Origin of the sequence: Enterobacter sp. E12 (assembly GCF_014596715.2) — a bacterium.
GTDB lineage: Bacteria > Pseudomonadota > Gammaproteobacteria > Enterobacterales > Enterobacteriaceae > Enterobacter > Enterobacter bugandensis.
The window spans coordinates 2,185,613-2,240,716 of sequence record NZ_CP115601.1; the positions used below are offsets into that span (position 1 = coordinate 2,185,613).

The window sequence follows — 55,104 nt, forward strand, 5'->3', positions numbered from 1 at the left end:
ACCGATCCCGCCCGGCCTCTTTCGCCCGGTACAGCGCCGCATCGGCGCGGGCAATAATCTCGGTACCCGCAAGCCCCTCGACCATGCCCGCAATCCCCATACTCACGGTGACACGATCGCTGACGGATGACGCGCTGTGCGGTATCGACTCCGCGCGCAGGCCGTCCTGAATGCGTACCGCAACTTTTTCCGCGATATTTTCCGGGCAGTTAAACAGGATCACCACAAACTCCTCGCCGCCGTAGCGTGACACCACATCGTCGGGCGTTCGCACTGACTGCTTCAATACCCGCGCCACGCGCGTCAGACAGTCGTCACCCGCCTGGTGACCGTAGGTGTCGTTGTAGCGTTTGAAATAGTCAATATCCAGCATAATCAGCGAGAACGGTTTCTTCTGCTCAACCGCGTTCTCCAGCACCACCTCCATCTTCCGGCGGTTGGCGGTTGTGGTTAACGGATCCTGATGCGCCAGCGCATCCAGTCGTGAGATCAGCAGCTGGTTTTGCTGGTTACGTCGCCAGGCCTCGTCAAACCAGCTTAAGAGGATGAAGCGCCCGCAGATCAGGATCAGCGAAAAGACGCTCCAGATGATAACGAAGTGAAGATTAAGGCCATCATTCAGTACCCAGCTTGCAATCGGCAGGGTTATCCAGAGCGGGAGCACGAAGGCGAGCAACCCCACAGGGTAAAAGTAGAGGGCCGTTAACCCAGCGAGTAATAAAATAACGCACAGCGGCCAGACGTGGGGCAGCAGTAAATCGGTGATGAACCAGAAGCATGATATCGACCAGATAGCGCTACAGATACACAGCACTACGCTGATACCGGCGATGCGCCGCCAGCCCATAAGGATCAGTGCAGACGAGAGGATAATAATGCCGAGCATCGAAGCGTCGACCATTTTCATCATATGCGGCAAGTGGGGATAAAGGGGATCGCTGGCGTTAAGCAGAACATGGCGCAGCAGAATCATCACGGCGAAGCTGATGTTGACGAAAGCCAGCCAGGGCAGGTTCATCGCCAGCCCGTGCATAACCATGGCGTGGCGCGTCGGCCAGGTTGCTCGCTCAAGTGTCGGTTTTTTTCTTTTTTCCATAAAGCCCTTTCCCGTCCGGGGGAAAAATCATGCTGGTGATATATCAGTAACTATAAGCAAGCCAGGACGATCCTCAAACGCCAGGGCAAAAAAAACCGGGCAATTGCCCGGCGGATGGTTATTTTTCGTCTTTTTTCTTCCCGAGCGTTGGCGTCTCGTCGAAGAAGTTCCACGGTTTAAGCAGGGTATGCACCCATTCCGTCGGCATAATCGGCCACTCCTCAGCGCGCGCCACGTGGGTGGTACCGGTGGTCATCCAGACCACGTCATCCTGATCGTTGAGCGACTCGTTATCCTTGCTGTACTGGCCCAGACCCGTATCGTGGATGGAGCGGTTAGGGAATTTCCCTTCCGGATACAGCTCGTCCGGGTGGTAACGCGTCACCCACAGCTGTTTATCCATAAAGCTCAGACGATGGTAGATCCACTCGTCCGGGGCAAATTTCGCGCCTGTCGCCACCGGATGGGTACCGCCCGCGTAAGGGATAATCTGGTACGAGACCGGGTTGCCCATGCGGTTCTCCTTGCTGGTGTTGCTCAGCAGTCGGATGGTGCCTGGGTCAAACTTCTGCGCCGCCTGCTGTTCGGTATCAATATCGTACTGATTGACCTGCATGGTGCTGGTGCGCGGGCCGCCGGCGGTATTCGGCTTCACCTCCGGATCCATCGCCACCAGCTTGTTGTTGATGCCGTCCACGTCCATATCAAGACGGAAGTTATAGATGTGCTGGTGCGTGGTGCCCACGATATTATGATCGATCAGCGTGCCGTACTTTGTGTCGTCTTTGGCGGTGGCGTCATGCATGGTTTTCGCCTGCACGCCTTTCACCGCCTCGATACCCGTTGCACCGGCGTCAATGCCGATGGTGCCGTTTTCGTGGAACACCCAGTCGAAGATGTAATCGTAGTTGCCCACGGTACTCACCCAGCGCACCACCAGCTCGCGGCGTTCGGCGCTGACGTTCGGCTTGCCCATCTCCTGATGTTTATATTCTGGCCCCGCGTAGCGTTCGAAAATGGCGATCGCGCGTGGGATCTCCATCGGCGTGCCGGTGTAGTCCGGGATGGTTTCGTTGAGCATCACGGCGTTGGACGGCACGTCTTTACCGCGCACCAGCGGCGAGGTCAGGGTGCCCATGCCGTAGTCGCCGGAGTCGAGATAGGCCTTGAAGTACCAGCCCACGTCCGGATCGCCGTACGGGACAATCATGCCGCCGAGCGATCCCTGATACATCACCTGACGCTTTTTCCCGTTGTCGTTGTAAGTGACGGTCGAAATCATCGGGCCGACGCGGGAATCCAGGCTCAGGTGGAAATCCCAGTTCTGCCAGTGCACCATGTCGCCGGTAATGGTGTAGTTTTTGCCTTCCGGCTCAATGATGTCGAGCGGCTTTTTCGGCGTCTCGACACGGTCGCGGCCGTCATAGGGGCGCGGAGTCATCGGAACCGGCACAACGGCACCTTCTTCAATCTTCTGAATTTTTTTCTGCTCAAGATCGACCACGGCCACGAGGTTCTCGATCGGGTGGGCCCAGTAGTTGCCGTCGCCGACGTCCAGATAGCTCACCACCTTAAGCAGGCGATCTTCCTGCTTCAGGCCGTCTTTACCGTCGAAGTAGCCGACGGTAAGCGGCGTGGTGATCACTTTTTTCGGGTCGGTGATGCCGTGTTTTTTAAGCACCTCGGCAAACTCCGAGCTCTCGTTAATGATCTGCTGAACCGCGGTGAAATCATCCAGCAGCACCATGCCGTGCGCGTCCTTCACCGGCTCCCAGCGCAGGATTTTTTTATCCTTCAGGTCCACTACGCTTTCGATAACGTGCTTGCCGTCGAGCATGACGATCTTTGCCTGGCGAGGGGCGTCCACTGCCGTACCGTTGAGCACAAAGTCCCACACTTTGGCTTTCTCTGGTTCCGCAAGGGCGATCTGGGTAAAGCGGGTATTGGGTTTAAAATCCGCAGAGGCTTTCACAACCCCGACAGCCTGCTTAATTTCGTCCGCCGTCAGCGCGTTTAGCGGGTGAGGGCGTTTTTCAACCTGGAAGGTCTGGTCAAGACCAGACTGGAAAACATCGTTGATGAAGGTCTCTGAGATAAAGGCTTTTTTGTCCTTCATCACTACCGGCACTTCAAGCTTGAGGGGGTGACCGTTGACGATGGCCGTCTTTGCGCCCGGTTTGACCTTCACGAAGGCGCCGTCTTTCGCAATGGTGAACATCTGTGCGTAATCATCCCACTGAACGTCCGCGCCAAAATCCTGCAGTGTTTTGTCCATCGGGACCATATGCGCCTCGCTGCCGTGGGCGAAAGCAGGGGATTGCCAGGCGCAACAGAGCGCAACGGCCATGGCCAGTGCCGTTCTACGGGCAGAAAAAGAAGAATTGCTTCCCATCGTAGACCTCATCTTGTTGTGTTTTTAGGGTTTATTGTGTTGTGACAGCCTTATCCTGACAGGCGCCTGAGAAAAGCGTTTGCCTGCATCTGCCAGGTTATTTGTTGGTCTTGCCAGGTTAAAAAAGGCGCTGAGATAAATCACAGGTCGTGCAGAGCAATCTCCTCTCCCCGTTGGGGAGAGGGTCAGGATGAGGGAGAACGTTAGCTGAAATCACCCCGCTGGCGCGCCACCAGCGTCAGAATGGAGTAGAGCGCCACGGCCTGCTGGTGCTGGTTGAAAATCTCTACCGCCCATTCCACCACGCCGGTCGGTTTTTCCTCGGCGGTACGCTGTTTCTTCAGCGTTTTGCGCTTGCAGGTCAGACGCACCTGGATCGTGTCGCCCGGCTTGACCGGCTCGATAAAGCGCAGGTTTTCCATGCCGTAGTTGGCAATCACCGGCCCGACGCCTGCATCAACGAACAGTCCCGCCGCGGCGGAAATCAGGAAGTAGCCGTGCACCACGCGCTCGCCAAAGATCGACTCTGCCGCGCCGATCTTGTCCATATGGGCGTAGAAGTGGTCGCCGCTCAGGCAGGCAAAATTGACGATGTCCGCCTCCGTCAGCGTGCGGCGAGGCGTCAGCAGGCTGTCGCCCGGCTGCAGTTCCTCAAAGTATTTACGGAACGGATGGACGCGATCTTCCTGCACCGCTGCGCCACGCACCCACTGTTTGCCGATGGCGGCCAGCATCGTCGGGCTACCCTGAATCGCGGTGCGCTGCAGGTAGTGCTTCACCGCGCGCAGGCCGCCCAGCTCTTCGCCGCCGCCCGCGCGGCCAGGGCCGCCGTGCATTAGCTGAGGAAGCGGGGAGCCGTGGCCGGTAGACTCTTTTGATGATTCTTCGTTAAGGATCTGAATTCGCCCGTGGGCGCGTGCCGCGCCGGCAATAAACTGGCGGGCAATGTTCAGGTCTGCGGTGACAAGCGTCCCCGCCAGGCTGCCGCCGCCCGCGCGGGCAAGCTGCATGGCGTGCTCTGCACTGCGATACGGCATCAGCGTGGCGACCGGGCCGAAGGCTTCGGTATCGTGCACCGCCGGGGTTTCATCCGGCTGCGGGCAGAACAGCAGGGTCGGCGGGAAGAACGCCCCCGCGGCCTGCAAATCCGCTTTGCCGCCCAGACGGATCTGGCAGCCTGCGGCGACCAGCCGATCCACTTTCTCCTGCACGTCTGCGCGCTGTTCAGCGTTGACCAGCGCCCCCATCTTCACCCCTTCCTGCGCCGGGTCGCCCATCACCACCTTTTCCAGACGGGCAATCAGCGCCTGGCTGACGGCATCAACCTGGCTTTGCGGGACGATAATCCGGCGAATGGCGGTACATTTCTGCCCGGCCTTGGCGGTCATCTCGCGGACCACCTCCCGAATGAACAGGGCAAACTCCGGCTGCTCCGGCGTGACGTCTTCACCCAACACGCAGCAGTTCAGGGAGTCGGCTTCCATGGTGAACGGAATCGAATTCGCCACAATATTCGGGTGCACGCGCAGGCTCTGTCCGGTGCTGGCGGAGCCGGTAAAGGTCACCACGTCCTGGCTGTCGAGTTGGTCGAGCAGATCGCCCGCGCCGCCGCAAATCAGGCTGATGGCGCCGTCCGGCACCAGTCCGCTGTCCACGATGGATTTGACCATCGCCTGCGTCACCTGCGCGGTAGCGGTGGCGGGCTTGATGATGGCGGGCATCCCGGCAAGCCAGGTCGGCGCGAGTTTTTCCAGCATTCCCCAGCAGGGGAAGTTGAAGGCGTTGATGTGTACCGCCACGCCGGATTTCGAGGTCAGAACGTGGCGCGCCGCAAAGCCGCCTTCTTTCGACAGCGGGATTAGCTCATCTTCCGGCCACAGCGTGTCGTCCGGCAGCTCGCGGCTGCCCAGGCTGGCGTATGTGAAGAGGGTGCCGATGCCGCCTTCAATATCGACCCAGCTGTCCGCCTTCGTCGCGCCCGTCTGGGCGGACAGGGCATAAAACGCCTCTTTTTCGCCGAGCAGGTGTTTCGCCACCGCTTTCAGCATGGCGGCACGTTCAATAAAGGTCATGGCGCGCAATGCCTCGCCCCCATGCTCAATGGCATAGCGACGGGCGGCCGCCATGTCCAGCCCTTCGCTGGTCACTTCCCAGAGTGCTTCGCCGCTGATGGCGTGATGAATCGCGCGTTCGCGGCCCCGGCCAGACTGCCAGGTACCGGACAAGAAGCTGGCTAACTGCTGCATCGCTTATCTCCAAATGTTTCGTGATTTCACCATTAATAGTTTGATCGTGAATCATAAAAATCAAGCTGTGTTTTTAATGAATTGTTAACGTTGTGATCTGACTTGCCGAATCGCGTCGCGTAAAGGCGCTTTGTAAAAGGCCTGGAGTGAAAGCCTTGCGAGCAACATCACAAAACCGGGAAACAATTCTTGGGGTTGTATTTAACCTTTGTGTAACTTTTAAAAAGCAAAGTGATTCAACATTTCGCTTTGATTTGCAAACTAACGAATCATAAAGGTGATGACGTGACGCAAGAACAACGGTTTGAGCAGCGCATAGCGCAGGAGACGGCGATTGAGCCTCAGGACTGGATGCCGGAAGCCTACCGTAAAACGCTGATCCGCCAGATTGGTCAGCACGCGCACTCCGAAATTGTCGGCATGCTCCCGGAAGGGAACTGGATAGCCCGCGCGCCGACGCTGCGCCGAAAAGCGATCCTGCTGGCGAAGGTGCAGGACGAAGCCGGACACGGGCTTTACCTCTACAGCGCGGCGGAAACGCTGGGCTGCGCGCGGGAAGACATCTACCAGAAGATGCTCGACGGCAAGATGAAATACTCCTCCATCTTCAACTATCCGACCCTGAGCTGGGCCGATATCGGCGTGATCGGCTGGCTGGTGGACGGCGCGGCCATCGTCAACCAGGTGGCGCTGTGCCGTACCTCCTACGGCCCGTATGCCCGGGCGATGGTGAAAATCTGTAAAGAAGAGAGCTTCCACCAGCGTCAGGGCTTTGAAGCCTGCATGGCGCTGGCGCAGGGCAGTGAGGATCAGCGTCAGATGCTGCAGGACGCCATCAACCGCTTCTGGTGGCCGGCGCTGATGATGTTCGGGCCGAACGACGACAACTCGCCGAACAGCGCCCGCAGCCTGGCCTGGAAAATCAAACGCTTTGGCAACGACGAGCTGCGCCAGCGCTTTGTCGACAACACGGTGCCGCAGGTGGAGATGCTCGGCATGACGGTGCCGGATCCGGACCTGCGTTTCGATGAAGAGAGCGGTCACTACCGCTTCGGCGAGATCGACTGGCAGGAGTTTGACGAGGTCATTAACGGGCGCGGCATCTGTAACCACGAACGTCTGGCCGCGAAACGCAAAGCCTGGGACGACGGGGCGTGGGTGCGGGAAGCCGCGCTGGCGCACGCCGAAAAACAACGTACCCGTCAGGCCGCATAAGAGGAAATAACCATGAGCAATGTCTACTGGCCGCTGTACGAAGTGTTTGTACGCAGCAAACAAGGGTTATCCCACCGTCATGTGGGCAGCCTGCATGCCGCCGACGATCGCATGGCGCTGGAAAATGCCCGTGATGCCTACACCCGCCGCAGCGAAGGCTGTTCTATCTGGGTAGTGAAGGCGAGTGAAATTGTGGCCTCCCAGCCGGAAGAGAGCGGCGAGTTCTTCGACCCGGCGGAAAGCAAGGTTTACCGCCATCCTACGTTCTACACCATCCCCGACGGCATCGAGCATATGTGAGGCAAAGAATGAACTCAGTGACTGCCTATGCCCTGCGTCTGGGCGATAACGGACTGGTACTTTCCCAGCGTCTCGGCGCCTGGTGCGGCCACGCGCCTGAACTGGAAATTGACCTCGCGCTCGCCAATATCGGCCTCGACCTGCTGGGGCAGGCGCGCAATTTCCTGACCTATGCCGCGCAATCAGAAGGCCAGGGCGATGAAGACACGCTGGCGTTTGGCCGCGACGAGCGCCAGTTCCGCAACGTCCTGCTGGTGGAGCAGCCGAACGGCAGCTTCGCCGACACGATTGCCCGCCAGTACCTGATGGATGCCTGGAACGTGGCGCTGTACGAACGTCTGACTCAGAGCCGCGACGGCCAGCTTGCCGCCATCGCCGCCAAAGCGATTAAAGAGGCGCGCTACCACCTGCGCTTCAGCCGCGGCTGGCTGGTGCGGCTGGGCGACGGGACCGAAACCTCCGCGCAAAAAATGCAGCAGGCCATCGACAGCCTGTGGCGGTTTACAGCGGAGCTGTTTGACGCCGATGAGGTCGAGCTTGAGCTGATTGACGCCGGCGTGGCGGTGGATCCGCGAACCCTGCGCCAGCCGTGGGAAAGCGAAGTGTTTGCTGGTCTGAAAGAAGCCTGTCTGCAGGTTCCCGCAGAGGTGGCGTACCGCACCGGGGGCAAGAAGGGGCTTCATACCGAACATCTGGGTCCGATGCTGGCGGAAATGCAGTATCTCCAGCGCGCGTATCCCGGTCAGCAGTGGTAAAGGAGAACGCTATGCAACGCCTCGTCGACATCGCGCCTGCGCAAATTCCGCAGATCTGGGCGCTGTTAAGCCAGATCCCCGATCCGGAAGTGCCGGTGTTAACCATCACCGATTTAGGCATGGTGCGCAGCGTGAAGGCGCAGGGGGAAGGCTGGGTGATTGGCTTCACGCCAACCTACTCGGGCTGCCCGGCAACGGAACACCTGCTGGGGGCAATCCGAGAGGCGATGACCGCGCACGGCTTCACTCCCGTGCACATCGTGCTCCAGCTTGAACCCGCCTGGACTACCGACTGGCTGACCGCCGACGCGCGCGAGCGCCTGCGGGCGTACGGCATCAGCCCACCCGTGGGGCATAGTTGCCATGCGCACGCCCCGGCAGAGGTGAGCTGCCCGCGCTGCGCCAGCACCGACACCTCCCTTATCAGTGAATTCGGTTCGACGGCCTGCAAAGCGCTCTACCGCTGCAATACCTGCCGCGAGCCCTTCGACTATTTCAAATGTATTTGAGGCTGCCATGACAACGTTTCATTCATTAACAGTGGCAAAAGTGGAACCCGAAACCCGCGACGCGGTAACCATCACCTTCGCGGTGCCGCAGGCGTTGCAGGAGGCCTACCGCTTCCGCCCCGGCCAGCACCTGACCCTGAAAACGACGCTGGGCGAAGACGAACTGCGCCGCTGCTACTCCATCTGCCGCAGCACCGCGCCGGGTGAGATCAGCGTGGCGGTCAAAGCCATCGACGGTGGGCGCTTCTCCCGCTATGCCCGGGATGAGATCAAAGCGGGCATGGCGCTGGAGGTGATGGTTCCTCAAGGGCAGTTTGGCTACCAGCCGCAGCCTGAACGTGAAGGCCACTACCTGGCAATTGCCGCAGGCTCCGGGATCACCCCGATGCTGGCGATTATCTCCGCCACGCTTTCGACCGAATCCAACAGCCATTTCACTCTGATCTACGGCAACCGCAGCAGCCAGAGCATGATGTTCCGCCAGGCGCTGGCGGACCTGAAGGACAAATACCCGCAGCGGCTGCAGCTGGTCTCCATCTTCAGCCAGGAGCGGCTGGACAGCGACCTGCTCTATGGCCGCATCGACGGGGAAAAGCTGCAGGCGCTGGCGAAAACCCTGATCAACTTCTGCCAGTACGACGAGGCATTTATCTGCGGCCCGTCGGCGATGATGGACGACGCCGAAGCGACGCTGAAAGCGCTGGGGATGCCGGAAAAATCCATTCACCTTGAGCGCTTCAACACCTCCGGAATCACCGTTAAGCGCGCGGTGCACGTGCAGGCGGAAGGTCAAAAAGTGACCGTGCGCCAGGACGGGCGCGACCGTGAAATCACCCTGACGGCGGACGACGAAAGCATTCTTGATGCTGCCCTGCGTCAGGGAGCGGATCTGCCGTATGCCTGCAAGGGGGGCGTGTGCGCCACCTGCAAATGCAAAGTGCTGCGCGGCAAGGTGGACATGGCAACCAACTACAGCCTGGAGCCGGACGAGCTGGCCGCCGGGTACGTACTGAGCTGTCAGTCGCTGCCGTTAACCGCCGACGTGATTGTCGACTTTGACGCGAAGGGGATGGCATGAGCGAACTGATTGTTACCCGTCATGGCCGCGTGCTGCAGCTGACGCTGAACCGTCCGGCGGCGCGCAACGCCCTTAACAATGCGCTGCTGGCGCAGCTTGCGGAACAGCTTGAGGCTGCCGCCGTGGATGCCGACATCGCCGTCTGCGTGATTTACGGCAGCGAGCGCTGCTTTGCCGCCGGGGCCGATCTCAACGAAATGGCGGAGAAAGACCTGCCCGCCACCCTGAACGATATCCGCCCGCAGCTGTGGGCGCGCATTAACGCGTTTAACAAACCGCTGATTGCCGCCGTGAACGGCTTCGCGCTGGGCGCAGGCTGCGAGCTGGCGCTGCTGTGCGACGTGATCATTGCTGGCGATAACGCCCGTTTCGGCCTGCCGGAAATCACGCTGGGCATCATGCCCGGCGCGGGCGGCACCCAGCGTCTTATCCGCAGCGTCGGTAAATCCCTGGCCAGCAAAATGGTGCTGACCGGCGAGAGTATTACCGCAGAGCAGGCGCTGAGCGCCGGGCTGGTGAGCGATCTCTTCCCGGCGTCTCTGACACTAGAGTACGCCCTGAAGCAGGCGGCGTTGATGGCGCGCCACTCTCCGCTGGCGCTGCAGGCGGCGAAGCAGGCGCTGCGGCAGTCGCAGGAGGTGCCGTTGCAGGCCGGGCTCGCGCAGGAGCGCCAGCTGTTTACGCTGCTTTCCGCCACCGAAGACCGCCGGGAAGGTATCGACGCCTTCTTACAAAAACGCACCCCCGACTTTAAAGGACGCTAATTGTGGAATTTATTCTCAGTCACGTAGAACAGGGCGTAATGACCATTACGCTGAACCGTCCGGAGCGTCTGAACAGCTTTAACGACGTGATGCACCAGCAGCTTGCCGAGTGCCTGAAGCAGGCCGAGCGCGATGACGCCATCCGCTGCCTGCTGATCACCGGGGCAGGACGCGGGTTCTGCGCCGGTCAGGATCTGAACGACCGTAACGTCGACCCCAACGGCCCGGCGCCGGATCTGGGGATGTCCGTGGAAACCTTCTACAACCCGCTGGTGCGCCGCCTGGCAAAGCTGCCGAAGCCGGTCATCTGCGCGGTTAACGGGGTGGCGGCTGGCGCGGGAGCTACGCTGGCGCTCGGCTGTGACATGGTGATTGCCGCCCGGTCGGCCAACTTCGTGATGGCCTTCAGCAAGCTCGGCCTGGTGCCGGACTGCGGCGGCACGTGGCTGCTGCCGCGCGTGGCCGGACGCGCCCGCGCCATGGGGCTGGCGCTGCTCGGGGACAAACTCAGCGCCGAGCAGGCGCAGGCGTGGGGGATGATCTGGCAGGTGGTGGACGACGACCAGCTCTCCGCCACGGCGCAGCAAATGGCGCTGCACTTTGCCTCGCAGCCGACCTTCGGCCTGGGCCTGATCAAGCAGGCGATCAATGCTGCGGAAACCAACACCCTCGACGCGCAGCTTGACCTGGAGCGCGACTATCAGCGTCTGGCCGGTCGCAGCGACGACTACCGCGAGGGCGTCAGCGCTTTCCTCGCGAAGCGCGCGCCTAACTTTACGGGGAAATAAGATGCTCAACATACGGACTGTCGCCGTGATTGGCAGCGGCACGATGGGCGCGGGGATTGCAGAAGTGGCGGCCAGCCACGGGCATCAGGTGCTGCTCTACGATATTTCCAGCGATGCGATATCCCGCGCTATCGAGGGGATCCGCCAGCGTCTGGCCTCCCGGGTGACGCGCGGAAAACTCTCCGCCGATGCCGGGAGCCAGATCCTCGCCCGGCTGCTTCCCGTCACGGATATCGACGCGCTCTCCGCGGCCGAACTGGTGATTGAAGCGGCCTCGGAACGGCTGGAGGTTAAAAAGGCGCTGTTTTCGCAGCTGGCGGAAATCTGCCCGCCGCAGACGGTGCTGACCAGCAATACCTCTTCGATCTCCGTCACGGCGATTGCTGCGGACATCCACCATCCTGAGCGCGTCGCCGGGATGCATTTCTTCAACCCGGCGCCGGTCATGAAGCTGGTGGAGGTGGTCAGCGGGCTGGCGACCTCCCCGGAAGTGGCCGACGCGCTGTGCGAGCTGGCGCTGAACTGGGGCAAGCAGCCCGTGCGCTGCCAGTCGACGCCGGGGTTCATCGTCAACCGCGTCGCGCGTCCGTTCTATTCCGAGGCCTGGCGCGCGCTGGAAGAGCAGGTGGCTGCGCCGGAGGTGATTGACGCCGCCCTGCGCGAAGGCGGCGGCTTCCCGATGGGTCCGCTGGAGCTGACCGACATGATTGGTCAGGACGTGAACTTCGCGGTGACCTGCTCGGTATTTAACGCCTTCTGGCAGGAGCGTCGTTTTCTGCCCTCGCTGGTGCAGCAGGAGCTGGTGCTGGCAGGCAGGCTGGGCAAAAAAAGCGGGAAGGGCGTTTATGACTGGCAGGGCGACAGGCCCGGGGTGCGCTGGGCTGATACAGTAAACGACAGCTACAGCCCGATGCGCGTGGAAAGAAGACGTGACAGTGTCACAGAAATTGATGATATGTACCTGATCGAAACGCAGGGCGAAACCGCGCAGGCCCTGGCGCTGCGGCTTAACGGCCCGGTGGTGGTGGTGGACCGCATCGAGCGCGACGTCGCGGTCATCGCCGCAGCCGCCAGCAACCCGCATACGGCGACGCAAAAGGCCATCCGCTACCTGCAGCAGCAGGGGCTTCGGGTGGTGCAGATTGCCGATTATCCCGGCCTGCTGGTCTGGCGCACGGTGGCGATGATTGCCAACGAAGCGCTGGATGCTTTGCAAAAAGGGGTCGCCAGCGAGAAGGACATCGATACCGCCATGCGCCTGGGCGTCAACTACCCGAGCGGGCCGATCGCCTGGGGCGAGCGTCTGGGCTGGCAGCGCCTGCTGACGCTGCTGGAGAACCTGCAGCGTCATTATGGCGAAGAACGCTATCGCCCCTGTTCCCTGCTGCGCCAGCGCGCGCTTCTGGAGAGTAGCTATGAGTCATAACGCCTGGCACAACGCCCGCGCCATGTACGAACGGGACGCCTGCGCGCAGGCGATGGGGATGGACATTGTCGATATGGACGACGGCTACGCGGTGGTGTCCATGACCATCACCCCGCAGATGCTCAACGGCCACCAAACCTGCCACGGCGGACAGCTGTTTTCGCTGGCAGACACCGCCTTTGCCTACGCCTGCAACAGTCAGGGGCTGGCGGCGGTGGCCTCCGGCTGTTCGATTGATTTTCTGCGTCCGGGCTTTGCCGGGGACACGCTCACCGCCACCGCGCGGGTGAAGCATCAGGGCAGGCTGACCGGCGTGTACGACATTGAAATTCAGAACCAGCAACAGAAAACTGTCGCCCTTTTTCGCGGAAAATCTCACCGCATCGGCGGCAATGTGACAGGAGAGGCCTGATGCGTGACGCATTTATTTGTGATGGCGTTCGAACCCCGGTTGGGCGCTACGGCGGGGCGCTTTCCGCCGTTCGGACTGACGATCTCGGCGCCGTGCCGCTCCGCGCGCTGCTGGCCCGCTATCCGCAGCTTGATCTGGAGCGGATTGACGACGTGATCTTCGGCTGCGCGAACCAGGCGGGTGAAGATAACCGCAACGTGGCGCGTATGTCGTCGCTGCTGGCCGGGCTGCCGCAGACGGTGTCCGGAACCACCATTAACCGCCTGTGCGGGTCGGGGCTGGACGCGATTGGTATTGCCGCACGCGCCATTAAGGCGGGCGACGGCGACCTGCTGATTGCGGGCGGCGTGGAGTCCATGTCCCGCGCGCCGTTTGTGATGGGCAAAGCCACCGCCGCGTTCCAGCGACAGGCGGAGATCTTTGATACCACCATCGGCTGGCGATTTGTGAATCCGCTCATGCATCAGCAATTCGGAACTGACAGCATGCCGGAAACGGCAGAGAATGTAGCTGAATTGTTAAATGTCAGCCGTGCCGATCAGGACGCGTTCGCGCTGCGCAGCCAGCAGCGTACCGCGCAGGCGCAGCAGAACGGCATTCTGGCGCAGGAGATTGTGTCGGTGCGGGTGCCGGGGAAAAAAGGGGCGGTCAACGAGTTCAGCGAGGATGAACATCCCCGCGCGGACACCACGCTTGAGCAGCTTGCCGGGCTAAAAACGCCGTTCCGCAGGAACGGGGTGGTTACGGCGGGGAATGCCTCCGGCGTCAACGACGGCGCTGCGGCGCTGATCGTCGCCAGCGAGAAGATGGCGCTGGCGCAGGGGCTGGTCCCGCGCACGCGGATCGTAGCGATGGCGACGGCAGGCGTGGAGCCCCGTCTGATGGGACTCGGCCCGGTACCGGCCACGCGCAAGGTGCTGGAGCGCGCCGGACTCAGCATTAACGAGATGGACGTGATCGAGCTCAACGAAGCTTTCGCCGCGCAGGCGCTGGGCGTGCTGCGTCAGCTGGGATTGCCGGATGATGCCGCGCACGTCAACCCGAACGGTGGCGCGATAGCGATTGGTCACCCGCTGGGGATGAGCGGCGCCAGGCTGGCGCTGGCCGCGAGTAACGAACTGCACCGACGCGGCGGGCGCTACGCGCTGTGTACGATGTGCATCGGTGTGGGTCAGGGCATTGCCATGATCCTTGAGCGTGTTTGAGCATAAAAACAATGTGAGTACCCTGCGATGACAAATACAACAAAGCTTGATCCGATTGAAACGGCCTCCCTTGACGAACTGCAGGCGCTGCAGACCGCGCGTCTGAAATGGACGCTGCACCACGCCTATAACAACGTGCCGATGTACAAACGCAAGTTTGACGCCGCGGGCGTTCACCCTGACGATTTCAACGAGCTGGCGGATATCCGTAAGTTCCCGTGCACCACCAAGCAGGACCTGCGGGATAACTACCCGTTTGATACCTTTGCCGTGCCGATGGAGCAGGTGGTGCGCATTCACGCGTCATCCGGCACCACCGGCAAACCGACCGTTGTCGGCTACACGCAGGGTGACATCGACAACTGGGCCAACCTGGTGGCCCGCTCCCTGCGCGCGGCGGGCGGCAGCGCGAAGGACAAAATTCACGTGGCCTATGGCTATGGCCTGTTTACCGGCGGGCTGGGCGCGCACTACGGTGCCGAGCGTTTGGGGGCGACGGTGATCCCGATGTCTGGCGGCCAGACAGAGAAACAGGCGCAGCTGATCCGTGATTTCCAGCCGGACATGATCATGGTGACGCCGTCCTACTGCCTCAACCTGATCGAGGAGCTGGAGCGCCAGATGGGCGGCGACGCCAGCACCTGCTCACTGCGCGTTGGCGTTTTCGGCGCGGAGCCGTGGACGCAGGCCATGCGTCGCGAAATCGAAAAACGCTTAGGCATTACGGCGCTGGATATTTATGGCCTCTCCGAAGTGATGGGGCCGGGCGTGGCGATGGAGTGTATCGAAACCGCCGACGGCCCAACCATCTGGGAAGATCATTTCTACCCGGAGATCGTCAACCCGAACGACGGCACGCCGCTGGATGACGGCCAGCAGGGCGAACTGCTGTTCACCACGCTGACCAAAGAGGCGCTGCCGGTGATCCGCTACCGCACCCGCGATCTGACGCGTCTGCTGCCGGCAACCGCTCGCAGCATGCGGCGCATGGACCGGATCGGCGGCCGCAGCGACGATATGCTGATCATCCGCGGCGTCAACGTTTTCCCGTCGCAGCTGGAAGAGGAGATCGTGAAGTTCGAACACCTTTCTCCGCACTATCAGCTGGAGGTGAATCGTCGTGGGCATCTTGATTCACTTTCCGTGAAGGTGGAGCTGAAAGAGAGCAGCTTAACGCTGACGCACGAGCAGCGTTGCCAGGTATGCCACCAGCTGCGCCACCGCATAAAGTCGATGGTCGGGATTTCCACCGACGTGATGATTGTGAACTGCGGCAGCATCCCGCGCTCGGAGGGGAAAGCCTGCCGGGTGTTTGATCTGCGTAAAGTTGCGGCCAACGGCTAAGTTTCCCCTCACTCCGGCCCTCTCCCTGTGGGAGAGGGTTAGGGTGAGGGGCTATCTCAGAATCCTATGCTATGATTCATCCAGGACAAAAATAACAACAGAATGAATCACATGAATAAACTCGACGCCTTTATCCAGCACGCGGTCAGCTCGGTTCCCGTCAGCGGAACGTCGCTTATCTCCTCGTTATACGGTGACGCGCTTTCCCACCGCGGCGGCGAGATTTGGCTCGGCAGCCTGGCTGCCTTACTGGAAGGCATGGGATTTGGCGAGCGCTTCGTGCGCACCGCGCTGTTTCGCCTCAACAAAGAGGGCTGGCTGGACGTCTCCCGCATCGGGCGGCGCAGCTTTTACCGCCTGAGCGATAAGGGGCTGCGGCTGACGCGTCGCGCGGAAAATAAGATCTATCGCGCAGAGCTGCCCGCCTGGGACGGCAAATGGCTGCTGCTGCTCTCCGAAGGGCTGGATAAAACTACGCTCGCGGATGTGAAAAAACAGCTCATCTGGCAAGGATTTGGCACGCTGGCACCGAGCCTGATGGCCTCGCCGTCCCAGCATCTGGCGGACGTGCAGTCCCTGCTTCACGATGCCGGCGTGGCGGAAAACGTGATCTTCTTTGAAGCCCACTCGCCGCTGGCGCTCTCCCGCGCCGCGCTGCGTTCGCGGGTGGAAGAGTGCTGGCAGTTAACCGAGCAAAACGCGATGTACGAGTCGTTTATCAACTCGTTCCGCCCGCTGCTGCCGCTGCTGAAGGAGGCCGCGCCGGAGGAGCTGACGCCGGAGCGCTGCTTCCAGATCCAGCTGCTGCTGATTCACTTTTATCGCCGCGTGGTGCTGAAAGACCCACTGTTGCCGGAGGAGTTACTGCCCGCGCACTGGGCGGGGCAAAGCGCCCGACAGCTCTGCATTAATATCTATCAGCGTGTCGCGCCGGGGGCGCTGGCGTTTGTCAGCGAGAAGGGCGAAACCTCCGTGGGCGAACTGCCCGTGCCCGGCACGCTCTACTATCAACGCTTTGGTGGTCTTACAAGCGCATAAGGAGTGAAGATGCCAGTTTATCAAATTGACGGTCTGACGCCGGTGGTACCTGACGAGAGCTATGTTCACCCAACGGCGGTGCTGATTGGCGACGTAATTCTGGGTAAAGGCGTTTATGTTGGTCCGAATGCCAGCCTGCGCGGTGATTTTGGCCGTATCGTGGTGAAAGATGGCGCGAACATTCAGGATAACTGCGTGATGCACGGTTTCCCGGAGCAGGACACGGTGGTGGAGGAGGACGGACATATCGGCCACAGCGCCATCCTGCACGGCTGCATCATCCGCCGCAACGCGCTGGTGGGTATGAACGCGGTGGTGATGGACGGGGCAGTGATTGGTGAAAACAGCATCGTCGGCGCGGCGGCGTTCGTGAAGGCGAAAGCGGAGATGCCTGCCAACCACTTGATTATCGGCAGCCCGGCCAAAGCGATTCGCGAGCTGAGCGAGCAGGAGATGGCGTGGAAGCGGCAGGGCACGCGGGAGTATCAGGTGCTGGTGGAGCGCTGCAAGCTAACTATGCACCAGGTTGAGCCGCTGCGCGAGGCTGAGCCTGACCGGAAACGGCTGGCGTTTGACGAGAATTTAAGGCCGAAGTCGGCGATGTAGCGGTAAGGCCGTCTTTTTTCGCCATATCCATCAGTAGCGCGATGCCAATATAGTTGCTCCAGTTAAAGATATTTTGCAGCACCACCACCGCATTGCCTTTCTCTTTGTCATAGCCGATGAAGCTGGAGTAGCCGCCGATATAGCCGACCTGATAGGTGATTTTTTCCAGACCGATAAAGTCGGTGGTCCAGGCAATGCCCTGCACCCCGTCGGGGCGTTGAATATTGGTATTTCTGACTTCGTCAAAGACGCTGTCCAGCAAGGGATTGTGGGTCGTAGAGACGTGATAGCGGGCATAGGCCGCCAGATCTTCGGCGTTACTGTACAGGCTTGCTGCCGCCACCATGTTGTTGGAAAAATGCCAGTCTGGCGTAAGCTGCCCGCGCGGGATGAATTTTGGCTGATCGCCCGCGTGGCCGAGCGCCCGCTGGGGGTATCCTTTGAGCTTCTGGGGCGTAAAGCTGCTGTTAGCCATATGCAGCGGACGGAAAATATAGCGCGAGGCTAAACTTTGTATATCTTCGCCGGTTTTGTGCTTCAGGATATAGCCAATCAGGGCGTAGCCGGTATTGGAGTATTGCGGCGTTTTATCTCTCGGCGCGCGCCAGTTCGCCAGATAACGCAGCACGTTATCGCTGTCCAATTCACCGTAGAAATTATCACCCGTGCCTAAGTAGCGGATGAATTTTCCGAGCATCGGAACGTCCATATTCTGGCGCGGAAGGCCGGAGGTGTGGGTTACCAGCTCCAGCAGGGTGATTTTTTGTGCATCCTTACTTAGCGGCGTTCCCGGCGGTAGCAATGTCGCCAGGCTGTCGTTCCAGTTCAGTTGCCCCTCACTCACCAGACAGGCCACCACTTCCGCCGTGATCCCTTTGCTGAGCGAGCCGAGCGCAAACAGGGTATCGGGCCTGACCGGGTAGCGGTTGACCGCATCGGTAACGCCCCAGGTGTAAAACTGAGGCGAGCCGTGATTATGGATCACCGCGACCGTCATTCCTGGAACGGACTTTTGCGCCATGTAGTGACGCACCACGCTGTCAACGTCGCCATCCAGCGATTCATGGGTGAGGAGTTCCTGGGTACCTTCCGGGGAGGACATTTGCGAGAGCGTGCCACAACCGCTGAGGAATGGGATAGCAAGCAGAAGCCAGCGGATTTTTTTTGTGATGTTCTGCATACCTGATAGCGAGTGTGGTGGTCATTGGCGCGGCGGGAATGTATCACACTTAGCCTGTTTGAATGTAAACTTTCTGTACGGAGGCCGCCGCGTGGGTGGTCATAGCAGCTTTTCGGCCTGCTTTGAGGATTTCAGCATGACACGCTTTCATCAGCTTACCGCCACCCGCCTGGATGGCAGTCTTATCTCAATGGCCGACTATGCGGGAAAGGTGGTTTTGGTCGTCAATACCGCCAGCCAGTGCGGCTTTACGCCCCAGTATGCGGGTCTCGAAGCGCTATACAAGAAATACGCCGAACAAGGGTTAGTGGTGCTGGGCTTCCCCTGCAACCAGTTCGGTAAACAGGAACCCGGCGACGCCGATGAAATCTCAAAGACCTGTTACATTAACTACGGCGTCAGTTTTCCCATGTTCGGGAAAGTTGAGGTCAATGGCGCTGAAGCACATCCGATGTTTCGTTATCTGAAAAGCGAATTGCCTGGCGTGCTGGGTGGGCGGATCAAGTGGAACTTTACTAAGTTTCTGATCGGACGCGACGGTAAGCCGCTCAAGCGTTTTGCACCGATGACGACGCCTGAGAAAATGGAGGGGGCAATTGTTGCGGCACTGGGAAGGTGAGTGTTTTTGTCGCCAGAGCCATCCATTTGCCGGGAATCACGTTGACCTGAAAGCTATTTCCGGAGAAATTAATCCCCGGGCCTTCAGAGGCAACGAGCGTCTTCAGAACAACGAGCAACACCACCAATAAGATGGATAGCTTCATTTCTTCGCTCCTTTGTGGGAGCTATGTGGCGCTGCTTAATTTGAGTTTTCCGCTTTGCCAACGACAAGTACTGTCAACTTACGAGTCGTCATAGCAGAGTTTACGGGATCGCCTGCAAGCTCAACCAGGGGGTCCTAATCCCTGACCATTTCGTTAACCAGAACGGCGCATCTTGCGTACTGATGTCGCTGGTGGATTACAAATCGCTGGAGGAAACCGCATATCTGATGCGCTCCCCGGCGAACGCCAAACGCCTTATGAGCTCTATAGAGAGCCTGAAAGCTGGTGGCTGAACTCGCCTCCGGCCCAGTTGAGTGCTCACATCGGGCTTTTTTCTGAATTTTTCGAAAGTGGTACATCCCCATTATCCTTAAAAATATTAAGGGCTTAACCTTGCGCTTATTTGACCAAGAGATTATGCAATGGGCGCATTAGGTGAACAGGGCGGGACATACAATTATCACGGTAACGAGAACTTAACCCAGCATGAGCTCTTCATGCTAATCTTCGCTGAATGTCTGGCAGACCATACGGGAATATCCGTGGAGACAGCTGCTACGATCCTCGCAGGACAGCCTATTATTCCCAAGCGTAAGGTGCTGGGGGCTACAGGCTCGCGTACAAGCATAGCCTCCAAAGTAGCTCGTCGTATTTTGAAGGGCGTGCGTTTCTCTTCAGGGGTGAGGGTCGAGACCATTATCGGTATGGGTAAAGTACGATACACAAACAGCGTAGGGGCGGTAGTAGGAAGAGCCGTTCCGTATATTGGTTATGCTCAGGCAGTGATTGTCTTTGCCATTGTTGCCAGAGAAACCCGGAACAAGTACAACCCCATAGCACGACCGGAACATCGGATCGCCTGGACATATTTCTAATGTTGTTGCCTGATGAGCAAGAGTTTTTAGACTACATCACTGAGAACTACAGTGAGCGTAAGCAACCCGCCAGGAAGGATTGGACCTTTCAGGAGCATTTCAACCTCGTCCCTGAAGATCTGGAGGACATGCTACTCGACCTTTTCACCCGGTATGGAATAGAGCACAGCAACTTTGTCATGGATAACTACTTTGAGCCTGAGCTCTTTTGGTTTCAGTTCAGGCTTAGAAAGAAATTTCGTGATCGGCAGTACAAGCCGCTAACGCTTGAAATGATTATTGAGTCGGCCAAAGCGGGGCGCTGGCTGTATGATTAAGGGGCTTAGCGCCCCTTACGTTCTCTACGCAGACTGGCGTTCGTTCCAGGCATCGCTGAAGATGATGTTCCCGTCGTTATGCTTCCAGGTGATCTTCTCGTAACGCAGCTCCACCGTCTCCATGTGGTTTTCGTTCGGGTTATCGCCTGGTGCCATTGCAGGGGAGATAGAAACAATCCGTACCCCCTCAAGTAGCATGTTGAAGTACTCTTCCTCCTGCCCGTGGTAGTTGATCCGGTACCACTTTATTTCAGCTGATACCAGACTTTGACCGGTTGCCACAGCCTTATAGAGGTATGGGCTTGAGCAGTCGAATTCTTTGATGATCAGCATAGGTGAGTGCATGCGGGTACCGGTTATTTTGCCGGTGGCGTTATCTGTTGGGATCATGAGGTTGTGGTGGAACCCTTTCACCTCGATACTGCCTTCTCTGTCCTGGACATCAACTCAGCCTTTGATTAATGCGCCGCCGTCGTCCTTAAGCCATAAGTAAGCTGGTATAGCCATTTCCCTATTTCCTTATCTCGTTGAGTAACGTCACTGTCAGGAGATATATAACCGTCGTAATGAGAAGAATGGTCATCATTCCGATGTAGGTATAGATCTCGTATAAACTGTCCTGGCCTATCTCGTCGGGCCCATACAACATCTCGCCAATACGTTTAGCCCAGACTTAGCTAAACCACCCGTCAGCGGGCCCCAGCGCGTGCCCTACAGGGAGGAATAACGCCATAAAGTAGACCGTCTTCACGGCTCTGCGGACAAGCACCGGCATTACCACAGTCAACCACCTCCATCCATACTCGGACCATGTTTACCGACCATTCATCTCACCATTGGACTGGATGTTCGGCATGGTCTGTATCTTCTCGACTGGATTCGAACATTCGTAAGAGCGTATTGGTCTCATCGGTTGGTCATCGGCATTGAGCCACTCTGAGGTAAGAACGGCGGGCTGGCCGTCATCGTACGTATAAAGGTTGTATACGCCATATGTCCCGCCCATTTCCGGAAAGGCGACGAATCGGGTCTGAAGAACAGGGAAGCCACCCATTTCGATTTGCTCGACCTTAACGTGATCCATCTTTGACGGACCGTCTTTAGTCGGGATGCTATCGATGAAGATGGCGCTTTTTTGTCGTACAGCGTCACCTTTATCTTCTCGCACTTCAGCTCAATCGAGTGATCTTTCGCTGCATTCCCTGCTACCGGCACCAGCAGCGCCAGTGCCATTACCAAGCTTGAAAACTTCATTCATATTGCTTGCATTCAATGAGGTTATTGAAGGCAAGCCTATGCCTGTAACAGGCATCAAAGCACTAACCAGAGCATGTTTATGACCAGAATTGTCATTTTCAGATAATAACCTGATATTTTTTAATCAAAATTAAGGAGGCTGATGGTAACAATGGCCTTTCGTCATTCCGCGCGGGAACGGCTCAAAGCAAAACCTCACTGTTAGCGCCAGTGAAGGGGAAGGCTGGGAGCACGTTTCGGTGCCGGGGAATGCTCAGGACGCTTTCTCATGCACTGTCATGATGAATACCAATGGGTCCTTCTCCCGGTTTTCATAGAAATGAGGAACGTCCGTTCTGGCGGTTGCCGAACAGCCAGTTTTTATCTGATACACGTGATCCTGTACGCCGAGTGTGAGCGTGCCCGACTGAACATAAAACAGTTCAAGCGTTCCTTCCGCGTGGCCGGGTGACGCAAACTTTTCCCCGGGCTGCATTTCCCACATCCAGAGCTCGGTCATATCAGGGCCACCCGACCCTGCGAGCAATCTTGCTCTCCCGCCTGTTTCACCTTTCCACAATTCTGGGATCTCATCTTCAGCAATGAGATGCACGGTCGGTTTGGCACTGACATCCACAAAATCAGCCACCGAAACCCCCATCGCGGCAGCCAGGCGACATAACAGGGCAATGCTGGGATTCGCCCGGCATCCCTCTATCTCAACCAACGCTCCCTTACTTACACCCGCCTGACGCGAGAGTTCATCAAGGGAGATTTTCTTTTGCTTACGATACAGTTTAATTCGCTGCGATACGGCTTCATTCACGGAGCTGGCGATCGAATTTGCATCGGTCATTAAATTGACTTTTTTGGTCATTGGTCATTATCATGGAATAAATTGGTCATTACAGGATTATCACGTGTTAACAGTATCTCCGTCAATTTCTCCTGAAATTTATCGTATTGCTCCCGGTTTTCGGGCGCTCAGTATCTGCGTAAAAGCTGCGCCAGTGCTTAATCCCGGCACTGGAGAAACGGCGCTGCGAGAAGCCTGTGAGGCGGTTCTGGCCGGTGAGCCTGCCTGGGCGGAATCTCATCTGGCGGCATGGGCCGACGTTTTTCAAAAATTTGGGGCTAAACCTAAACGCACCCCTTGCTCAGCGGATGCGTTACGCAAGCGCGTCTTACGTGACGGAACGATGCCAGCGCTCGATCCTGTCGTTGATCTTTATAATGCCGTCAGTCTCCGCTATGCCGTTCCGGTTGGTGGAGAGGATCTCTCTGCCTATCAGGGGGCGCCGCGTCTGACTGTGGCAAAAGGAACAGAACCTTTTGATACGGTCAAAGAGGGAGAGACCACCGTTGAGTATCCTTCACAAGGTGAGGTTATCTGGTGTGATGATATCGGCGTGACCTGCCGTCGCTGGAACTGGCGACAGGGGATCAGAACCCGCTTAGGCGTTGAAGCGCAGCAAATGTGGTTCATTCTGGAGAGTCTCCCGCAGATGCCGCTGGAGACGCTTCACGAAGCCGGAAAAATGCTGACCGACGGCCTGGAAAAAATGATGCCCGGTCTGTGGTTTGACGTTGCTCTCATCGAAGAACAACAGCAGTAATATCCTTCAGGAGAAACATGTATGTTTACCGGCTTGTCGGCATTTCCATTAACCCCAGTCACCGCCAGCGGCGTGGATGAAAAGGGTTTCAGCCATATCCTTTCCCGTCTTACAGACGCTCGGGTTGATTCTATGGGCATCCTGGGGTCAACCGGAAGCTACGCCTATCTGACCCGGGAGCAGCGCAAGCGCGTAGCAACGCTGGCCAAACAGCATGCAGGGAACATCCCCGTGATGGTGTGTGTGGGAGCGGTCAGTACCGATGCCATTCTGCATCTGGCAGAGGATGCACAGGCCGCTGGTGCAAATGCGCTGTTACTCCCGGCGGTCAGCTACCAGCCACTCCGTGACGAAGAAGTCTTCTCACTCTTTGAGACCGTTACCCGGCACGTGTCTGTACCGGTGTGTATCTATGATAATCCGGGCACGACGCATTTTACCTTTACGGATGAACTCCACGGTCGTCTCTCATCACTCGAGGGGGTTCGCTCGGTCAAGATCCCTGGCGTCCCGAATAGCCCCGCTGCAGCAACTGAGCGGGTGAAGGCGTTACGTCAACATCTGCGCCCTGGCGTAACAATCGGTATCAGTGGCGACGCTTATGCGGGACTGGGACTTAACGCCGGTTGTGAAGTGTGGTATTCCGTGTGTGGCGGTCTGTTCCCTGAGATGGCGAAACAAATCACTGAAGCCGCGGCGGCAAACGATCGTCAACGCGTTACAGCCCTGACAACCCGCCTAGAGCCATTGTGGTCGCTGTTCCGTAAACATGGCGGAAGTATTCGCGTTATTGCCGCTGCGGCTGGCGTGCTTGGTCTTACCGACATGGATTGCCTGCCTCGCCCTCTGCAACCGTTGTCAGCTGGCGACATCGCGGATATTGCCCATGTGATAAGCACGCTGGAGCTGAAGTGATCTCCGCAGGACTGGGTGTCTACCGGTCCTTACAGCAAAATTTTATTATTGAAGTGACTCTTCTTCGCCTGATAGCTTATCTGCATCAGGAGAATAACGCTGGCAAACGCACGCCAGTTTATGCCCGTCAGGATCGCGCAGATAGGCAACATAAAAGTCGGGGCCGTAGGCGGTTCGTGTACCGGGCACGCCTTCATTTTTCCCACCCGCACGGAGGCCCGCTGCATGGAAGCGTCTGACAATGTCCGCGTTATCTGCTCTGAAAGCGAACATTGTCCCGTTTCCCGACCTCGCGGGTTGCTGGTCAAAAGGAGGACAAATGCAGAAGCTAAATTCGTCATCCGGATGATTTTCGTTTCCCCACATTGCCCAACTATCAGTCCAGGCGGGCAGACGTGTATAGCCCAGCACGTTAAAAATAGCGTCATAAAAGTTCACGGCGCGCTGAAAGTCATTTGTCCCAATCGTGATATAAGCCAGCACTTTAAACATCCTCTTTTCCGTCAGTCTGAACAGAGATTATCGCAAAGTAGCTATCTTCATCACCACCCAGGCCAGGATCATCGGCATACCTCAGCTGGACGCCTCGGCGATAAAAAATGTTGGCTGACGTCATCGTGTGCCGATAATACAAAAACTGTATGATTACACCTTCCAAAAAGGGAATGTATGTCTTTACCGCCACTGTATGCGCTGCGCGCGTTCGAAGTTGCCGCACGGCTGAACTCGTTCAGCAAAGCAGCTGAAGTCCTGAATATTACGCCGGGGGCGGTCAGCAGGCATGTCCGCACGCTTGAGATGTGGTTCGACTGCGAGCTGTTTAAACGGCAGGGACCGAGAGTGGAAGTCAGCGACGCCGGGCGTATTCTGGCCGGGCAGCTTAGCGAAAGTTTCTCGAATATTGAGTGGGCCTGTCGCGCATTCAAAAGTGAAAACCACCTTCTGCGCCTCAAAGCCCCCAGCACACTGACGATGCGATGGCTTCTCAATGTGCTTAAATCCTTTCGGGAGAATCATGCGAAGCCGAAAATCGAAATCGCCAGCGTCTGGATGGACTTCGACACGGTTGACTTCAGCCGCGAGCCCTACGATTGTGCGATCCTCCTCGGTAACGGCTATTTCGGCGAATCAACGGAGAGCAGGCTGCTGTTCAGCGAGTGGCTTATTCCGGTTTGTACGCCGTCTTTGCTGGAGCCTGCCCGGCATCAGCTTCCTGAGTGCGATCTTATTCATCCGTCACCGGACCGACGGGACTGGAAGCGCTGGCTGAAAAGGACGGGCTTATTTCCCGGCCTCGACATGAGCGGTGGGATCGTGTTCGACACCCTGGAGCAGGGAAGCCTTGCGGCCATGCACGGACACGGCGTGGCGATGGCCGATCTCCGGCTCACGCTCGACGCGCTGAAAAGCGGCCTGCTCGCGCTGCCCTTCCGGGAGGCGATAGCAACAGGGGACGGTTACTATCTTGTCTGGCCGAAAAATTCGCTCAGAGGACAGAGTATTGAACGGTTGCTGGCCTGGCTTAACCTTAATGCGCCAGTGGTGCCTTCTTTGGATATTGTCTGTCTTGATTTCAATGAAAAGCGGATTTAATAAATAGCGGAATATTAACAGGGAGATATTCCGCATAGTGTACGTATTTATGCGTAGGGAATATTTGCCATCTTTTTATATCTTTCCGGCAGGGCGCTGTTCAGGTTGAGTAATTTATCCAGTATATAAAGCGTGGGCGTTCCCTTTGCGCGTTCAGCTTCGATTAGCGCAGAACGTAACAGATTGGTAGCCGATGTCATTTCACGGAAGTACTTCTCAGATTCAGGCGTCTGAACTTCGCCTGAAGCGGCGTAGCGCACCCTTGGCCAGTCCGCGAAGTCAAGAAGCGGAAGGAGCCCATCTTCTTTGGGCAAATGCGCAGAGAGCAACTCTTCGGCGTTACCCGGATTGCTTTGGGCGAAAGACAGAAGATGCAGTCGATGAATAAAGGGCGAAAGAACCTCAGCGCTATCGTTTTCTGATGAAAGAAAAGTTATTAGCGCATGAATATTTTCACCCGCGATGTTTTTTTCAGGTGAGATCATTTTCATTAGATGAAATAAAACATCGAGTGTCATACGTACTCCATATGCATGCAGGTGTATTTATTATTTGAGTTTTGCTCTCTGTTCCAGGTCAGGAATAGACCGGGAATGAAGGGATGGTATTTCAATGTGATTACGTTTGAAAAACGAGAAATAGTGGGAATCAATGTGAGTTTTACTCAACATAGGTTTTATTATTCAATGAGATTCTCCAGCTGTGATGATTATCTTACAATGAACAGCAGAATATCTATCCGACAAGCGTCTACAGAGGCGAGCAAACATGAGATTAGAGAGTGCGTCAGTTTTAGAAGAACTCCGGACCAGGCTAAGACCCGCATCGGTCGCGCAGGTCGGTGGGTTCCGGCCGCCTGAAGATCCCATTACGTCATGGTTTCTGAAGGGCGTTTCTCGTGCAGATGAAGGATTTCCCACCTGGAAGGGCAAACCAATGTTTCCACTTCTTCAGATCAGGGTCGACGAGCTTCCTGTTATTCCTGACCAGTTGAAGGGCATAGCCCTTCTGGTGTTATTTCACAATTTGGAACAACATCCCTTTGACGAACCGCACGGTGAAGGATGGTTAATTCGCGAGTATGCCAGCCTTGAAGGGCTTCAGCTATTGCCTGAACTGGACACGCCGTATCGGCCGTTTCCAGTTCAATGGCTGAGTGTCATTGACGATGCACCAGGATGGGAAGATGCCTGGGATATTATTGATCTCTCTTGCGTAAATGATGATGAGCAGGCCAGTGATAGTTTTTTTGAAGATTTCAACCGTTACAGGGGAACCAAGGTAGGGGGATTTCCGACTGAGATACAACACGGTGTGGGAATCGAAGAGTTTGTTTTTCAGGTTGGGTCAGAAGAAAAAGTAAGCTGGATGTGGGCGGATAACGGTATCGGTTACTTTCACCGGTCATCAGAAGGGGAATGGCGGTTTACATGTCAGTTCTACTGATGAGCTCCCTGCCGGGGGATTGACCACTCACCCGGTAGCGATTTGTTTCACAAATCCCATCGTTCCTCGACCGTTCAGGATGGTATAACGTCCTGCGGCAACCGGGTTGCCGCAGACAGCCCACATACCTGAAGGTGTATATGAAACAGATTACTTTCAGTGACCTGCAGCAGCAAAGCGAGCAGGCCGCACATTCTCCTCGCTTACGCGCGCACCGTAATTTACACCCTGACCTGAGCGACCCGGTGCAGCGCTTAGCCATTGCAATGGAACCCGGTACCTATGTCCGCCCCCATCGCCATCCGCACACCTTTGAACTGCTGACGGCGCTGAGTGGTCGCTTTCTGGTGCTGAATTTTGACGACAGCGGAAACGTGACCCGGCGCGTGGTGTTAGGCGAAGAGTGTAAAGTCCTGGAGATGGATGCCGGAACCTGGCATGCCGTGCTGTCGCTGGATAGAGGCGGCGTCATTTTTGAGGTTAAACACGGGGCGTATCAGCCCGTGCCCGAGCATGATACCGCCCCATGGTCACCGGCAGAAAACGAGCCCGGCACCGAGAAGCTGATGCAATGGTACGCTCAGGCACAGGTGGGTGACGGTGGTTTTACCCTGTAATTATTCTCTTATGTGCCCGGCGCGCGGAAAGGCGAGCCGGGTAAAAAGATAAGCGCTCACCTGAGGCAACTCACCGTACTAAAAAGCCAGTCACGAGCAGTCGACAGCGTCACAAACGGACCGGCCAGCGTGTTGTTGTGATGGGCAATAATGTCGCTGTCGGATAAATAGTCATTATCCATTGTGGTATGCGCATCTGAAATTAATACCGTCCTGAAACCCAGCTCCGGCGCGGCGCGGCCCGGCAGGTCGCATCGATGCAAAACATATTAATACCTTCGCTGATATGTCGAGTATCGAGGGTGGAAATTACCTTCTCTGAATTGCCACCGAGAGTTCTTTTCAATACCATCAATATGCATGTAAATATGACTAAAATCATACCAACATATTTGTTAGATGCGGGTTTGTCGGTTCGACCTTTAGCACAATCCAACTGTGCGAGAGACTGGATAAAAACCGTTGTGTTTCAATAAAAAAATCACAAAAAGGACGTGCGTATGTTGAAAAGCTTAGTCGCGGGGCAGTTGAGCTTACCGATGACTTTCTGGGGATGGGGAATTTGCGGTAATTTTTTACTGGGTCTCATTGGGCTTGTTGGAGTGCAGACCGGTCACCCGGCCATGGTGCCGCTTTCCTATATACTTAAAGCCATTCTGTTCAGTGCTGTACTTTCCGGCATAACTTTCATTCTGCGTCGAAAAATCATCGTATTGGGTGGGATCGCTTTTTTTATTATTTTGATTCAGGTGATTATGAGTGTAGTGATGACGATAGGCCTTTTCTCGTTATTTTTTGAATAATCACAAGAAAGAGAGTTCCGGTTTGCCAGCAGGATCCCTGACGGTTAGTAACATCGAGAACTCGTGCCTCCTTTTGGCGAAGGAGGCACGCCGTTGCTGGCTGGATAGCCGATATTATTTTAGGTCGCGGATCTCGTTCAGGAATTCCTCAACCTGCTCAGGCGTAGCCGTGTCTGCCTGGTAAAGGATTTCGAGCTTAACGTTCTTCAACCCGCAGAAGCCAAATACCCCTTCGATTATCTGCGTCTGGATCGCCGTCGAATAGCCGTGCTTGTCGAACCCGGTAAGATCGCTACCGCCGGTGGCAATCAGGCGGACGGGAACATCACGTAAGTTGCCCACAATCCGGCCGTCGTCGGCCACCTTATACGCCCAGTTCAGGGTTAACACGCGATCGAACCAGCCTTTCAACAGCGCGGGAACCGACCACCAGTACACCGGGAAGACGAATACCAGCATATCCGCGCGCTCGACGCGCTTTTGCTCGCGCAGAATATCGTCGGGGAGGGCGCTCGGATCGCCGTGATACAAATCGAGATCGGCGCGGGTCATCGCCGGATTAAACCCTTCAGCATGCAGATCGGCGATCTCAACCTGCGTACCTTCCTCGCGTAATTTCCCGGCAATACGGGCTGCCAGCGTATGGGATAACGAATTGTCGATCGGGTGTGCCGTCACGATCAGCGCGTTTTTAATAGCATGGGTTGCAGACATAGCGACCTCCAGATGGGGGAGAAGTGATGCCTATATTACTATTGGTAACTTAGGTGTCAATCCGCCCCCGGCGATCATTTTGTGCTATTCGCGTAGGTCTCCAGCACCCCAGTCATGACGCCGCAGAGCATATCTTCTGCCACATTCCGGGCGAGCACGCCGTTGCCCGCCGAGGTGCTGAGCGCCTCCGCCGCGCCAATGATGGCCGTCAGTACCGCTTCTCCCTGAACGCCTTTTAAGACGATAAAAGGAGAAAGTGCGGTGCGCAGGCAGTCGGCGCAATCGGCCACGCATGCTTCCCGAAACGTCTGCAGCGCGCGAGAACCGGACAGCGCCGCGGCGATTGGCCCGGTTTCAGGCCCGGCGGCAATGGCACAGTCGATATAGGCCGCGCTGAAAAAGCGGATCGTCTTCTCCAGCGTTTTGCTGTCTACCGCCAGCGTCTCCCTGAATTTCGCCAGCTGCCGATCGCTATAGTCCTGGTACAGTGCCATCAGCAGCCCCTCACGATCGCCAAAGTGGTCGTAGGGGATAGGCTTGGTCACGTTGGCCCGTTCTGCCAGATAGCCAAGGGTCAACGCCTCCGTGCCTTGCTGACGCACGATCCCTCGCGCAACCTCCAGCAGCTGCACGCGGCGGTCCTCTTTTCTTAAGCGCTTAACAACCATGCTTGCCTCAGGTCAGTTATCTACTGATGGTAGTTTACACGTTTTCCGTGGCATGCTGCACACGTTGTTCAGCCGGGCGGATCCGGAACCAGATCGCATACATCGCGGGCAGGAAGACGAGCGTAATGATCGTCCCGCCCAGCGTGCCGCCGATCAGCGTCCAGGCCAGCGTGCCCCAGAATACCGAATGCGTCAGGGGAATGAACGCCAGCACGGCCGCCATGGCGGTGAGTAAGACCGGCCGCGCTCGCTGGACCGTCGCCTCGACCACCGCCTGGAACGGATCGAGGCCGTCCTTCTGGTTATGATCGATTTGACCGATCAGGATCAGCGTATTGCGCATCAGAATGCCAGAAAGGGCGATCAGGCCGACCAGCGCGTTGATGCCAAACGGCTGATTAAATATCAGCAGGGTCGGCACAACGCCAATCAGCCCCAGCGGCGCGGTTAAGAACACCATGACCATCGCGGAGAGTGAGCGCACCTGCAAAATGATAATCAGCAGCGTCAGGGCAATCATGATCGGGAACAGCGGTAACATGGCCTGCGTGGCTTTACCCGACTCCTCAATCGACCCCGCCATGTCAATGCGGTAGCCGGCCGGCAGCGTATCAACGATCGGCTGGAGCTGCTTCATGATGGCGACCGACACGTCCGGCGGCTGAAGATTGTCGGCGATATCGCCCCGTACGGTAATCGTGGGGGTGCGATCGCGACGGCGAAGGACCGGGTCTTCCATGCCGACCTCTATCCTGCCAATTTGGGACAGCGGCACGCGCTGTCCCGCATTGCCGACTAGGGTAAAGCCTTCGATTTTTGCCGGGTCAAGGCGGATATCACCCGCCGCGCGGGCAACGACCTCTACCGATCGAATATCTTCCCGCACGGAGGTGACAGGCACGCCTGAGAGCAGGAACTGAAGCTGCCCGGCAACGGCGCTGGAAGTTAAGCCGGTCGCCTGCAGGCGGTTCTGATCGAGAGTGAAATGGAGCACGGGAACGCGCGAGCCCCAGTCGGTATTGACGGTTCTCATCATCGGGCTTGCCAGGAGCACGGCTTTCACCTTATCAGCGATGTCATGCACCTGTTCGACATCCGGCCCCGACACGCGCCAGGCAACCGGGAAAGGCGAGTAGGGGCCAAACACCAGTTGCGTCACCCGCACGCGGGCTTCGGGCGCAAGGCCGCTGGCGACGGCCTCCCTGAGCCTGAACTTGAGCGCCTCGCGTGACGTCTCGCTGTCCGTCAGGATCACGATTTTCGCAAAAGAGGGATCGGGCAGCTCGGGGGCCATTGCCAGATAGAAACGGGGCGAGCCCTGACCAATATAGGCCGTGACGATTTTGGCTTCTGGCTGCTTGCTCAGCCACGCTTCTATTTTTGCAGTAGCAGCGCTGGTTTGCGCAATCGAGGTACCATAAGGCATCTGTACTTCAACCAGCACTTCCGGGCGATCGGAGGTCGGGAAGAACTGTTTTTTTACCAGCCCCATGCCAAGCACGGCCAGAATGAAAATGGCGACTACGGACCCGGCCACGCGCCATTTTCTGGCGATAACGCGGCCAAGCAGCTGGCGAAAACGGTTATAGCGAGGCGTGTTATAGATGGCTGCATGGCCGCCTTCCACTTTGGGGATCGCCGGCAGGATCTTCACCCCCAGATACGGCGTGAACACCACCGCAACAAACCATGAGGCAATCAGAGCGAGGCCGACGATCCAGAACATATTGCTGGTGTATTCCCCGGCGGTCGACTGGGCAAACCCATTTGGCATAAAGCCAATCGCCGTCACCAGGGTACCGGCCAGCATCGGCGCGGCGGTGTGGCTCCAGGCGTAGGCTGAGGCTTTGATTCTGTCGTAACCTTCCTCCATCTTCACCACCATCATTTCGATGGCGATAATGGCATCGTCAACCAGCAGACCGAGGGCGAGGATCAGGGAGCCCAACGTGACACGGTCAAAGTTAATTCCCGCGGCCTCCATCACCACGAAGACGACCGCCAGCGTCAGCGGGACCGCCGCCGCGACCACCACCCCCACGCGCCAGCCCATGCTGATAAAACAGACCACCATAACCACGAGCAGGGCGACGAAGAATTTGATCATAAACTCATCGACCGACGAGCGGATATTCACGGACTGGTCGGTGACCTTGGTCAGGGTCATGCCAAGCGGCAGGCTATCATTGATTTTCGCCGTCTCCGCATCCAGCGCTTTACCCAGCGCCAGGCCGTTCCAGCCCTCACGCATGACAACACCCAGCAGCAGGGCGGGTTCATGCTGATTGCGTATCAGCATCGTCGGGGGATCTTCATAGCCTCGTTCAACCGTTGCCACATCCGACAGCGTGAGCGTTTTGCCCTGAGCGACTAAAGGCGTATCGCGGATTTTCTGCAGTTCATCGAACGCGCCGTCCAGGCGGATAAAAATCTGCGCGCCCCGGGTCTCAATGGCGCCCGCCGCGGCCAGGGCATTCTGGTCGTTGAGGGCATTGAAAATATCCTGCGGTGAGAGGCCCATCGTCGCCAGACGGTCATGGGAGAAGGCGATATAAATCCGCTCGGCCTGTTCACCGATGATATTCACTTTTTTGACCCCTGGAACGTGCAGAAGCTGCTGGCGCAGGCCTTCGGCATCGCGTACCAGTTGCCGCTGCGGTTCGCCTTTTGCTTTCAGAGCAAAGAGGGCAAAGGTGACATCCGAGAATTCGTCATTGATCATCGGGCCGATGACGCCCGCCGGGAGACGCTGGGATTCATCCCCAAGCTTTTTACGCGCCTGATAGAACTCCTCCTGCACCTCAGAAGGCGGGGTTTTGTCCTGCAGTGACAGGGTGATATACGCCATGCCGGGGCGGGTATAGGTTTCCGTACGGTCATACCATTTGAGTTCCTGCAGGCGCTTTTCCAGCGGTTCGGCCACCTGATCCTGGATCTCCTGCGCGGTTGCGCCCGGCCAGACGGCAATCGCCGTCATCTGCTTCACGGTGAAGGGCGGATCTTCCGCGCGTCCCAGTCCAAAAAAAGCGTAAATACCGGCAATGGTCACCAGAACGATCAGAAACAGCGTGACGGAACGCTCGCGGACGGCCAGCGCGGACAGGTTGAAGCGACTTTGGCTCATGGCGCGTTCTCCGCCGGAGCGGCATGGCGTTGTTCTGCCAGCCTGACAACTTCACCTTCGTGCAGAAGATGGGCGCCTAACGCAACAATCTTCTCCCCGGGCTTCACGCCGCCCGTGACCTGGACCGCATCTTCGCCCACGCTCAGCACCTTAACCGGCGTCCATGTGACCTTTGCCGGCTGGGCGGAAATGCGCCAGACGCCGGGCCCTTTACCCGCATCGTAGAGTGAGGCCAGCGGGACCTGCATGGCCTGACCTTCCGCTTTCGGGTCTTCAAGGCTGAGCGTGACGGTCGCCCCCAGCGGCGCGTTCGCCAGCTGGCCAGCCAGCACGTAGCGTGCTTCATACGTCCGGGTTGTGGCATCCGCGGAGTAAGACAGCAGGCGCAACGTGGCGGTGACCGGGTGTTGTTCACGGCCATAAAGCGTGGCTCGTGCTTCGCTGCCGACGGCAGGGCGCAGCGTCTCCGGAAGCTGCACGAGCGCTTCGCGCTGTCCCGCTCTGGCAAGGCGGATCGCCACCTGCCCGGCGCTGACCACCTGACCGGGTTCGGCAAGCGTCTCCATCACCACGCCGTCTGAATCCGCCAGCAGGACGGCATAGCCCGTGGCGTTTTGCGCCACGTTGGCCTGCGCCCGGGCGGCGCTGAGATCCGCCCTGGCCGTATCGGCCGCCGCTTTAATCTGATCGTACTCCGCGGCGGACACCGCGCCGGATGCCACCAGACCGCGATAACGCGCCTCATCGCTGGTGGCTTTTCTCGCCCGCGCCTGGGCAGCATCCACCGCGCGCTGCTGCGCCTGAGCCTGTAATTTCAGATCAACCGGATCCAGACGCAGTAAGGGCTGGCCCTGTTTGACAGTCTGACCGGTATCCACCAGACGTTCGAGGATTTTACCCTGAACCCTGAAGCCCAGGTCGCTTTGCGTTCTTGCCACCACCACGCCCGTAAAGGTGCGAGCGGCTGGATTCGCCATCTCGACGGAGGCGGATCTGACAAGCGGTGGCCTGGTGCGTGGATCGTCACTCGCGGAAATATCGCCGCATGCCGCGAGGGCAAACGGCAGAAGACATATGGCAAGGCGGGCTGAAGTGAGCCTGAGCATGGGAAACCCTTTTGAAGTAACAGGACAGTTTCCGCATTCTGTGATTAGTGACCAATAAAGTCAATGGTCACTAATCAGGGGGCCAGGCTTCTTAAAATCAGTGAGGAGAGGAGTACCGCTGCCGTTGGGGCAGTTTCAAGGTTGTACTGCAGCTGAACGGGGTTAATGTAAGGGCACATCACCATGTAAACGGCGCAGGTGACCTCATCCAGTGGCGTCTTCCTTTCGAACTCTCCAGCCTGTCTGCCTTCGATAATGATGCTCTCAATCAGCTTCAGGAGGCTTTCGGTATACCTTTCCGTCGAAGGCCACTTCTCCCGTGACGCGACGGCGGCGATGTCGTAGAGCTTGCGATCGTGGAAAAACAGCTCGCTTCCGGCCTCGGTAAGTGCTTTAAAGAGACGGCGGAGTTTTTCGCTGGCTGACGGCGCATCCGCAATGGCGGAAAGCACGGCCGTCATGATCAGCTCCAGGCGGTTAGCGCAGATCACCTCGCCGATAGCCTGCTTGGAATCGAAGAACTTATAAATATAGGATTTTGAAAAACCGATAGATTTCGCCAGCTCGGCGACGGTGGTTTTTTCATAGCCGTAGTGACCGAAGTGCTCAAAGGCCGCTTCGACGATTTGCTCTCTGACAGAATGGTCAAGTGGACCACGTATTGATGGGGCGTTCATAGTTTTAGTCATTATGTAAGCTTAGCGTGACGAGCTACGATTGACAACGAGTGACCATTTCGTATTTTGGTTACATCCGTTTTCGTCGTGAGCCGTTCAGACGGGACGATCAACCAGGTGGGGTAAGTGTATCACTGTTTTTCGCGCGCTATGGCATCTATCTGTCTGAGGGGGCGAGGAGGCCGCAATAGCGATGCGGCCTTGTCTGTCAGGCAGCCAGTTCAGGCATTTGCTCCTTTACGAAATTCAACACCTTTTTCGCGTCCAGAGACGCGCAGGGAAGACTCTCAATGATGGCGATTGAACGTGTATTGCCCACCGTTGCGTGTATCTCGTCGAGTTTGTACTGAATGTGCGGCGCGATAAGAAAACCGTCGAAAGCGGGTGCGACGCTGGCGAAGTTATCCAGCCCAACGGCGCTAATCATCAGTGGATAGCCTTCTTGTTCTGCCAGGGACTGCATTTTTTTGGCAAGAGCGTTTGCGGTATTACCGAACAAACAACATATCAGAAGCTTTTTTATATTTTGTTCCTCCTGAAAACCGCTCATAGGGTAGCCCTGAGGTGGTCACCGAAATGCGCGCTATCTCTGATTTTGGTGACAAAACTATAACCCCAGATCGCTCAATGAGGGATGATCGTCCGGGCGTCTACCCAACGGCCAGTGGAACAGTCGCTCGGATTCTTTTATCGGCATATCGTTAACGCAGGCAAAACGGCGCTTCAGCAGTCCGTCCGGTTCAAACTCCCAGTTTTCATTGCCGTACGAGCGGAACCAGTTGCCGGAATCATCATGCCATTCATAGGCATAGCGAACGGCGATGCGGTTATCCGTAAACGCCCAAAGCTCTTTAATCAAACGATAATCGAGCTCTTTTTTCCATTTCCGCTCCAGAAACGCCTGCGCCTCTTCACGGTTGGTGGCGAACTCCGCGCGGTTGCGCCATTGAGTATCCAGCGTATAGGCCAGCGCGACCTTCGCCGGGTCGCGGCTATTCCAGCCGTCTTCTGCCAGTCTGACTTTTTCGATGGCGCTTTCACGCGTGAAGGGCGGTAAAGGAGGACGTGCGTTCATTGCGATTACCTCTGTCTGTTATTATGTAGACAGATCTGTCTACTTGCGCTAATCTATGCTTGAAAAATAACGCTGTCAACACTCCTTTTAGAGGCTGCCGAAAAGTGAATACACCCGTCATGAGCAACGATAAAAAAATCAGCGTCAGGGATAAAATATTACATACGGCGCACCATCTGTTTTATTCCACGGGTTTCAAAGCCACGGGAGTAGATACGCTGATTAAAGAGGCGAAAGTGACGAAGGTGACGTTTTATCGCCATTTTCCGGGTAAAAGCTTACTTATTCTTGCCTACTTACAGTACCGGCATGAAATATGGATTAACTGGTTTGAAACCACGCTGCGTCGACATCTCGACGCAGGCCTGACAGCGTCTGATGCATTATCCGCAACGCTTCACGAATGGTTTGTTTCGCCCGAGTTCCACGGCTGCGCGTTTATTAATGCCAGCGCCGAAGCCAAATCCGAAGATATTGAAAGCGAAATAAAAGCGATATGCCGCGATCATAAAATCGAAACTAAGAATATTATTGCGTCGCTGACGAAGATCGCGGATGAGCACGTCGTCAATGAAATCATGTTGCTCATTGACGGTGCCATTATTCATGCGCAGATGGGCATGGAGACGGATAAGGTCATTGCTCCGTTGAAGAGGGCATTAGCCGGGTGTACTTAACGTCGTTCACCGCAATACTATATGCTGCAAGAATTTAACTTTTTTTGTCTTTCTCGTTTCGCACGACATCACACGTAAAGCGGCTAGTAAGGATACCTTCCATGACTCATCGAATTCGACAGGCCACCGGGGCCGATTCTGCGCTCTTAAGCGAACTTGGATACCGCATTTACCCCGCCCATTTTCAGCATCTGTGGGTATCAGACGCCGAGATGAAGGCCTTTCTGGACGGCGAGTACGCCGTTTCTGTACTTGAACAGAGCCTGAAAGAGCAGAATGTGACCTGGTATATTGCACAGACCGATCGGCCTGTGGGATTTATGAAAGTGACCTGGGACGCCATGCTTCCAGAAACGGACAAGAGGGGCGTTCTCCTCAATAAGCTCTACCTCGATCCTGCCGAGACCGGCAAGCACTATGGTCAGGACATGTTCAATAAAATTATCGACATGGCCCGGAGCAGGGGAAAGGACTATCTTTGGCTGGAAGTGCTTGAGCAGAACGCAGGAGCGTACCGGTTCTACCAGAAGCAGGGCATGCTCTGCATTAAGAACGTCCTTTTTGAAACAGCCTCACAGCAGAGCATACTCAGAATTATGGGGATGTCTCTTTAGGGCCAGGGCTATCGTCCCGCTGCGCCAGAGACAGCGCGCTGGCGCTGGCGGGGTCGAACAGCGAGATGCTCTCAATCTGATTAAGCAAAATCACCTTGCGGAATGACATGGCGCTGCGGGGTTCAGAGTCGAGCGTAATGTCATGCTCCGCATACCACCTGCTGTAATTATTCTCGATACGCAGATCCATCGTCTTCGCATCCCGGTACCCGCTCAACATTGGGATCAGCACAATATTGGCCGTTTTTTCATATTCCAGCGTCGCGGTGTGGATCATACCGACGTAAATCCGCCGCGACCGGAGTGTGACCTGCGCCAGCTCGCCTTGCTCCATACACTGATAGAGCAGTTGTTCAATCCCGCTCGCCTGTGCAAGCCGTTTGTAGAGCTTTTTCCGGCTCTCGCCGTCCAGCCTGGCGCTGCCTGCCCAGTTAGAGCGGTAGAGGCAAAACAGAATGGCAAACGCCAGCATTACGACCACCGGCGCCTGAATGCCTAAAAAACTCCAGTTCATAAAGTCGATTTGCCAGTCGGTGTATTTCGGTGAGGCAAAGTGAAAAGCGTTGTTGGCGGCGGAAAGGGCGAACAGCAGCAGCCAGAGCAATCCCGTGGCGATTACGCCCTGCAGAACGAAAATACAGCCGTAAAGCGCGACGAGAAAATAGACGTCCCAGCCAAAGGAACGCTTGATTTTAAAGCGGGTCGACAGGTCGCGGCTGGTGTACCAGTACCCGCAGACCATCAGCACCATAAATATCGCCGTTCCCATATCAGGCCCTCTTCAGCGTGTTGACGTGACGCAGAAAGTCCTGCCGCACCTCGTTGCTCTTGTAGTTCACCGAGGCGTTCCCGTCCTGGTCGATAATGATGCGATCGCCATCTTCCACGGCTTCAATAATTTCCTGCTGACTCATCACCTGCAGTAAGGATTCCGGGCTTGAGAAGAGGGAGAGAAAGAAACGTTTCATGTCAGGCATCCTTATGAATAAAAAGGATAAGCCTGGAAGATGATGGCTGAATTTGCCTTAAGGATAACCTGAAAGTGAAAGCCGGGTGGCGGCTACACCTTACCCGGCCTACAAAACCGTCAAATGATTGAGCTTTCAACTTATTGATATTTATGGGTAATAAAAAATAAATTTGCACAAACTTGGACAAATAACGTTAATTGTGTAAGTTTTAATTATGCGATTACGCCACGTTGTTTACAGCCAGGATGTGACCCATGAGCACTTTGCCCTCTGTCGTGAGTCGGTTTATTGAGTACTACGCCGCACTGGATAGCCAGCCGCCGACCGCGCTGGTCGGGCTTTACCATTCGAATGCCACCCTTATCGATCCGTTCGGCGAGCACAACGGTATTTTCGCGCTTCAGCGCTATTTCACCCATCTGCTGGCAAACGTCGAGAAGTGCCGTTTTGTCATCGATCCGCCGCTCTGCAGCGGGAACCGGTTTGTTGTCACCTGGGTAATGCACTGGTCGCATCCGCGCATTGCCGGAGGCGAGCCGCTTGAACTGCCCGGATGTTCGGTGGTGGACACCGAAAACAATCTCATCACGCGTCAGCGAGACTTCTACGATGCGGGAGAGATGATCTACGAACACCTCCCTCTGCTGGGCTGGGCGGTACGCGGCGTGAAGCGGAGGGTCAAATCATGAAGACGGTGCTGATTACCGGCGCAAGCTCGGGCATCGGCGCGGGGCTGGCGAAGTCCTTTGCCGCTGACGGCTACCACGTGATTGCCTGCGGGCGCGATCCGGCGCGGCTTGAAGCGCTACATCAGACCTGCCCCAATCTCACCGTTCGCCCGTTCGATATGACAGACAGGGACGCCTGTCGCCAGGCGCTCAGCAGCGTTTACGCCGATCTGGTTATTCTCTGCGCCGGTACCTGCGAATACCTCGACGGCGGCGTGGTGGATGCGGCGCTGGTGGAGCGGGTCATGAGCACCAATTTTCTCGGGCCGGTGAACTGCCTGGCCGCGCTGCAGCCGCAGCTGGTTGCCGGTAACCGCGTGGTGCTGGTGAGCTCGATGGCCCACTGGCTTCCCTTCCCGCGGGCAGAGGCCTACGGCGCGTCCAAAGCGGCGCTGAGCTGGTTTGCCGACAGCCTGCGTCTGGACTGGGAGCCAAAGGGGATTGCCGTGACGGTCGTCTCTCCGGGATTTGTCGATACCCCGCTGACGCGCAAAAACGATTTTGCCATGCCGGGCAGGGTGAGCGTTGACGAAGCGGTCAAGGCGATCCGTACCGGGCTGGCAAAGGGCAAAATGCATATCGCGTTTCCGGCCGGGTTTGGCCTTATTTTGCGGCTGCTCTCCGGGCTGCCCGCGTTTTTGCAGCGCGCGCTGCTGCGCAGGATGGTGCGCTCATGAACATTGCAATTATCGGCAGCGGCATCGCCGGGCTGACCTGCGCCTGGCGGCTGGCAGGGCATCATCAGGTAACCCTGTTTGAAGCGGGCACCACGCCCGGCGGCCATACCGCGACGGTTGACGTCTCAACGCCCCAGGGCACATACGCGATCGATACCGGGTTTATTGTCTACAACGACCGCACCTACCCGCGCTTTATGGGCCTGCTTAGCGAGCTCGGCATCAGCGGGCAAAAAACACAGATGAGCTTTTCAGTACACAACCCCGAGACGGGGCTTGAGTACAACGGACACACGCTGACGTCGCTGTTTGCCCAGCGCCGAAACCTGGTAAACCCGACATTCTGGCGGCTGCTCGGTGACATCGTCCGCTTTAACCGCCTGGCGAAACAGGCCCTTGAAGGGGAGGTCGATCCGAACGCAACGCTGCAGACGTTTCTGGACCAGCACGGCTTCACGCCGTTTTTTGCGCGCCACTACATTCTGCCGATGGGGGCCGCGATCTGGTCGTCGTCGCTGCAGGAGATGAAGCGTTTCCCGCTGCCGCTCTTCCTGCGCTTCTTTCATCACCACGGCCTGCTGGATATCACCCAGCGTCCGCAGTGGTACGTGGTGCCGGGCGGCTCGCGGGAGTATATCCGCGCCATGCTGGAAAAACTGGGCGACCGCCTGACGCTGCACCTGAACACGCCTGTTCTGCGGGTGAGCCGCCACGCGCACGGGGTCACGCTCCAGCTTGAAAACGGCAGCCACACCTTCGACCAGGTGATATTTGCCTGCCACTCCGCCCAGGCGCTGGCCATGCTTGACGACCCGACCGCCTCAGAGCGCGAAGTGCTGGGCGATATCGGCTGGCAGCGCAACGAGGTTGTTTTGCACAGCGATCCGCGCTGGCTGCCGGTGCGACAGCGCGCCTGGGCCAGCTGGAACTACCGCCTGAGCGCGCAGGAGCAGGCCAGCGCCTGCGTCACCTACAACATGAACATTCTGCAAGGTCTGCCTGCGGGCAGCCCACTGTTCTGCGTCACCCTGAACCCGGACGAGCCGGTGGATGAACGCTTCGTCCTGCAACGCTTTGTCTATGAGCATCCGCTGTTTAACCCGCAAAGCTGGCGTGCGCAGGCGCGCCGTGGGGAGATCAACGGTCATCACCGGAGCTGGTTCTGCGGCGCTTACTGGTACAACGGTTTTCATGAAGACGGCGTGCGCAGCGCGCTGGACGTGGTCAATGAAATAGCCGCCGGGGAGGGGAACTGACATGAACAGCTGCCTCTATCACGGCGTATTGCGCCACCGCCGCCTTCAGCCGAAAACGCATGAATTCAGCTACGGCGTTTTTATGGCCTGGCTGGATCTTGATGAACTGCCTCTGCTGGCGTCCGTCGGCGTGCGGCGCAACCGCTTTGCCGCCGCCGCGTTCCATGACTCGGACTATCCGCTCGGCACGCCGCTTAAAGAGAACGTGCTGAACAGGCTGGAGAGCCTGACCGGGGAACGTCCCGCAGGGCGGATCATGCTTCTGACGCAGCTGCGCTACTTCGGGTTTCATTTCAATCCGGTCAATTTTTACTACTGCTATGACCAGGAAAACACGCTTCGCTGGGTGCTGGCGGAGGTGCGCAATACGCCGTGGAACGAGCGCCATTATTACGCGGTCGACGGGCAAAATGCCCGGCCCACGGAAAAAGCGTTTCACGTTTCCCCCTTCAACCCAATGGACATGGTCTACCACTGGCGCTTCAACAACCCGGACAACACGTTGCATATGCACATTGAAAATCATCAGGAGGCGAAGGTCTTTGACGCCACGCTGGCCCTGCGCCGGGAGCCTCTGACCCGCCCGGCGCTGCGCGCGCTGCTGCTGCGCATCCCGTTGATGACTCTGAAAACCGTTTTCGCCATTTACTGGCAGGCGCTGAGGCTGTGGCTCAAGCGCGTGCCGCTTTATAATCATCCCGTCAGCAGGAGTGAACGCTCATGACCGATCCCGTCTTTGCGCTAGAACCCGATATCCCGCGCAACGTCCGCATCGCGCGATGGCTGCTGTTTCGTCTGTTAAGCGGCATTCGCGGCGGCTCACTCACCCTGCGTGAAGGGGCGCAGACCTTCCATTTTGGCGAGACATCCTCCGCGCTGCACGCCGACGTGCAGATCCTCACGCCCGGCGTCTACTGGCGCGTCTTAACGGGCGGGAGCCTTGCCGCCGCAGAAGCCTGGATGGACGGCGAATGGGAGACCGCGCAGCTTACGCCGCTTCTGCAAATTCTGGCCCTCAACGGCGAGGTGCTTGGTCGTCTGGAGAACGGGTTTCGGCTGCTTGGCCGACCGCTGGAGCGGCTGCGCCACTGGACGCGGCGCAACTCTCGCGCCCAGGCCCGCGAAAATATTGCCGCCCATTACGATCTGGGCAACGCTTTCTATGCCCATTTTCTGGATAAGGAACTGCTTTACTCCAGCGCACTGTTTACCGCGGACGAGCAGGATCTGACGGCGGCTCAGCAAGCCAAAATGGCGCGCCTGTGCGAGCAGCTGGCGCTAAACCCGGGTGATCACCTGCTGGAAATTGGCACCGGCTGGGGGGCGATGGCGGAATACGCCGCCCGTCACTACGGCTGTCGGGTGACCACTACCACGCTGTCGCAGGAGCAATATATCTGGGCGACCGAGCGCATTGCCCGCGCCGGGCTGCAGGACCGGGTTGAGGTACTGCTCTGCGACTATCGCGACCTCACCGGGCAGTACGACAAGCTGGTCTCGATAGAGATGATTGAAGCCGTCGGGCAACGCTATCTGCCCACGTTCTTCCGTACCTGTCAGGCGCGGCTGCGCCCCGGTGGACGGATGGCGATTCAGGCCATCACCATTCAGGACCAGCGCTACCGCGACTACAGCAAAAGCGTCGATTTTATCCAGCGCTACATTTTCCCCGGCGGCTTCCTGCCGAGCATTACGGCGATGAACGAGCTGATGACGCGCCACACCGATTTCGTGGTGCGCAATCTCTTCGACATGGGACCGGACTACGCCCGCACGCTGGCCCACTGGCGGCAGCGCTTTGTCCACGCCTGGCAGGAGATTGAAAAGCTTGGCTTTGATGAACGGTTCCGCCGCATGTGGCTGTACTACTTCGGCTACTGCGAAGCCGGGTTTAACGCCCGCACCATCAGCGTGGTGCAGCTGACCGCCGAGCGCGTATGAGACGCTACCTTCAGGTCTTTCTGCTGGCCGTCGCGTTCGATCTCTACTGGGCGCTGGTAGTGCTGTTTCGCGAACAGGGCCTGATTATCTGGCTCGGGCTGGCGATCCTGGCGTGCCTGCTCTTGCCGACAGCATACCGTCTTTACGCCATTGGGCTGGCCGCGGCGGGCAGCCTGCTGGATGCGCTCTGGGCGCTGACGGGGCTGATTGCCTTCACGGGCGACTCCCTGATGCCGCTATGGATGGTGGCATTGTGGCTGATGTTCGCCGTGGTCTGGACGCAGCTTGCGCGTACCACCACGTTACCCGGCTGGCTGCTGACCCTGCTGGCGGCCGTGGGAGGCCCGGTGGCCTACCTGATTGGCGAGCGGTTGGGCGCCATCACGTTTCTGGAGCCGACCTTTATCGTCGTCAGCTGGATGGCGCCGGGCTGGCTGGTGCTGATGCTGTTTTTCCACCTGCTGATGGGGAGACAAAAATGAGGGCTGCGGTTCTGCTGTTTTGCCTCATGCTGGTTGTTCCTGGTGCTCAGGCCGCCGACTGGCTGGCCTGGCGCAAGGTGGGCGACGCCACGCTGACCTGGGGGCCGTTCACGGTCTATACCTCTCAGCTCCGCACGCCGGATGGCCGTTACAGCCGGGACGATCAGGATCAGGCGCTGATTATTACCTACGCGCGCGACATCGATCGCGATGAACTGGTTAAGGCGACCCGTGACCAGTGGCAGGCGCAGGGGATCCTGACGCAGGAACCGCAAAGTGAAGCCTGGCTAAGGATGCTCCAGTCCCTGTGGCCGGATGTCCGACCGGGTTCACAGCTGGCGTTTGTTCTCAACGATAAGCAGGGGCAGTTCTGGTACCGCGCGTCGGCGGCGCAAAAATCCTTTATTCCGCTCGGGCCGCGACAGTCAGAAGCGTTCAGCACCCGTTTTCTGGCCATCTGGCTCGATCCCCGCACGCAATATCCTGAGCTGCGTCAGCAGTTAATCGGAGGCCAAAAATGAAACGAATCCTGACGCTGGCGCTGGCATTCACGATGCTGCTGGCCGGCTGTAGCACCGACGTGTCCGAGTATCGCCAGCAGCAGCCGCGGCTTGATATTTTTAACTACTTTCAGGGCAAAACCGAAGCGTGGGGCATGGTGCAGGATCGCAGCGGCAAGCAGATACGTCGCTTTCACGTTGAGATTGCCGGGGACGTGATTGGCGATACGCTGACGCTGAACGAGCACTTCGTTTACGACGATGGCGAGAAGCAGCAGCGGGTCTGGCATATTCGCCGCGTGGGGAACGACCGCTACGAGGGAACGGCAGGGGATATTGAAGGGGTTGCGACGGGGCAGGCCGCAGGCAACGCCTTTAACTGGCATTACAGCATGAACGTGAAGGCCAACGGCAAAACCTGGCTGCTGAACTTTGACGACTGGATGTACCTGCAGGATGAAACGCATCTGTTTAATAAAACCGAGATGAAGAAATTTGGCGTCACCGTCGCCACGGTGACGCTGTTCTTCACCCGGAAGGCGTAAGCTTAGTCGCGAACATTGCCGGCTTTGCTGCTGGAGTAAATGAAGTACAGGGCAATCCCCAGGCACACCACCGCACCCAGACGGCTCGGTGAAAACGGAATAGCGGGATTGTTCAACCAGCCAAAGTTATCTATCAGCATGCTCATGGCGAGCTGGCCGAATATCACCGCCACCGTGGCGACGGCGGTGCCGATGCGCTGCACGGCGAGCACCATGATCACAATGTAGGGCACGCCGAACATCGCCCCGAGAAGCTGCCATTTCGGCACGTCCAGCAGCGTGACCGTCTGCTTAGGCTCAAAGAAGAAAATGAGCAGGGCGGTCACCAGCGCGCCGACGGAAAACGTCAGAAACGCGCTCTTGAAAACGCCCACGCTGCTGCCGAGCTGTCCGTTAATTGCGGCCTGTATGCTCAGCGTCGCGCCGCCGCAGATGGCGAGAATTATCATCATCAGTGTCATGTGTTTACCCCTTTGCGACCAGTACCAGTGCGGCAATAATAAAAACCAGCGCCACGATGCGTCTTGCGTTTATCTTCCTGTGCGGCGTACCCAGCAGGCCAAAGTGGTCAATGATCAGGCTTTTAAAAACCTGACCTGCCAGAATGCCGATCATCGTCAGAGCGATGCCGATAGCGGGGGTGGCGATAGTCAGAATGACAACGTAAACAGGACCCAGCACGCCGCCGAGCAGCTGCCAGCCGGGCTGTGCGAAAAACGACGGACCGTTGCGCGGGCTAAAAAACAGCATCAGCAGAAAGGTCAGCGCGGCGCCGACCCCGAAAATGCTGAACGTGGCCCATAAATCGCCTACTTCTCCCCCTAACGGCCCCAGCAAACCCGCCTCGACGGAGAGGCCCATCCCGCCGGCAATCACCAGTAAAATCAATACAAACTGCATTATGCTTCCTCCATTATCAGGAGAAGAAGATTACGTCGGTAGACATGTGAGAAAAATGCCATAATGCAGGAAACACCTTTGCAGGAAATGCATTAATGTCAGATGCCGGAAGCATGAACCTTCGCTCACTGCTGCTGTTTATTGCCGTCTATGAAACGCAGAACTTTTCCGTCGTTGCGCGACGAGAGGGCATTTCTGCCTCGCAGGTGTCGCGGATTATTCATCAGCTTGAGGACGCGCTCGGCCAGCAGCTGTTCTATCGCAATACCCGGGCGGTGATCCCCACGGAAAACGGGCATCTTTTTATCCGCTATGCCCGGGCGATGGTCGATAACTTCGAAGAGGCGCGTCGGGAGCTGGATGAACGTTCGACCGAACCCTCCGGCACGGTACGCATTAACGGGCCGGTATTTTTTGGACAGAGGCACGTTGCACCCGGCCTGGCAGGACTGGCCGAGCGTTATCCACGGTTAACCATAGAGCTGACGCTGACCGATGACTTTATCGACCCGCACCGGGATGCCGCCGACCTCATTTTTCGCATCGGCACGCTGACGGACTCGACGTTCCACGCCCGCATCTTCGGGCAGCAGCGCTACCATCTTGCCGCGTCGCCCGCGTATCTGCGTCAACACGGCGTACCGGCCGACCCGGCCGAGCTGAGCCAGCATAAATGCCTGGTGTATCGCGGTTCGTCTGGCCCTAATCGCTGGCTTGTGCGACGCAAGGGGGAGAATTGGGTGCACTATCCCGTGGCGCCGCTGATGACGTCCAATAATGCGGAGTCGCTGCTCATTGCCGCGCTGGGTGGAATGGGGATCGTCCTGTTTCCGGACTGGCTGATTGGCGACAGGCTGCAGCGGGGGGAGCTGGTCGCTCTTATGCCGAAAATGGCGTGCGCTATCAATACGGAGCCGCTGAATATTGCGGCGATCTATCCTCACGCACGTCATCCGCCCCTGAACGTCAGGGCGGTGATTGATTATTACGTGGCGTTTTTCGGCTCGCCGCCGTACTGGCAAACGTAAGGCAATTACGCGCCGAGTTCCTTGCGGATAATTTCTGCGCCGGCGCTGAGCGCTTTCAGCTTACCGTTAGCCACCTGACGGGAGAGGGGAGCCATGCCGCAGTTGGTTGAGGGGTAAAGCTTGTCGGCGTCGACGAACTGCAGCGCTTTACGCAGGGTGTCGGCGACCTCTTCTGGCGTTTCGACGGTGTTGGTTGCCACGTCAATCGCCCCAACCATCACCTTTTTACCGCGAATCAGCTCCAGCAGATCCATCGGTACGCGGGAGTTGTGGCACTCCAGGGAGATGATGTCGATGTTAGAGGTTTGCAGCTTAGGGAAGGCCTCTTCATACTGGCGCCATTCTGAGCCGAGCGTCTTTTTCCAGTCGGTATTTGCCTTGATGCCGTAGCCGTAGCAGATGTGTACCGCGGTTTCGCATTTCAGACCCTCAATGGCGCGCTCGAGCGCGGCGATACCCCAGTCGTTGACCTCATCAAAAAAGACGTTAAACGCCGGCTCGTCGAACTGGATAATATCCACGCCCGCGGCTTCTAATTCACGCGCTTCCTGGTTGAGGATTTTGGCGAATTCCCAGGCCAGCTTTTCGCGGCTTTTATAATGCGCGTCGTAAAGGGTGTCGATCATGGTCATTGGCCCTGGCAGGGCCCATTTGATCGGCTTGTCCGTGAGCTGGCGCAGGTACTTTGCATCGTCCACGAATACCGGCTTCTGACGTGCAACGGCAGAAACCACGGTCGGCACGCTGGCGTCGTAGCGGTTACGAATGCGCACCGTCTGGCGATTTTCAAAATCGACGCCGCTCAGGTGTTCAATAAAGGTGGTGACGAAGTGCTGACGGGTCTGTTCCCCGTCGCTGACGATATCGATTCCCGCACGGATCTGCTCGTCAAGGGACAGGCGCAGTGCATCCTGTTTACCCGCCAGTAATTCCTGATCCTGCAATTTCCACGGAGACCAGAGCGTTTCAGGTTGCGCAAGCCAGGTCGGCTTAGGCAGGCTGCCAGCCGTAGACGTCGGGAGCAATGTTTTCATAATAAAAGACCTTTTTTGATGAATTAAAGCGTGTAGTTATCAGACCACTGCTCGAGAATATGTTTATAAGGCTTAATGAAATATTCTTCGGTAAATCGACCCTGTTCAATCGCCAGCCGGCTTCGCTCTTCGCGGTCATAAACAATTTTGGTTAATGAATGATCCTGCTGGTTCAGGTCCGGGCGATAAAACAGTCCCGCCGCCGAGTTCGCGTTATAAATTTCCGGGCGATAGATTTTCTGGAACGTCTCCATCGTGCTGATGGTGCCGATCAGTTCCAGATCGGTGTAATCGCTCAGCAAGTCTCCGGTAAAGAAGAACGCGAAAGGCGCCACGCTGTTCTCAGGCATGAAGTAGCGGACCTTCAGGCCCATTTTGGCGAAGTACAGTTCCGTTAACGATTCGCCATCCGGCGCGTACTCAATGCCCAGAACAGGGTGCTGGTTACCGGTGCGGCGATAGGTGTCTTTGCTCGAGACGCTCAGGCAGATCACCGGGCCCTTTCTGAAGTTCTCTTTGTATTCCGGCGAGTTCACAAAATGGCGGAAAATATTGCCGTGCAGTTCGCCAAACCTTTCCGGAATACTGAAGTGCTGCTGGTTCTTGTTGTGCTCCAGCAGCAGGACGCTGAAATCATAATCCCGCACGTAAGAGGAGAAGTTATTCCCGACAATGCCTGCGATACGCTGGTTATTTTTCTTGTCGACAATATACGTCTGCAAAATCTCGATGGCCGGGAACGGCTTTTCCGCGCCAATGTTCAAATCGATAGAGATGATTTCAAGCTCAACCGCGTAGCGATCGGCGGTCGGGTTATCCCAGCGCGCCAGGGCATTGAAGCGGTTGTTGATCATCACCAGCGTATTGCGCAGGTTTTCCTGACGTTTTTCCCCACGCGCCAGGTTGGCAAAGTTGGTGGTTGTACGCGTATTTTCTGACGGGTTGTAATTCTCATCGAAGCAACTGCGCTTAAGGGTATATGTGAAAGCTTTGCTCATTGTGGTTATGCATCCTAAGTTCATGTTGCTAAGAAGTTACTAATGCATAATTTATGCCTGAGCCTGTGGCGCAGGGGAAGTGACTTAATTTCAATGCAACATGAGGGAAGTTCATGAACAGGGAAACGCTGAGTGGAAACTTCAGATTGCTTCAGGCAGGGAAGTGAAAGAGTAAGGGGCATCGGGCCCCTTTGGGCTATGCTGTAGGACGTTCGTCCCAGGCGTCGCTGTGCATGATGTTCCCATCGACGATGCGCCAGCTAATTTTTTCATACTGCAGGCTTACGCTTTCAATCACACCTTATTCAGGGCGAACCAACCGTGTTTTGAGGGTGCCAGGAATGAAATAACTCTTTAGCTGAGCGGGTAGCAAAGCAGGCATTGCTATTGTTCTTCCTTCCTCGTCGCAAAATTCGACAAGATAGCCCAGTGTCGGAGTATCGAAAACCATAACAATCGTACCAACAGCCCCTTTTACCAGTCCTTCATCCGGTATATCCTCGTCTAAAACCACAACGTCTAATTCGGCTCTTTTCATTTTTGTTTTCTCATTTAACGAATAGGGTTGTCAGGCGAGGAACTAGCGCGTCAGTTTCATACATCCAGCCTGTACGCACGCTCGCTGTTTCACCGTTGACGCCTAAAATGGGCATATCGACAGCCATTGTTTGACCGTAATTGTTGGCCTGCAACACTTTTGCTGGGACCGATAATACGCCTTCCTGAATTTTTGCTGCTAAAACATCTGCATTAGTTGGGTTATATCCCAGCGCTGACTCAAACACCCTGGCTTTGTGCCCACCTGTAGGATGTGTTGAATCTAAAGCATAGGTTGCGAGCTTTTTCGGATCGATAATGGCGTGTTCAGCGTTCACTAACGTACCGCTTTCAGATGTGAAACCTTTTACATAAGGGCTTTCAAACGTTGGTATTTTACTGAGACCCGATATTTCATCTATCTCGCTTAGAGGATTCAACCTGCCCATTGTTAATCCTGCTGCAACAGAGGCTCCCGTAATAATTAACCCTTTGTTATTCATCACTTGATCGTAACCCGCTGGAGCATCCCCGCCAAGCTGCTGCGCGGTTTCATGAAACCCTTCAATGTTGCCGTTATATACACCGCCAGCGGCCAGCAGGTGGCCAACGGTTTTACTGTTCAGCGTTTTCCCCGATCGTGCTGTTGTTGGTCCGTAATAATCATAATGTATCCGTTGAGTGGGGGCAGGCTTCCTGCCTTGCCGATCGGCAATAACGTGCCGGTAGGCACTCATGATTGAGTCCTTATACCATGCATGCCAGGATGAGGCTGTAGGAGTAAACATCAGATCGCCGTTGTCGTCGATGTAAAATGGATTCCGGTCGCTGCTCCAGCGCCTGGAGGTATCTACACCAACAAGCCAGCCAATTTGCAGCTCGTGCTCAACCTCATCATAAATCGGATCTGCGTAGCCGCGACCTTTTCGCTCATACGGCCTTTTATATGGGAACACGCTGTATATTTTTTTGGGGAGACCAAAAGAGAGGCTTTGACCGTTAGCTTCATAAGACAGATCATAATGTATACATGCCTCTTTCAGCGAACCTGCCGGCGTGAGAATGTATTGAAAATCTCCAGGGCTTAATTGCCGTGTTAAATCATGTGACCGGTAGAGTCGGAACATGCCGAATCCTTATCGTTAAGCAACATTGTTTCTTTCAAGGGCATATTTTTTCATTCTTTAATAAGAAAAAGCAGCCTACGCCTGAAGCGAACACAGATATTCAACCCACATCATATTTATGAACTGCTCATTTTTTTTAAGAAAATAACCAGGCAATTTTTAACCATTTTTTTAGGCGTTAGCGTGAGTCTATGTTGAATCAATAATGAACCAGATTCAGGCAGCTAAACGGCATATCTGCTTCTCTGGTACACCATCCTCAATTCCCGCTATAATCCCCAAAATTTCCAACCGGTTTAGAAACGATCATGACAAAACTCACCTTACAAGAGCAGATGCTGAAAGCGGGCCTGGTCAGCAGCAAGAAAGCGGCGAAAGTGCAGCGCACGGCAAAGAAATCACGCGTTCAGGCACGTGAGGCTCGGGAAGCGGTAGAAGAGAACAAGAAGGCGCAGATCGAGCGTGACAAGCTGCTGAGCGAGCAGCAGAAGCAGGCCGTACTCGCGAAAGAGTTTAAAGCGCAGGTGAAGCAGCTGATCGAGATGAACCGCATTACCGTGGCGAAGGGCAATATCACCTTTAACTTCACCGACGGTAATCTGATCAAAAAAATTGAGGTCGACAAGCAGACGCAAACCCAGCTGATCAACGGCCGTCTGGCCATTGCGCGCCTGGTGCTCAATGCTAACGGTGACTGCGACTACGCGATCATTCCGGCAGTAGTGGCCGATAAAATTGCCCAGCGCGATGCCGACAGCATCGTCTTAAACAGCGCGCTCAGCCAGGAAGAGCAGGACGAAGACGATCCGTACGCGGACTTCAAAATCCCTGATGATTTGATGTGGTAAACCGCATTCAGAACGGGGCGGCGTGACGGGCGTTAACCGGCTCTCCGCTCACGGGATGAATAAAACTCAACTCGCTGGCATGCAGCATCAGCCGGGGCGCGTCTTCTACCCCCGGCGCGTCAAGACCGCCATACAGATCGCAGCCCAGAATCGGGTGTCCCAGCTGCTGGCAGTGAATACGCAGCTGATGGGTTCGCCCGGTCTCCGGGATCAGTTTCACGCGTGTTAGCGGCAGTCCCGCCCCCTGATAAAACCGTTCCACGACCTGATAACGAGAGCGGGCGGGTTTACCGGTGATGGCGCAGATCGACATCAGTGGAAACAGCGCCGGGTCTTTGGCAATCGGCGCATCAATAACCCCTTCATCATTTTCCACGTGGCCGCAAAGCAGGGCGCTGTAGCCTTTCTCCACGCTGCGCTGGCTGAACTGCTGGCACAGCGCCGCGTTGATGGCCTTATTGCGCGCAACCACCATCAGCCCGGACGTGCCAAAATCCAGACGGTGCACCAGCGTGCAGCCCGGGAACGTCTGAACCAGTCGATAGTGGACGGAATCAAGGTTTTGCGGATTTTTGCCCGAGAGGCTGAGCAGGCCGGAAGGCTTGTCGATCAGCAGCAGATGTTCATCCTGCCAGAGGATCTGAATGTCATCGTGACACGGTGGGGCAATAAAAGAATCAATGATCGCAGACATCAGGCCGCCCGGCTGGAGAGTGGGAGCGGATGATAACGAAATGCGGGGGAAAAGAAAAACCCTCCCACCGGGCGGTGAGAGGGAGAAGTCTTACGCTGCAACCAGGCTGTCGATGGCGGCTTTCGCGTCGGTCTGTGCTTTGGTCGCCACTTCCGGACCGTAAGCGATGCCTTCCGCGAACACGAAGTTCACGTCAGTGATGCCGATGAAGCCCAGGAACAGGCTCAGGTACGGCGCAACCAGGTCAGTTGGGGTATCCTTATGAATACCGCCACGGCTGGTCAGGACGATCGCACGCTTGCCTTTTACCAGACCTTCCGGGCCGTTCTCGGTGTAGCGGAAGGTTACGCCAGCGCGCGCCACCAGGTCGAAGTAGTTCTTCAGCTGGGTAGGAATGTTGAAGTTGTACATTGGGGCGTTGATGACGATAACGTCATGCGCCTGCAGCTCAGCAATCAGCTCGTCGGACAGGGCCAGGGCTTCCTGCTGACGCGGGGACAGTGGCGCATCGCTTGGGCGCAGCGCGCCAACCAGCTCGCCGTCCAGCACAGGAATAGGGTTTGCTGCCAGGTCACGCACGGTGATTTCGTCTGCAGAATGCTGTTCACGCCACTGTTCAACGAAGTAATCAGACAGCTGACCAGACTGAGAGTACCCTGCCAGAATACTGGATTTCAAAACTAATACTTTGCTCATGGGTGATTCCTGTTGTTGCATTTGATTGAAGGGGGGGGCCCCGTTGCTTGTTGACACTTTATTCACAATCTTGCCACAGAGATAGCGCAATATATCGAAGCCTATGTTCGAATTTTTTGAATAAGGCGCTAAAAGCGTCAATGTGGTACTCTATAGCAATCATTAAAAAGAGATTTTATCCGGCAGAGCACTGCCCGTTAACGCTATGACAGAACAACCCAAAATCACCTTCCCGATGCTCCTGCAACAGCTTGATTCCCTGATGCTGCGCGATAAACAGCGGTTTTCCCGCCGGCTGCACGGCGTGAAGAAGGTTAAAAATCCTGATGCACAACAGGCCATTTACCAGGAGATGGCCAAAGAGATTGAACAGGCGGCAGGGAAGGTTGTGCTGCGCGAAGCCGCGCGTCCGGCGATCACCTACCCGGAAAACCTGCCCGTCAGTCAGAAGAAACAGGACATCCTTGAGGCCGTCCGCGATCACCAGGTGGTGATTGTCGCGGGGGAAACCGGTTCGGGAAAAACCACCCAGCTGCCGAAAATCTGCATGGAGCTGGGCCGCGGGGTGAAGGGGCTGATTGGCCACACCCAGCCGCGTCGTCTGGCGGCGCGCACCGTGGCGAACCGTATTGCCGAAGAGCTGCAGACGGAGCCGGGCGGCTGCATCGGCTACAAGGTGCGATTCAGCGACCACGTCAGCGACAACACCATGGTCAAGCTGATGACGGACGGTATCCTGCTGGCGGAAATACAGCAGGACCGCCTGCTGATGCAGTACGACACCATCATCATCGATGAAGCGCACGAGCGCAGCCTGAACATCGACTTCCTGCTTGGCTATCTTAAAGAGCTGCTGCCGCGGCGCCCTGATCTGAAAATCATCATTACCTCCGCGACCATCGACCCGGAGCGCTTCTCAAAACACTTCAACAATGCGCCGATTATTGAAGTGTCGGGCCGCACCTATCCGGTGGAAGTGCGCTATCGCCCGATTGTGGAAGAGGCGGATGATACCGAGCGCGATCAGCTGCAGGCCATCTTCGACGCCGTTGACGAGCTGGGCAACGAGAGCGCGGGCGACATCCTGATCTTCATGAGCGGCGAGCGCGAAATTCGCGATACCGCCGATGCGCTCAGCAAGCGCGACCTGCGCCACACCGAGATCCTGCCGCTGTATGCCCGCCTGTCGAACAGCGAGCAAAACCGCGTCTTCCAGCCACACAGCGGACGCCGCATCGTGCTGGCGACCAACGTGGCGGAGACCTCGCTGACCGTACCGGGGATTAAATACGTTATCGACCCGGGCACGGCGCGCATCAGCCGCTACAGCTACCGCACCAAGGTTCAGCGCCTGCCGATTGAGCCGGTCTCCCAGGCTTCCGCTAACCAGCGTAAGGGCCGCTGCGGCCGCGTGTCGGAAGGGATCTGTATTCGTCTTTATTCCGAAGACGATTTCCTGTCGCGCCCGGAGTTTACCGACCCGGAAATTCTGCGCACCAACCTGGCGTCCGTTATCCTGCAGATGACAGCGCTGGGGCTGGGCGACATCGCGGCTTTCCCGTTCGTGGAAGCGCCGGACAAGCGCAACATTCAGGATGGCGTGCGTCTGCTGGAAGAGCTCGGGGCGATTACCACCGACGAGCAGGCGAGCATCTATAAGCTGACGCCGCTGGGCCGCCAACTCAGCCAGCTGCCGGTCGACCCGCGCCTGGCGCGCATGGTGCTGGAAGCGCAAAAGCACGGTTGCGTGCGCGAGGCGATGATCATCACCTCGGCGCTCTCCATTCAGGACCCGCGCGAGCGTCCGATGGACAAACAGCAGGCGTCGGACGAAAAGCACCGCCGCTTCCACGATAAAGAGTCTGATTTCCTCGCCTTTGTGAACCTGTGGAACTACCTCGGCGAGCAGCAGAAAGCGCTCTCCTCGAACCAGTTCCGCCGCCAGTGCCGCGTGGATTTCCTCAACTACCTGCGCGTGCGTGAATGGCAGGATATCTACACCCAGCTGCGCCAGGTGGTGAAAGAGCTGGGCATTCCGGTGAACAGCGAACCGGCGGAGTACCGCGAAATTCATATCGCGCTGCTGACCGGCCTGCTGTCCCATATCGGGATGAAGGATGCGGATAAGCAGGAATATACCGGCGCGCGTAACGCGCGTTTCTCCATCTTCCCGGGTTCCGGCTTGTTCAAGAAGCCGCCGAAGTGGACCATGGTCGCGGAGCTAGTGGAAACCAGCCGCCTGTGGGGGCGCATTGCCGCGCGCATCGACCCGGAATGGGTTGAGCCGGTGGCTCAGCACCTGCTGAAACGCTCGTACAGCGAGCCGCACTGGGAGCGCGCGCAGGGCGCGGTGATGGCGACCGAAAAAGTGACCGTTTACGGCCTGCCGGTGGTCGCCGCGCGTAAGGTCAACTACAGCCAGATCGATCCGGCGCTCAGCCGCGAGCTGTTTATCCGCCACGCGCTGGTGGAGGGGGACTGGCAGACGCGCCACGCGTTCTTCCGTGAAAACCTGAAGCTGCGCGCCGAGGTGGAAGAGCTTGAGCACAAGTCCCGACGCCGCGACATTCTGGTGGACGATGAGGCGCTGTTTGAGTTTTACGACCAGCGCATCAGCCATGATGTTATCTCCGCCCGCCACTTTGACAGCTGGTGGAAGAAGGCCAGCAAAGCGACGCCGGACCTGCTCAACTTCGAAAAGAGCATGCTGATTAAAGAGGGGGCGGAGTCGGTCAGCAAGCTCGACTACCCGAACTTCTGGCATCAGGGCAACCTCAAGCTGCGTCTGACCTACCAGTTTGAACCGGGCACCGACGCGGACGGCGTAACCGTCCACATTCCGCTGCCGCTGTTAAACCAGGTCGACGAGAGCGGGTTTGAGTGGCAGATCCCCGGCCTGCGCCGCGAGCTGGTGATTGCGCTGATCAAATCCCTGCCGAAACCGGTGCGGC

Annotated in this window: 59 protein-coding genes and 5 pseudogenes (2 of these 64 only partly in view); 36 read left to right on the forward strand and 28 right to left on the reverse strand. The window is 57.1% G+C overall.

Going from position 1 to position 55,104, the window contains the following annotated elements; genetic code table 11:
• The 3 genes from IB212_RS10430 to paaZ all read right to left on the reverse strand — a co-directional run.
• Positions 1-1,096, reverse strand: the 5' portion of a protein-coding gene (locus IB212_RS10430) for a GGDEF domain-containing protein (RefSeq protein WP_041910198.1). The gene continues 11 nt to the left of window position 1, outside the view; the window shows 1,096 of its 1,107 coding nt (coding positions 1-1,096); its start codon is at positions 1,094-1,096; its stop codon lies off the left edge, out of view.
• Positions 1,097-1,214: 118 nt separating this feature from the next.
• Positions 1,215-3,488: a primary-amine oxidase gene (gene tynA / locus IB212_RS10435; protein ID WP_041910197.1), complete on the reverse strand. Its 2,274-nt coding sequence runs from the start codon at positions 3,486-3,488 to the stop codon at positions 1,215-1,217.
• A 203-nt stretch (positions 3,489-3,691) separates the two neighbouring features.
• On the reverse strand, positions 3,692-5,734 hold the full coding sequence (gene paaZ / locus IB212_RS10440) for a phenylacetic acid degradation bifunctional protein PaaZ (protein WP_041910195.1): 2,043 nt from the start codon (positions 5,732-5,734) through the stop codon (positions 3,692-3,694).
• Between the two features lie 285 nt (positions 5,735-6,019).
• Here paaZ and paaA point away from each other — a divergent pair, with 285 nt between their 5' ends.
• The 13 genes from paaA (at position 6,020) to paaY (ending at position 17,174) form a co-directional block, all read left to right on the forward strand.
• A complete protein-coding gene (paaA, locus tag IB212_RS10445) occupies positions 6,020-6,949 on the forward strand; it encodes a 1,2-phenylacetyl-CoA epoxidase subunit PaaA (protein ID WP_041910193.1) in 930 nt (309 codons plus the stop codon).
• Between the two features lie 12 nt (positions 6,950-6,961).
• Positions 6,962-7,249 carry a 1,2-phenylacetyl-CoA epoxidase subunit PaaB gene (paaB, locus tag IB212_RS10450; RefSeq protein ID WP_003857353.1) on the forward strand — a complete coding sequence of 96 codons (288 nt, stop codon included), beginning with the start codon at positions 6,962-6,964 and terminating at the stop codon, positions 7,247-7,249.
• A gap of 8 nt (positions 7,250-7,257) precedes the next feature.
• The gene (paaC, locus tag IB212_RS10455; RefSeq protein WP_041910191.1) at positions 7,258-8,004 is read left to right on the forward strand and encodes a 1,2-phenylacetyl-CoA epoxidase subunit PaaC; all 747 of its coding nucleotides are present in this window, start codon (positions 7,258-7,260) and stop codon (positions 8,002-8,004) included.
• 11 nt (positions 8,005-8,015) lie between these two features.
• Positions 8,016-8,513 carry a 1,2-phenylacetyl-CoA epoxidase subunit PaaD gene (gene paaD / locus IB212_RS10460; protein WP_041910189.1) on the forward strand — a complete coding sequence of 166 codons (498 nt, stop codon included), beginning with the start codon at positions 8,016-8,018 and terminating at the stop codon, positions 8,511-8,513.
• A 7-nt stretch (positions 8,514-8,520) separates the two neighbouring features.
• Positions 8,521-9,591 carry a 1,2-phenylacetyl-CoA epoxidase subunit PaaE gene (gene paaE / locus IB212_RS10465; protein WP_041910187.1) on the forward strand — a complete coding sequence of 357 codons (1,071 nt, stop codon included), beginning with the start codon at positions 8,521-8,523 and terminating at the stop codon, positions 9,589-9,591.
• A complete protein-coding gene (paaF, locus tag IB212_RS10470) occupies positions 9,588-10,355 on the forward strand; it encodes a 2,3-dehydroadipyl-CoA hydratase PaaF (protein WP_041910185.1) in 768 nt (255 codons plus the stop codon). The genes paaE and paaF overlap by 4 nt, the downstream gene beginning before the upstream one ends.
• The gene (paaG, locus tag IB212_RS10475) at positions 10,355-11,143 is read left to right on the forward strand and encodes a 2-(1,2-epoxy-1,2-dihydrophenyl)acetyl-CoA isomerase PaaG (RefSeq protein WP_041910183.1); all 789 of its coding nucleotides are present in this window, start codon (positions 10,355-10,357) and stop codon (positions 11,141-11,143) included. Before paaF ends, paaG begins: the two co-directional genes overlap by 1 nt.
• Position 11,144: 1 nt before the next feature.
• Complete coding sequence (gene paaH / locus IB212_RS10480) at positions 11,145-12,569, forward strand: 3-hydroxyacyl-CoA dehydrogenase PaaH (protein ID WP_041910181.1); 1,425 nt, start codon at positions 11,145-11,147, stop codon at positions 12,567-12,569.
• Positions 12,559-12,981 carry a hydroxyphenylacetyl-CoA thioesterase PaaI gene (paaI, locus tag IB212_RS10485; RefSeq protein WP_028013034.1) on the forward strand — a complete coding sequence of 141 codons (423 nt, stop codon included), beginning with the start codon at positions 12,559-12,561 and terminating at the stop codon, positions 12,979-12,981. The genes paaH and paaI overlap by 11 nt, the downstream gene beginning before the upstream one ends.
• Positions 12,981-14,186 carry a 3-oxoadipyl-CoA thiolase gene (pcaF, locus tag IB212_RS10490; protein WP_041910179.1) on the forward strand — a complete coding sequence of 402 codons (1,206 nt, stop codon included), beginning with the start codon at positions 12,981-12,983 and terminating at the stop codon, positions 14,184-14,186. The genes paaI and pcaF overlap by 1 nt, the downstream gene beginning before the upstream one ends.
• A 27-nt stretch (positions 14,187-14,213) precedes the next feature.
• Positions 14,214-15,530, forward strand: coding sequence for a phenylacetate--CoA ligase PaaK (paaK, locus tag IB212_RS10495; protein WP_041910177.1), 1,317 nt, complete (start codon positions 14,214-14,216; stop codon positions 15,528-15,530).
• 102 nt (positions 15,531-15,632) lie between these two features.
• Entirely contained in the window at positions 15,633-16,568 is a 936-nt protein-coding gene (gene paaX, locus IB212_RS10500; protein ID WP_021241337.1) for a phenylacetic acid degradation operon negative regulatory protein PaaX, read from the forward strand.
• 9 nt (positions 16,569-16,577) lie between these two features.
• Entirely contained in the window at positions 16,578-17,174 is a 597-nt protein-coding gene (gene paaY / locus IB212_RS10505; RefSeq protein WP_045630362.1) for a phenylacetic acid degradation protein PaaY, read from the forward strand.
• Here the strand turns inward: paaY and IB212_RS10510 are convergent.
• Positions 17,083-18,354, reverse strand: coding sequence for a serine hydrolase (locus IB212_RS10510; protein WP_188245647.1), 1,272 nt, complete (start codon positions 18,352-18,354; stop codon positions 17,083-17,085). The two genes, paaY and IB212_RS10510, sit on opposite strands and share 92 nt — an antisense overlap.
• A gap of 136 nt (positions 18,355-18,490) precedes the next feature.
• Here IB212_RS10510 and IB212_RS10515 point away from each other — a divergent pair, with 136 nt between their 5' ends.
• From IB212_RS10515 to IB212_RS10530, 4 genes and pseudogenes are all read left to right on the forward strand, one after another.
• Positions 18,491-18,973: a glutathione peroxidase gene (locus IB212_RS10515; RefSeq protein WP_041910173.1), complete on the forward strand. Its 483-nt coding sequence runs from the start codon at positions 18,491-18,493 to the stop codon at positions 18,971-18,973.
• Between the two features lie 300 nt (positions 18,974-19,273).
• Positions 19,274-19,411 (forward strand): annotated as a pseudogene (locus tag IB212_RS10520) (type II toxin-antitoxin system Phd/YefM family antitoxin); the annotation flags it as partial.
• Between the two features lie 129 nt (positions 19,412-19,540).
• The gene (locus tag IB212_RS10525; RefSeq protein ID WP_041910169.1) at positions 19,541-19,993 is read left to right on the forward strand and encodes an STM2901 family protein; all 453 of its coding nucleotides are present in this window, start codon (positions 19,541-19,543) and stop codon (positions 19,991-19,993) included.
• Positions 19,993-20,310: a DUF1493 family protein gene (locus IB212_RS10530; RefSeq protein WP_041910167.1), complete on the forward strand. Its 318-nt coding sequence runs from the start codon at positions 19,993-19,995 to the stop codon at positions 20,308-20,310. The genes IB212_RS10525 and IB212_RS10530 overlap by 1 nt, the downstream gene beginning before the upstream one ends.
• Before the next feature lie 24 nt (positions 20,311-20,334).
• On the opposite strand, the pseudogene IB212_RS10535 reads toward IB212_RS10530, so the two are convergent.
• The 3 genes and pseudogenes from IB212_RS10535 to IB212_RS10545 all read right to left on the reverse strand — a co-directional run bounded on the left by IB212_RS10535 (position 20,335) and on the right by IB212_RS10545 (position 22,423).
• A pseudogene (locus IB212_RS10535) lies at positions 20,335-20,817 on the reverse strand (Hcp family type VI secretion system effector).
• A 307-nt stretch (positions 20,818-21,124) separates the two neighbouring features.
• The gene (locus IB212_RS10540; protein ID WP_041910165.1) at positions 21,125-21,478 is read right to left on the reverse strand and encodes a hypothetical protein; all 354 of its coding nucleotides are present in this window, start codon (positions 21,476-21,478) and stop codon (positions 21,125-21,127) included.
• 342 nt (positions 21,479-21,820) lie between these two features.
• Positions 21,821-22,423 carry an XRE family transcriptional regulator gene (locus IB212_RS10545; RefSeq protein WP_041910163.1) on the reverse strand — a complete coding sequence of 201 codons (603 nt, stop codon included), beginning with the start codon at positions 22,421-22,423 and terminating at the stop codon, positions 21,821-21,823.
• A 43-nt stretch (positions 22,424-22,466) separates the two neighbouring features.
• On the opposite strand from IB212_RS10545, the gene IB212_RS10550 reads away from it, so the two are divergent.
• Positions 22,467-23,162 carry a B3/4 domain-containing protein gene (locus IB212_RS10550; protein WP_041910162.1) on the forward strand — a complete coding sequence of 232 codons (696 nt, stop codon included), beginning with the start codon at positions 22,467-22,469 and terminating at the stop codon, positions 23,160-23,162.
• Positions 23,163-23,183: 21 nt separating this feature from the next.
• Positions 23,184-24,077, forward strand: coding sequence for a dihydrodipicolinate synthase family protein (locus IB212_RS10555; RefSeq protein ID WP_041910160.1), 894 nt, complete (start codon positions 23,184-23,186; stop codon positions 24,075-24,077).
• A gap of 45 nt (positions 24,078-24,122) precedes the next feature.
• Here the strand turns inward: IB212_RS10555 and IB212_RS10560 are convergent, their stop codons facing one another.
• Complete coding sequence (locus IB212_RS10560) at positions 24,123-24,560, reverse strand: VOC family protein (protein ID WP_041912014.1); 438 nt, start codon at positions 24,558-24,560, stop codon at positions 24,123-24,125.
• Between the two features lie 186 nt (positions 24,561-24,746).
• Here IB212_RS10560 and IB212_RS10565 point away from each other — a divergent pair, with 186 nt between their 5' ends.
• Positions 24,747-25,670: a LysR substrate-binding domain-containing protein gene (locus IB212_RS10565; RefSeq protein ID WP_041910158.1), complete on the forward strand. Its 924-nt coding sequence runs from the start codon at positions 24,747-24,749 to the stop codon at positions 25,668-25,670.
• 47 nt (positions 25,671-25,717) lie between these two features.
• Here the strand turns inward: IB212_RS10565 and IB212_RS10570 are convergent, their stop codons facing one another.
• Complete coding sequence (locus IB212_RS10570) at positions 25,718-26,188, reverse strand: hypothetical protein (RefSeq protein ID WP_041910156.1); 471 nt, start codon at positions 26,186-26,188, stop codon at positions 25,718-25,720.
• Between the two features lie 250 nt (positions 26,189-26,438).
• Between IB212_RS10570 and IB212_RS10575 the strand changes: the two genes are divergently transcribed.
• The gene (locus IB212_RS10575) at positions 26,439-27,116 is read left to right on the forward strand and encodes a DUF1963 domain-containing protein (RefSeq protein ID WP_188245646.1); all 678 of its coding nucleotides are present in this window, start codon (positions 26,439-26,441) and stop codon (positions 27,114-27,116) included.
• Positions 27,117-27,256: 140 nt separating this feature from the next.
• Positions 27,257-27,733 (forward strand): WbuC family cupin fold metalloprotein, encoded by a 477-nt coding sequence (locus IB212_RS10580; RefSeq protein ID WP_041910151.1) that lies wholly within the window; start codon positions 27,257-27,259, stop codon positions 27,731-27,733.
• Positions 27,734-27,789: 56 nt separating this feature from the next.
• On the opposite strand, the pseudogene IB212_RS10585 reads toward IB212_RS10580, so the two are convergent.
• Positions 27,790-27,998: pseudogene (locus tag IB212_RS10585) on the reverse strand (cysteine hydrolase); the annotation flags it as partial.
• A gap of 235 nt (positions 27,999-28,233) precedes the next feature.
• Here IB212_RS10585 and IB212_RS10590 point away from each other — a divergent pair.
• Complete coding sequence (locus tag IB212_RS10590) at positions 28,234-28,536, forward strand: hypothetical protein (RefSeq protein WP_041910149.1); 303 nt, start codon at positions 28,234-28,236, stop codon at positions 28,534-28,536.
• A 114-nt stretch (positions 28,537-28,650) separates the two neighbouring features.
• Here IB212_RS10590 and IB212_RS10595 read toward each other — a convergent pair whose 3' ends face one another.
• The 7 genes from IB212_RS10595 to IB212_RS10625 form a co-directional block, all read right to left on the reverse strand.
• Complete coding sequence (locus tag IB212_RS10595) at positions 28,651-29,250, reverse strand: NAD(P)H-dependent oxidoreductase (protein WP_041910147.1); 600 nt, start codon at positions 29,248-29,250, stop codon at positions 28,651-28,653.
• Positions 29,251-29,324: 74 nt separating this feature from the next.
• Positions 29,325-29,918 (reverse strand): TetR/AcrR family transcriptional regulator, encoded by a 594-nt coding sequence (locus tag IB212_RS10600; protein ID WP_041910145.1) that lies wholly within the window; start codon positions 29,916-29,918, stop codon positions 29,325-29,327.
• A gap of 34 nt (positions 29,919-29,952) precedes the next feature.
• Entirely contained in the window at positions 29,953-33,042 is a 3,090-nt protein-coding gene (locus IB212_RS10605; protein ID WP_188245645.1) for an efflux RND transporter permease subunit, read from the reverse strand.
• Positions 33,039-34,148 carry an efflux RND transporter periplasmic adaptor subunit gene (locus tag IB212_RS10610; RefSeq protein WP_041910141.1) on the reverse strand — a complete coding sequence of 370 codons (1,110 nt, stop codon included), beginning with the start codon at positions 34,146-34,148 and terminating at the stop codon, positions 33,039-33,041. The genes IB212_RS10605 and IB212_RS10610 overlap by 4 nt, the downstream gene beginning before the upstream one ends.
• A gap of 74 nt (positions 34,149-34,222) precedes the next feature.
• The gene (locus IB212_RS10615; RefSeq protein ID WP_041910138.1) at positions 34,223-34,837 is read right to left on the reverse strand and encodes a TetR/AcrR family transcriptional regulator; all 615 of its coding nucleotides are present in this window, start codon (positions 34,835-34,837) and stop codon (positions 34,223-34,225) included.
• A 196-nt stretch (positions 34,838-35,033) separates the two neighbouring features.
• Complete coding sequence (locus IB212_RS10620) at positions 35,034-35,348, reverse strand: PTS sugar transporter subunit IIB (protein ID WP_041912013.1); 315 nt, start codon at positions 35,346-35,348, stop codon at positions 35,034-35,036.
• Between the two features lie 84 nt (positions 35,349-35,432).
• Positions 35,433-35,900 (reverse strand): nuclear transport factor 2 family protein, encoded by a 468-nt coding sequence (locus IB212_RS10625; RefSeq protein WP_041910136.1) that lies wholly within the window; start codon positions 35,898-35,900, stop codon positions 35,433-35,435.
• A gap of 119 nt (positions 35,901-36,019) precedes the next feature.
• On the opposite strand from IB212_RS10625, the gene IB212_RS10630 reads away from it, so the two are divergent.
• A complete protein-coding gene (locus IB212_RS10630; protein WP_041910134.1) occupies positions 36,020-36,577 on the forward strand; it encodes a TetR/AcrR family transcriptional regulator in 558 nt (185 codons plus the stop codon).
• 101 nt (positions 36,578-36,678) lie between these two features.
• A complete protein-coding gene (locus IB212_RS10635; RefSeq protein WP_041910132.1) occupies positions 36,679-37,191 on the forward strand; it encodes a GNAT family N-acetyltransferase in 513 nt (170 codons plus the stop codon).
• On the opposite strand, the gene IB212_RS10640 is transcribed toward IB212_RS10635, so the two are convergent.
• Together IB212_RS10640 and IB212_RS10645 are read right to left on the reverse strand one after the other, a co-directional pair.
• Positions 37,172-37,960 (reverse strand): hypothetical protein, encoded by a 789-nt coding sequence (locus IB212_RS10640; protein WP_041910130.1) that lies wholly within the window; start codon positions 37,958-37,960, stop codon positions 37,172-37,174. The genes IB212_RS10635 and IB212_RS10640 overlap by 20 nt on opposite strands.
• Position 37,961: 1 nt before the next feature.
• The gene (locus tag IB212_RS10645; RefSeq protein ID WP_024908361.1) at positions 37,962-38,159 is read right to left on the reverse strand and encodes a hypothetical protein; all 198 of its coding nucleotides are present in this window, start codon (positions 38,157-38,159) and stop codon (positions 37,962-37,964) included.
• Positions 38,160-38,416: 257 nt separating this feature from the next.
• On the opposite strand from IB212_RS10645, the gene IB212_RS10650 reads away from it, so the two are divergent.
• Genes IB212_RS10650 through IB212_RS10685 form a run of 8 tightly spaced genes read left to right on the forward strand, consistent with a single transcriptional unit; the run spans position 38,417 to position 44,291 of the window.
• Positions 38,417-38,851: a nuclear transport factor 2 family protein gene (locus tag IB212_RS10650; protein WP_041910128.1), complete on the forward strand. Its 435-nt coding sequence runs from the start codon at positions 38,417-38,419 to the stop codon at positions 38,849-38,851.
• Positions 38,848-39,567, forward strand: coding sequence for an SDR family NAD(P)-dependent oxidoreductase (locus tag IB212_RS10655; RefSeq protein WP_041910125.1), 720 nt, complete (start codon positions 38,848-38,850; stop codon positions 39,565-39,567). The genes IB212_RS10650 and IB212_RS10655 overlap by 4 nt, the downstream gene beginning before the upstream one ends.
• Positions 39,564-40,823, forward strand: a complete 1,260-nt coding sequence (locus IB212_RS10660) for an NAD(P)/FAD-dependent oxidoreductase (protein WP_041910123.1) — start codon at positions 39,564-39,566, stop codon at positions 40,821-40,823. The genes IB212_RS10655 and IB212_RS10660 overlap by 4 nt, the downstream gene beginning before the upstream one ends.
• Position 40,824: 1 nt before the next feature.
• Complete coding sequence (locus IB212_RS10665; protein ID WP_041910121.1) at positions 40,825-41,547, forward strand: DUF1365 domain-containing protein; 723 nt, start codon at positions 40,825-40,827, stop codon at positions 41,545-41,547.
• Positions 41,544-42,764, forward strand: a complete 1,221-nt coding sequence (locus IB212_RS10670; protein ID WP_041910119.1) for a cyclopropane-fatty-acyl-phospholipid synthase family protein — start codon at positions 41,544-41,546, stop codon at positions 42,762-42,764. Before IB212_RS10665 ends, IB212_RS10670 begins: the two co-directional genes overlap by 4 nt.
• A complete protein-coding gene (locus tag IB212_RS10675) occupies positions 42,761-43,246 on the forward strand; it encodes a DUF2878 domain-containing protein (protein ID WP_041910117.1) in 486 nt (161 codons plus the stop codon). Before IB212_RS10670 ends, IB212_RS10675 begins: the two co-directional genes overlap by 4 nt.
• A complete protein-coding gene (locus IB212_RS10680) occupies positions 43,243-43,767 on the forward strand; it encodes a hypothetical protein (RefSeq protein WP_041910115.1) in 525 nt (174 codons plus the stop codon). Before IB212_RS10675 ends, IB212_RS10680 begins: the two co-directional genes overlap by 4 nt.
• Entirely contained in the window at positions 43,764-44,291 is a 528-nt protein-coding gene (locus tag IB212_RS10685; RefSeq protein WP_041910113.1) for a DUF3833 domain-containing protein, read from the forward strand. Before IB212_RS10680 ends, IB212_RS10685 begins: the two co-directional genes overlap by 4 nt.
• Before the next feature lie 2 nt (positions 44,292-44,293).
• Here IB212_RS10685 and IB212_RS10690 read toward each other — a convergent pair whose 3' ends face one another.
• Together IB212_RS10690 and IB212_RS10695 are read right to left on the reverse strand one after the other, a co-directional pair.
• Positions 44,294-44,752, reverse strand: a complete 459-nt coding sequence (locus IB212_RS10690) for a DMT family transporter (protein ID WP_041910111.1) — start codon at positions 44,750-44,752, stop codon at positions 44,294-44,296.
• Positions 44,753-44,756: 4 nt separating this feature from the next.
• A complete protein-coding gene (locus IB212_RS10695; protein ID WP_028013065.1) occupies positions 44,757-45,191 on the reverse strand; it encodes a DMT family transporter in 435 nt (144 codons plus the stop codon).
• Positions 45,192-45,286: 95 nt separating this feature from the next.
• Here IB212_RS10695 and IB212_RS10700 point away from each other — a divergent pair, with 95 nt between their 5' ends.
• Complete coding sequence (locus IB212_RS10700) at positions 45,287-46,219, forward strand: LysR family transcriptional regulator (protein WP_041910108.1); 933 nt, start codon at positions 45,287-45,289, stop codon at positions 46,217-46,219.
• Positions 46,220-46,224: 5 nt separating this feature from the next.
• Here the strand turns inward: IB212_RS10700 and IB212_RS10705 are convergent, their stop codons facing one another.
• The 5 genes and pseudogenes from IB212_RS10705 to IB212_RS10725 all read right to left on the reverse strand — a co-directional run bounded on the left by IB212_RS10705 (position 46,225) and on the right by IB212_RS10725 (position 49,915).
• A complete protein-coding gene (locus tag IB212_RS10705) occupies positions 46,225-47,253 on the reverse strand; it encodes a methionine synthase (RefSeq protein WP_041910105.1) in 1,029 nt (342 codons plus the stop codon).
• Between the two features lie 23 nt (positions 47,254-47,276).
• The gene (locus IB212_RS10710; RefSeq protein ID WP_041910103.1) at positions 47,277-48,251 is read right to left on the reverse strand and encodes a DUF1852 domain-containing protein; all 975 of its coding nucleotides are present in this window, start codon (positions 48,249-48,251) and stop codon (positions 47,277-47,279) included.
• Between the two features lie 196 nt (positions 48,252-48,447).
• Positions 48,448-48,546, reverse strand: a pseudogene (locus IB212_RS10715) (type VI secretion system tube protein Hcp); the annotation flags it as partial.
• A gap of 18 nt (positions 48,547-48,564) precedes the next feature.
• Positions 48,565-48,789: pseudogene (locus IB212_RS10720) on the reverse strand (DUF4926 domain-containing protein); the annotation flags it as partial.
• Between the two features lie 10 nt (positions 48,790-48,799).
• Positions 48,800-49,915, reverse strand: a complete 1,116-nt coding sequence (locus IB212_RS10725) for a DUF6883 domain-containing protein (protein WP_041910099.1) — start codon at positions 49,913-49,915, stop codon at positions 48,800-48,802.
• A 308-nt stretch (positions 49,916-50,223) separates the two neighbouring features.
• On the opposite strand from IB212_RS10725, the gene IB212_RS10730 reads away from it, so the two are divergent.
• Positions 50,224-50,763, forward strand: a complete 540-nt coding sequence (locus IB212_RS10730) for a DUF2058 domain-containing protein (protein ID WP_041910098.1) — start codon at positions 50,224-50,226, stop codon at positions 50,761-50,763.
• A 7-nt stretch (positions 50,764-50,770) separates the two neighbouring features.
• On the opposite strand, the gene IB212_RS10735 is transcribed toward IB212_RS10730, so the two are convergent.
• Both IB212_RS10735 and azoR read right to left on the reverse strand, forming a co-directional pair.
• On the reverse strand, positions 50,771-51,457 hold the full coding sequence (locus IB212_RS10735) for an RluA family pseudouridine synthase (RefSeq protein ID WP_041910096.1): 687 nt from the start codon (positions 51,455-51,457) through the stop codon (positions 50,771-50,773).
• Positions 51,458-51,547: 90 nt separating this feature from the next.
• Positions 51,548-52,153: an FMN-dependent NADH-azoreductase gene (gene azoR / locus IB212_RS10740; RefSeq protein ID WP_008502313.1), complete on the reverse strand. Its 606-nt coding sequence runs from the start codon at positions 52,151-52,153 to the stop codon at positions 51,548-51,550.
• A 205-nt stretch (positions 52,154-52,358) separates the two neighbouring features.
• Here azoR and hrpA point away from each other — a divergent pair, with 205 nt between their 5' ends.
• On the forward strand, positions 52,359-55,104 hold the 5' portion of the coding sequence (hrpA, locus tag IB212_RS10745; RefSeq protein ID WP_041910094.1) for an ATP-dependent RNA helicase HrpA. The gene runs 1,157 nt beyond the window's last position; only the first 2,746 of its 3,903 coding nucleotides appear in the window; the start codon lies at positions 52,359-52,361; the stop codon falls past the right edge of the window.

Coding starts and splice junctions, on each gene's coding strand:
- tynA (WP_041910197.1), bottom strand. CDS start 3,488: ATGGGAAGCAATTCTTCTTTTTCTGCCCGTAGAACGGCACTGGCCATG.
- paaZ (WP_041910195.1), bottom strand. CDS start 5,734: ATGCAGCAGTTAGCCAGCTTCTTGTCCGGTACCTGGCAGTCTGGCCGG.
- paaB (WP_003857353.1), top strand. CDS start 6,962: ATGAGCAATGTCTACTGGCCGCTGTACGAAGTGTTTGTACGCAGCAAA.
- paaC (WP_041910191.1), top strand. CDS start 7,258: ATGAACTCAGTGACTGCCTATGCCCTGCGTCTGGGCGATAACGGACTG.
- paaD (WP_041910189.1), top strand. CDS start 8,016: ATGCAACGCCTCGTCGACATCGCGCCTGCGCAAATTCCGCAGATCTGG.
- paaE (WP_041910187.1), top strand. CDS start 8,521: ATGACAACGTTTCATTCATTAACAGTGGCAAAAGTGGAACCCGAAACC.
- paaF (WP_041910185.1), top strand. CDS start 9,588: ATGAGCGAACTGATTGTTACCCGTCATGGCCGCGTGCTGCAGCTGACG.
- paaH (WP_041910181.1), top strand. CDS start 11,145: ATGCTCAACATACGGACTGTCGCCGTGATTGGCAGCGGCACGATGGGC.
- paaI (WP_028013034.1), top strand. CDS start 12,559: ATGAGTCATAACGCCTGGCACAACGCCCGCGCCATGTACGAACGGGAC.
- pcaF (WP_041910179.1), top strand. CDS start 12,981: ATGCGTGACGCATTTATTTGTGATGGCGTTCGAACCCCGGTTGGGCGC.
- paaK (WP_041910177.1), top strand. CDS start 14,214: ATGACAAATACAACAAAGCTTGATCCGATTGAAACGGCCTCCCTTGAC.
- paaX (WP_021241337.1), top strand. CDS start 15,633: ATGAATCACATGAATAAACTCGACGCCTTTATCCAGCACGCGGTCAGC.
- paaY (WP_045630362.1), top strand. CDS start 16,578: ATGCCAGTTTATCAAATTGACGGTCTGACGCCGGTGGTACCTGACGAG.
- IB212_RS10510 (WP_188245647.1), bottom strand. CDS start 18,354: ATGCAGAACATCACAAAAAAAATCCGCTGGCTTCTGCTTGCTATCCCA.
- IB212_RS10515 (WP_041910173.1), top strand. CDS start 18,491: ATGACACGCTTTCATCAGCTTACCGCCACCCGCCTGGATGGCAGTCTT.
- IB212_RS10525 (WP_041910169.1), top strand. CDS start 19,541: ATGGGCGCATTAGGTGAACAGGGCGGGACATACAATTATCACGGTAAC.
- IB212_RS10530 (WP_041910167.1), top strand. CDS start 19,993: ATGTTGTTGCCTGATGAGCAAGAGTTTTTAGACTACATCACTGAGAAC.
- IB212_RS10545 (WP_041910163.1), bottom strand. CDS start 22,423: ATGACCAAAAAAGTCAATTTAATGACCGATGCAAATTCGATCGCCAGC.
- IB212_RS10555 (WP_041910160.1), top strand. CDS start 23,184: ATGTTTACCGGCTTGTCGGCATTTCCATTAACCCCAGTCACCGCCAGC.
- IB212_RS10565 (WP_041910158.1), top strand. CDS start 24,747: ATGTCTTTACCGCCACTGTATGCGCTGCGCGCGTTCGAAGTTGCCGCA.
- IB212_RS10570 (WP_041910156.1), bottom strand. CDS start 26,188: ATGACACTCGATGTTTTATTTCATCTAATGAAAATGATCTCACCTGAA.
- IB212_RS10575 (WP_188245646.1), top strand. CDS start 26,439: ATGAGATTAGAGAGTGCGTCAGTTTTAGAAGAACTCCGGACCAGGCTA.
- IB212_RS10580 (WP_041910151.1), top strand. CDS start 27,257: ATGAAACAGATTACTTTCAGTGACCTGCAGCAGCAAAGCGAGCAGGCC.
- IB212_RS10590 (WP_041910149.1), top strand. CDS start 28,234: ATGTTGAAAAGCTTAGTCGCGGGGCAGTTGAGCTTACCGATGACTTTC.
- IB212_RS10595 (WP_041910147.1), bottom strand. CDS start 29,250: ATGTCTGCAACCCATGCTATTAAAAACGCGCTGATCGTGACGGCACAC.
- IB212_RS10600 (WP_041910145.1), bottom strand. CDS start 29,918: ATGGTTGTTAAGCGCTTAAGAAAAGAGGACCGCCGCGTGCAGCTGCTG.
- IB212_RS10605 (WP_188245645.1), bottom strand. CDS start 33,042: ATGAGCCAAAGTCGCTTCAACCTGTCCGCGCTGGCCGTCCGCGAGCGT.
- IB212_RS10610 (WP_041910141.1), bottom strand. CDS start 34,148: ATGCTCAGGCTCACTTCAGCCCGCCTTGCCATATGTCTTCTGCCGTTT.
- IB212_RS10615 (WP_041910138.1), bottom strand. CDS start 34,837: ATGACTAAAACTATGAACGCCCCATCAATACGTGGTCCACTTGACCAT.
- IB212_RS10625 (WP_041910136.1), bottom strand. CDS start 35,900: ATGAACGCACGTCCTCCTTTACCGCCCTTCACGCGTGAAAGCGCCATC.
- IB212_RS10630 (WP_041910134.1), top strand. CDS start 36,020: ATGAGCAACGATAAAAAAATCAGCGTCAGGGATAAAATATTACATACG.
- IB212_RS10635 (WP_041910132.1), top strand. CDS start 36,679: ATGACTCATCGAATTCGACAGGCCACCGGGGCCGATTCTGCGCTCTTA.
- IB212_RS10640 (WP_041910130.1), bottom strand. CDS start 37,960: ATGGGAACGGCGATATTTATGGTGCTGATGGTCTGCGGGTACTGGTAC.
- IB212_RS10645 (WP_024908361.1), bottom strand. CDS start 38,159: ATGAAACGTTTCTTTCTCTCCCTCTTCTCAAGCCCGGAATCCTTACTG.
- IB212_RS10650 (WP_041910128.1), top strand. CDS start 38,417: ATGAGCACTTTGCCCTCTGTCGTGAGTCGGTTTATTGAGTACTACGCC.
- IB212_RS10655 (WP_041910125.1), top strand. CDS start 38,848: ATGAAGACGGTGCTGATTACCGGCGCAAGCTCGGGCATCGGCGCGGGG.
- IB212_RS10660 (WP_041910123.1), top strand. CDS start 39,564: ATGAACATTGCAATTATCGGCAGCGGCATCGCCGGGCTGACCTGCGCC.
- IB212_RS10665 (WP_041910121.1), top strand. CDS start 40,825: ATGAACAGCTGCCTCTATCACGGCGTATTGCGCCACCGCCGCCTTCAG.
- IB212_RS10670 (WP_041910119.1), top strand. CDS start 41,544: ATGACCGATCCCGTCTTTGCGCTAGAACCCGATATCCCGCGCAACGTC.
- IB212_RS10675 (WP_041910117.1), top strand. CDS start 42,761: ATGAGACGCTACCTTCAGGTCTTTCTGCTGGCCGTCGCGTTCGATCTC.
- IB212_RS10680 (WP_041910115.1), top strand. CDS start 43,243: ATGAGGGCTGCGGTTCTGCTGTTTTGCCTCATGCTGGTTGTTCCTGGT.
- IB212_RS10685 (WP_041910113.1), top strand. CDS start 43,764: ATGAAACGAATCCTGACGCTGGCGCTGGCATTCACGATGCTGCTGGCC.
- IB212_RS10690 (WP_041910111.1), bottom strand. CDS start 44,752: ATGACACTGATGATGATAATTCTCGCCATCTGCGGCGGCGCGACGCTG.
- IB212_RS10695 (WP_028013065.1), bottom strand. CDS start 45,191: ATGCAGTTTGTATTGATTTTACTGGTGATTGCCGGCGGGATGGGCCTC.
- IB212_RS10700 (WP_041910108.1), top strand. CDS start 45,287: ATGTCAGATGCCGGAAGCATGAACCTTCGCTCACTGCTGCTGTTTATT.
- IB212_RS10705 (WP_041910105.1), bottom strand. CDS start 47,253: ATGAAAACATTGCTCCCGACGTCTACGGCTGGCAGCCTGCCTAAGCCG.
- IB212_RS10710 (WP_041910103.1), bottom strand. CDS start 48,251: ATGAGCAAAGCTTTCACATATACCCTTAAGCGCAGTTGCTTCGATGAG.
- IB212_RS10725 (WP_041910099.1), bottom strand. CDS start 49,915: ATGTTCCGACTCTACCGGTCACATGATTTAACACGGCAATTAAGCCCT.
- IB212_RS10730 (WP_041910098.1), top strand. CDS start 50,224: ATGACAAAACTCACCTTACAAGAGCAGATGCTGAAAGCGGGCCTGGTC.
- IB212_RS10735 (WP_041910096.1), bottom strand. CDS start 51,457: ATGTCTGCGATCATTGATTCTTTTATTGCCCCACCGTGTCACGATGAC.
- azoR (WP_008502313.1), bottom strand. CDS start 52,153: ATGAGCAAAGTATTAGTTTTGAAATCCAGTATTCTGGCAGGGTACTCT.